At 69.5% G+C, this 57200-nt stretch carries 53 protein-coding genes, 3 tRNA genes and 1 other RNA gene (2 of these 57 only partly in view); 15 read left to right on the forward strand and 42 right to left on the reverse strand.

The genetic code is table 11. The features are described 5' to 3' along the window. Window positions 1-200 carry the 3' end of a polyphosphate--glucose phosphotransferase gene (gene ppgK / locus ABD212_RS06010; protein WP_344092223.1) on the forward strand. The gene continues 562 nt to the left of window position 1, outside the view, so only the last 200 of its 762 coding nucleotides appear in the window; its start codon lies beyond the left edge, outside the window; it ends in the stop codon at window positions 198-200. Between the two features lie 158 nt (window positions 201-358). Here the strand turns inward: ppgK and rnpB are convergent. From rnpB to ABD212_RS06035, 5 genes are all read right to left on the reverse strand, one after another. Beyond that, window positions 359-723, reverse strand: an RNA gene (gene rnpB, locus ABD212_RS06015) — RNase P RNA component class A. Between the two features lie 102 nt (window positions 724-825). Then, entirely contained in the window at window positions 826-2634 is a 1809-nt protein-coding gene (locus tag ABD212_RS06020; protein WP_425561235.1) for a bifunctional 3'-5' exonuclease/DNA polymerase, read from the reverse strand. Beyond that, on the reverse strand, window positions 2552-2992 hold the full coding sequence (locus ABD212_RS06025; protein WP_344092227.1) for a reverse transcriptase-like protein: 441 nt from the start codon (window positions 2990-2992) through the stop codon (window positions 2552-2554). Before ABD212_RS06025 ends, ABD212_RS06020 begins: the two co-directional genes overlap by 83 nt. Then, a complete protein-coding gene (locus ABD212_RS06030) occupies window positions 2989-3720 on the reverse strand; it encodes a zinc ribbon domain-containing protein (protein ID WP_344092229.1) in 732 nt (243 codons plus the stop codon). Before ABD212_RS06030 ends, ABD212_RS06025 begins: the two co-directional genes overlap by 4 nt. Before the next feature lie 59 nt (window positions 3721-3779). Then, window positions 3780-3852, reverse strand: a tRNA-Val gene (locus ABD212_RS06035). 191 nt (window positions 3853-4043) lie between these two features. Here ABD212_RS06035 and aceE point away from each other — a divergent pair. From aceE to ABD212_RS06065, 6 genes are all read left to right on the forward strand, one after another. After that, window positions 4044-6773, forward strand: a complete 2730-nt coding sequence (gene aceE, locus ABD212_RS06040; protein WP_344092231.1) for a pyruvate dehydrogenase (acetyl-transferring), homodimeric type — start codon at window positions 4044-4046, stop codon at window positions 6771-6773. Between the two features lie 8 nt (window positions 6774-6781). Further along, window positions 6782-8002, forward strand: coding sequence for a PucR family transcriptional regulator (locus ABD212_RS06045; protein WP_425561236.1), 1221 nt, complete (start codon window positions 6782-6784; stop codon window positions 8000-8002). 84 nt (window positions 8003-8086) lie between these two features. After that, window positions 8087-8998, forward strand: a complete 912-nt coding sequence (locus tag ABD212_RS06050) for an ACP S-malonyltransferase (protein WP_344092234.1) — start codon at window positions 8087-8089, stop codon at window positions 8996-8998. Next, window positions 8995-9996: a beta-ketoacyl-ACP synthase III gene (locus ABD212_RS06055; protein ID WP_344092236.1), complete on the forward strand. Its 1002-nt coding sequence runs from the start codon at window positions 8995-8997 to the stop codon at window positions 9994-9996. Before ABD212_RS06050 ends, ABD212_RS06055 begins: the two co-directional genes overlap by 4 nt. Before the next feature lie 73 nt (window positions 9997-10069). Then, window positions 10070-10318, forward strand: coding sequence for an acyl carrier protein (locus tag ABD212_RS06060; RefSeq protein ID WP_344092239.1), 249 nt, complete (start codon window positions 10070-10072; stop codon window positions 10316-10318). Between the two features lie 103 nt (window positions 10319-10421). After that, complete coding sequence (locus ABD212_RS06065; RefSeq protein ID WP_344092241.1) at window positions 10422-11660, forward strand: beta-ketoacyl-[acyl-carrier-protein] synthase family protein; 1239 nt, start codon at window positions 10422-10424, stop codon at window positions 11658-11660. A 200-nt stretch (window positions 11661-11860) separates the two neighbouring features. Here the strand turns inward: ABD212_RS06065 and ABD212_RS06070 are convergent, their stop codons facing one another. Together ABD212_RS06070 and ABD212_RS06075 are read right to left on the reverse strand one after the other, a co-directional pair. After that, window positions 11861-12364: a DUF3145 domain-containing protein gene (locus ABD212_RS06070; RefSeq protein WP_344092243.1), complete on the reverse strand. Its 504-nt coding sequence runs from the start codon at window positions 12362-12364 to the stop codon at window positions 11861-11863. A 190-nt stretch (window positions 12365-12554) separates the two neighbouring features. After that, complete coding sequence (locus ABD212_RS06075; protein WP_344092245.1) at window positions 12555-13328, reverse strand: hypothetical protein; 774 nt, start codon at window positions 13326-13328, stop codon at window positions 12555-12557. Between the two features lie 226 nt (window positions 13329-13554). Between ABD212_RS06075 and ABD212_RS06080 the strand changes: the two genes are divergently transcribed. Further along, complete coding sequence (locus ABD212_RS06080) at window positions 13555-15570, forward strand: DUF262 domain-containing protein (protein WP_344092247.1); 2016 nt, start codon at window positions 13555-13557, stop codon at window positions 15568-15570. Window positions 15571-16063: 493 nt separating this feature from the next. On the opposite strand, the gene ABD212_RS06085 is transcribed toward ABD212_RS06080, so the two are convergent. Further along, window positions 16064-16137 (reverse strand) — tRNA-Ile (locus ABD212_RS06085). 57 nt (window positions 16138-16194) lie between these two features. Here ABD212_RS06085 and ABD212_RS06090 point away from each other — a divergent pair. Continuing rightward, the gene (locus ABD212_RS06090; RefSeq protein ID WP_344092249.1) at window positions 16195-16485 is read left to right on the forward strand and encodes a BTB/POZ domain-containing protein; all 291 of its coding nucleotides are present in this window, start codon (window positions 16195-16197) and stop codon (window positions 16483-16485) included. Window positions 16486-16506: 21 nt separating this feature from the next. On the opposite strand, the gene ABD212_RS06095 is transcribed toward ABD212_RS06090, so the two are convergent. Next, window positions 16507-17577: a DMT family transporter gene (locus ABD212_RS06095; protein WP_344092252.1), complete on the reverse strand. Its 1071-nt coding sequence runs from the start codon at window positions 17575-17577 to the stop codon at window positions 16507-16509. A gap of 42 nt (window positions 17578-17619) precedes the next feature. On the opposite strand from ABD212_RS06095, the gene def reads away from it, so the two are divergent. After that, complete coding sequence (def, locus tag ABD212_RS06100; protein ID WP_344092254.1) at window positions 17620-18186, forward strand: peptide deformylase; 567 nt, start codon at window positions 17620-17622, stop codon at window positions 18184-18186. Between the two features lie 48 nt (window positions 18187-18234). On the opposite strand, the gene ABD212_RS06105 is transcribed toward def, so the two are convergent. The 5 genes from ABD212_RS06105 to dusB all read right to left on the reverse strand — a co-directional run bounded on the left by ABD212_RS06105 (window position 18235) and on the right by dusB (window position 23592). Next, window positions 18235-18307: transfer RNA gene (locus tag ABD212_RS06105), tRNA-Asn, on the reverse strand. 62 nt (window positions 18308-18369) lie between these two features. Further along, window positions 18370-19158, reverse strand: coding sequence for an ATP-binding cassette domain-containing protein (locus tag ABD212_RS06110; protein WP_344092256.1), 789 nt, complete (start codon window positions 19156-19158; stop codon window positions 18370-18372). A gap of 51 nt (window positions 19159-19209) precedes the next feature. Then, window positions 19210-21048 (reverse strand): DNA primase, encoded by a 1839-nt coding sequence (dnaG, locus tag ABD212_RS06115; RefSeq protein WP_344092258.1) that lies wholly within the window; start codon window positions 21046-21048, stop codon window positions 19210-19212. Then, the gene (locus ABD212_RS06120) at window positions 21048-22418 is read right to left on the reverse strand and encodes a deoxyguanosinetriphosphate triphosphohydrolase (RefSeq protein WP_344092261.1); all 1371 of its coding nucleotides are present in this window, start codon (window positions 22416-22418) and stop codon (window positions 21048-21050) included. Before ABD212_RS06120 ends, dnaG begins: the two co-directional genes overlap by 1 nt. Beyond that, entirely contained in the window at window positions 22408-23592 is a 1185-nt protein-coding gene (gene dusB / locus ABD212_RS06125; protein WP_344092263.1) for a tRNA dihydrouridine synthase DusB, read from the reverse strand. The genes ABD212_RS06120 and dusB overlap by 11 nt, the downstream gene beginning before the upstream one ends. A 92-nt stretch (window positions 23593-23684) precedes the next feature. Between dusB and ABD212_RS06130 the strand changes: the two genes are divergently transcribed. Then, entirely contained in the window at window positions 23685-24188 is a 504-nt protein-coding gene (locus tag ABD212_RS06130; protein ID WP_344092265.1) for a glutathione peroxidase, read from the forward strand. A 24-nt stretch (window positions 24189-24212) separates the two neighbouring features. On the opposite strand, the gene ABD212_RS06135 is transcribed toward ABD212_RS06130, so the two are convergent. The 3 genes from ABD212_RS06135 to recO all read right to left on the reverse strand — a co-directional run bounded on the left by ABD212_RS06135 (window position 24213) and on the right by recO (window position 26536). Further along, the gene (locus tag ABD212_RS06135) at window positions 24213-24887 is read right to left on the reverse strand and encodes a DsbA family oxidoreductase (protein WP_344092267.1); all 675 of its coding nucleotides are present in this window, start codon (window positions 24885-24887) and stop codon (window positions 24213-24215) included. A gap of 96 nt (window positions 24888-24983) precedes the next feature. Then, window positions 24984-25796: an isoprenyl transferase gene (locus ABD212_RS06140; protein WP_344092270.1), complete on the reverse strand. Its 813-nt coding sequence runs from the start codon at window positions 25794-25796 to the stop codon at window positions 24984-24986. Beyond that, window positions 25793-26536 carry a DNA repair protein RecO gene (gene recO / locus ABD212_RS06145; protein WP_344092272.1) on the reverse strand — a complete coding sequence of 248 codons (744 nt, stop codon included), beginning with the start codon at window positions 26534-26536 and terminating at the stop codon, window positions 25793-25795. The genes ABD212_RS06140 and recO overlap by 4 nt, the downstream gene beginning before the upstream one ends. Window positions 26537-26630: 94 nt before the next feature. Between recO and ABD212_RS06150 the strand changes: the two genes are divergently transcribed. Then, window positions 26631-27317, forward strand: a complete 687-nt coding sequence (locus ABD212_RS06150) for a trimeric intracellular cation channel family protein (protein WP_344092480.1) — start codon at window positions 26631-26633, stop codon at window positions 27315-27317. Here the strand turns inward: ABD212_RS06150 and ABD212_RS06155 are convergent. The 3 genes from ABD212_RS06155 to leuA form a co-directional block, all read right to left on the reverse strand. Continuing rightward, complete coding sequence (locus ABD212_RS06155) at window positions 27307-27966, reverse strand: hypothetical protein (RefSeq protein WP_344092274.1); 660 nt, start codon at window positions 27964-27966, stop codon at window positions 27307-27309. The two genes, ABD212_RS06150 and ABD212_RS06155, sit on opposite strands and share 11 nt — an antisense overlap. Before the next feature lie 66 nt (window positions 27967-28032). Continuing rightward, complete coding sequence (gene gad / locus ABD212_RS06160) at window positions 28033-29427, reverse strand: glutamate decarboxylase (RefSeq protein WP_344092276.1); 1395 nt, start codon at window positions 29425-29427, stop codon at window positions 28033-28035. Between the two features lie 255 nt (window positions 29428-29682). Beyond that, window positions 29683-31443 carry a 2-isopropylmalate synthase gene (leuA, locus tag ABD212_RS06165; protein ID WP_344092278.1) on the reverse strand — a complete coding sequence of 587 codons (1761 nt, stop codon included), beginning with the start codon at window positions 31441-31443 and terminating at the stop codon, window positions 29683-29685. Between the two features lie 197 nt (window positions 31444-31640). Here leuA and ABD212_RS06170 point away from each other — a divergent pair, with 197 nt between their 5' ends. Further along, window positions 31641-32336 (forward strand): hypothetical protein, encoded by a 696-nt coding sequence (locus tag ABD212_RS06170; protein WP_344092280.1) that lies wholly within the window; start codon window positions 31641-31643, stop codon window positions 32334-32336. 265 nt (window positions 32337-32601) lie between these two features. Here ABD212_RS06170 and ABD212_RS06175 read toward each other — a convergent pair whose 3' ends face one another. The 16 genes from ABD212_RS06175 to ABD212_RS06250 form a co-directional block, all read right to left on the reverse strand. Further along, window positions 32602-33537, reverse strand: a complete 936-nt coding sequence (locus tag ABD212_RS06175; RefSeq protein WP_425561244.1) for a quinone oxidoreductase family protein — start codon at window positions 33535-33537, stop codon at window positions 32602-32604. Window position 33538: 1 nt separating this feature from the next. After that, a complete protein-coding gene (gene era, locus ABD212_RS06180) occupies window positions 33539-34453 on the reverse strand; it encodes a GTPase Era (protein ID WP_344092284.1) in 915 nt (304 codons plus the stop codon). Next, window positions 34450-35814, reverse strand: coding sequence for a hemolysin family protein (locus ABD212_RS06185; RefSeq protein ID WP_344092285.1), 1365 nt, complete (start codon window positions 35812-35814; stop codon window positions 34450-34452). Before ABD212_RS06185 ends, era begins: the two co-directional genes overlap by 4 nt. After that, window positions 35811-36281, reverse strand: coding sequence for an rRNA maturation RNase YbeY (gene ybeY, locus ABD212_RS06190; RefSeq protein ID WP_344092287.1), 471 nt, complete (start codon window positions 36279-36281; stop codon window positions 35811-35813). The genes ABD212_RS06185 and ybeY overlap by 4 nt, the downstream gene beginning before the upstream one ends. Beyond that, on the reverse strand, window positions 36278-37306 hold the full coding sequence (locus ABD212_RS06195) for a PhoH family protein (protein WP_344092482.1): 1029 nt from the start codon (window positions 37304-37306) through the stop codon (window positions 36278-36280). The genes ybeY and ABD212_RS06195 overlap by 4 nt, the downstream gene beginning before the upstream one ends. A gap of 43 nt (window positions 37307-37349) precedes the next feature. Beyond that, window positions 37350-37697, reverse strand: a complete 348-nt coding sequence (locus tag ABD212_RS06200; RefSeq protein WP_344092290.1) for an HIT domain-containing protein — start codon at window positions 37695-37697, stop codon at window positions 37350-37352. Between the two features lie 218 nt (window positions 37698-37915). Continuing rightward, window positions 37916-38647 carry a 16S rRNA (uracil(1498)-N(3))-methyltransferase gene (locus ABD212_RS06205; RefSeq protein WP_344092292.1) on the reverse strand — a complete coding sequence of 244 codons (732 nt, stop codon included), beginning with the start codon at window positions 38645-38647 and terminating at the stop codon, window positions 37916-37918. Window positions 38648-38650: 3 nt separating this feature from the next. After that, window positions 38651-39772, reverse strand: coding sequence for a molecular chaperone DnaJ (gene dnaJ / locus ABD212_RS06210; protein ID WP_344092295.1), 1122 nt, complete (start codon window positions 39770-39772; stop codon window positions 38651-38653). A gap of 52 nt (window positions 39773-39824) precedes the next feature. Then, window positions 39825-40865: a heat-inducible transcriptional repressor HrcA gene (gene hrcA, locus ABD212_RS06215; RefSeq protein WP_344092297.1), complete on the reverse strand. Its 1041-nt coding sequence runs from the start codon at window positions 40863-40865 to the stop codon at window positions 39825-39827. A gap of 350 nt (window positions 40866-41215) precedes the next feature. Next, entirely contained in the window at window positions 41216-42433 is a 1218-nt protein-coding gene (gene hemW / locus ABD212_RS06220) for a radical SAM family heme chaperone HemW (protein WP_344092299.1), read from the reverse strand. 7 nt (window positions 42434-42440) lie between these two features. After that, entirely contained in the window at window positions 42441-43091 is a 651-nt protein-coding gene (locus ABD212_RS06225; protein ID WP_344092303.1) for a DUF1990 domain-containing protein, read from the reverse strand. Window positions 43092-43109: 18 nt separating this feature from the next. Next, window positions 43110-45008 carry a translation elongation factor 4 gene (gene lepA / locus ABD212_RS06230; RefSeq protein ID WP_344092305.1) on the reverse strand — a complete coding sequence of 633 codons (1899 nt, stop codon included), beginning with the start codon at window positions 45006-45008 and terminating at the stop codon, window positions 43110-43112. A gap of 171 nt (window positions 45009-45179) precedes the next feature. Continuing rightward, the gene (locus ABD212_RS06235) at window positions 45180-46157 is read right to left on the reverse strand and encodes a glycosyltransferase family 2 protein (RefSeq protein ID WP_344092308.1); all 978 of its coding nucleotides are present in this window, start codon (window positions 46155-46157) and stop codon (window positions 45180-45182) included. Continuing rightward, on the reverse strand, window positions 46144-47229 hold the full coding sequence (locus tag ABD212_RS06240; RefSeq protein WP_344092310.1) for a DegT/DnrJ/EryC1/StrS family aminotransferase: 1086 nt from the start codon (window positions 47227-47229) through the stop codon (window positions 46144-46146). The genes ABD212_RS06235 and ABD212_RS06240 overlap by 14 nt, the downstream gene beginning before the upstream one ends. After that, window positions 47226-47621 carry a sugar 3,4-ketoisomerase gene (locus ABD212_RS06245; protein WP_344092312.1) on the reverse strand — a complete coding sequence of 132 codons (396 nt, stop codon included), beginning with the start codon at window positions 47619-47621 and terminating at the stop codon, window positions 47226-47228. Before ABD212_RS06245 ends, ABD212_RS06240 begins: the two co-directional genes overlap by 4 nt. Then, complete coding sequence (locus ABD212_RS06250; protein ID WP_344092314.1) at window positions 47618-48271, reverse strand: LbetaH domain-containing protein; 654 nt, start codon at window positions 48269-48271, stop codon at window positions 47618-47620. Before ABD212_RS06250 ends, ABD212_RS06245 begins: the two co-directional genes overlap by 4 nt. 167 nt (window positions 48272-48438) lie before the next feature. On the opposite strand from ABD212_RS06250, the gene ABD212_RS06255 reads away from it, so the two are divergent. Next, window positions 48439-49176 carry an alpha/beta fold hydrolase gene (locus ABD212_RS06255; protein WP_344092316.1) on the forward strand — a complete coding sequence of 246 codons (738 nt, stop codon included), beginning with the start codon at window positions 48439-48441 and terminating at the stop codon, window positions 49174-49176. Here the strand turns inward: ABD212_RS06255 and ABD212_RS06260 are convergent. Then, window positions 49136-50371, reverse strand: coding sequence for an MFS transporter (locus ABD212_RS06260; RefSeq protein ID WP_344092318.1), 1236 nt, complete (start codon window positions 50369-50371; stop codon window positions 49136-49138). The two genes, ABD212_RS06255 and ABD212_RS06260, sit on opposite strands and share 41 nt — an antisense overlap. Further along, entirely contained in the window at window positions 50368-51717 is a 1350-nt protein-coding gene (locus ABD212_RS06265) for a GH1 family beta-glucosidase (RefSeq protein WP_344092320.1), read from the reverse strand. Before ABD212_RS06265 ends, ABD212_RS06260 begins: the two co-directional genes overlap by 4 nt. 226 nt (window positions 51718-51943) lie before the next feature. Between ABD212_RS06265 and rpsT the strand changes: the two genes are divergently transcribed. Beyond that, on the forward strand, window positions 51944-52204 hold the full coding sequence (rpsT, locus tag ABD212_RS06270) for a 30S ribosomal protein S20 (RefSeq protein ID WP_344062887.1): 261 nt from the start codon (window positions 51944-51946) through the stop codon (window positions 52202-52204). Window positions 52205-52328: 124 nt separating this feature from the next. On the opposite strand, the gene holA is transcribed toward rpsT, so the two are convergent. The 4 genes from holA to leuS all read right to left on the reverse strand — a co-directional run. Then, a complete protein-coding gene (gene holA, locus ABD212_RS06275) occupies window positions 52329-53366 on the reverse strand; it encodes a DNA polymerase III subunit delta (protein WP_344092322.1) in 1038 nt (345 codons plus the stop codon). Between the two features lie 9 nt (window positions 53367-53375). Then, window positions 53376-55739 (reverse strand): ComEC/Rec2 family competence protein, encoded by a 2364-nt coding sequence (locus tag ABD212_RS06280; protein WP_344092324.1) that lies wholly within the window; start codon window positions 55737-55739, stop codon window positions 53376-53378. Window positions 55740-55743: 4 nt separating this feature from the next. Beyond that, window positions 55744-56346: a ComEA family DNA-binding protein gene (locus ABD212_RS06285; protein ID WP_344092326.1), complete on the reverse strand. Its 603-nt coding sequence runs from the start codon at window positions 56344-56346 to the stop codon at window positions 55744-55746. A gap of 90 nt (window positions 56347-56436) precedes the next feature. After that, window positions 56437-57200, reverse strand: partial view of a leucine--tRNA ligase gene (gene leuS, locus ABD212_RS06290; protein WP_344092329.1) — the 3' portion only. It continues 1828 nt past the right edge of the window; 764 of the gene's 2592 nt are visible here — the last part of the coding sequence; the start codon falls outside the window, past its right edge — the gene reads right to left on this strand; it ends in the stop codon at window positions 56437-56439.

Consider the following 57200-nt stretch of genomic DNA (forward strand, 5'->3'; position numbering starts at 1 on the left):
CGCAGTGGGCCGAGCGGCTGCAGTGGTACTACACGTACATCGAGTTCCTGTTCAGCCCCGACCTGCTCGTGGTCGGCGGCGGGGTCTCCAAGCACGCCGATCGGTTCCTGCCGCTGCTCGACCTGAAGGCTCCCATCGTGCCCGCCGTGCATCGCAACAACGCGGGGATCATTGGGGCCGCGGCGCTCGCACTGGGCTGAAGGGCCGTGCCCCATCGCGGGGGGAACCTCGCGGGCACTTCTCGACGGGTTTGGGGCGGCATCCGTCCCTTGGGGCGCATTTCACCCACCCCGACGGACCATACGCGCCCCAAACCCGACGAAACGTCGTCGGCCGAGGCACCGGCACGGGCGAGAGGCGAATGGGCCGGCCTGTACGCCGGGTTCTGTCCGGGGGCGTGAGCCCCGTGGACGGTCATCTCTCTCGGCGACACGTTGCCGTGCCGCTCCAGCGGCCTACCCGGGGACTCGGCGGGCCGCGTCATCATCCCCTGTCTGGCCTTGCTCCGGGCGAGGTTTGCCGTGCGAGTCGCGTCACCGCGACCCCGGTGGTCTCTTACACCGCCCTTTCACCCTTACCCCGGCCGAAGCCGGGGCGGTCTGCTCTCTGTGGCACTGTCTCGCGGATCGCTCCGGGTGGGTGTTGCCCACCGCCCTGCCCTGCGGAGCCCGGACGTTCCTCGGCGCGAGGCGGACCCCGCGACGCGACCGTCCAGCCGACCCATTCGCGGTGCGAGTCTAGTCTCGGCGCCTGCGCACGCGCACGCGCAGCGTTTCGCCTCGGCTGGGGCTCGCTCGACCACCGTCGTCACGGTCCCCGGTGGGGTCAATCCTTCCGCGCTGACCTCGCGATCCGCACATCCAGCGGGAAGTCGATCGGAAAGTCTCCGAAGAGCAGCCGGGCGGCCGTGGCCGCGGCATCCTGAACCGCCTGCGCTGCGGCCTCGGCGTGTGCTTCGGGCGCATGCACGATCACCTCGTCGTGGAGGAAGAACGCGAGGTGCGGATGCCGCGCGAACGCCGGTCCGGAGAGCGCCGCGGCATCGGCGGGCTCGACGGGCGGCATGGCGGCCAGGCGGGTGCGCAGGTCGGCCATCCATGCGAGGGCCCACTCGGCCGCCGTGCCCTGGACCACGAAGTTGCGGGTGAAACGCCCCCGATCGCGCGCCCACCGGCGCGCCCGGGTCTCCTCGGCGCCGGACGCATCCGCCTCGGTCGCGCGCGACTGAACGTTCGACCAGCCCTCTGACGGCCCCGGCGAGGTCCGGCCCAGCCACGTCGAGACCAGACCGCCGTCCTCGCCGACGCGAGCGGCATCGTCGACGAGTGCCATGGCGCGGGGATAGATGCGGCGCAGCCGAGGCACGAGCCGGCCCGACTCCCCCGTGGTGGCCCCGTACATGGCTCCCAGGATCGCGATCTTCGCCTCCTGCCGGGTGGCGACCGCGCCACTGTCGACGATGCCCGCATACAGGTCGCGTCCGCGAGCCGCGTCGGCGAGTGCAGTGTCGCCCGCCATGGCCGCGAGCACGCGCGGCTCGAGCTGCGCGACGTCGGCGACGATCAGCCGCCATCCGGCGTCCGCGCGCACCGCGTCGCGGAGCTGCCGCGGCAGCTGCAGAGCACCACCGCCGGAGGACGCCCATCGTCCGGTCACGACTCCGCCCGGCACATACACCGGGCGGAATCGGCCGTCCTGCACCCATTCCGCCAGCCACGTCCAGCCGTTCGCGGACTGCAGCCGCGACAGCTTCTTGTATTCGAGGAGCGGCTCGATCACCGGATGCCGCTGCTCGGCGAGCTCCCATCGGCTGGTCGACTCCACCATCACCCCGGCCCGGTGCAGCGCCCGCAGGAGCTTGGGCTGCGAGTCCAGGCCGGCGGCGGGATCGCCCAGCGCTGCGCGCACGCGGTCGGCTGCGGAGGCCAGCTTCGACGGAGGGCCGCCTGCTGCCGGACGCTCGCCGAGCATCTCGGTGAGGATCCGGTCGTGGGTCGCGGCATCCCACGGAAGCCCCGCCGCGCGCATCTCCTCCGCGATGAGGGCGCCCGCCGACTCCGCCGCGGTCAGCAGGCGCAGTCGACCCGGATCCGTCGACGACGAGATCGCGGCGCGCTGGCGAGCGAACTCGGCCACAGCCTCCTCGAATCCCGCGGGTGGGCCGAGACGCTGCGCGACGGCGTCGCCCTCCCACTCGAAGAGCGCGGGCACGGACTCCTCGGCAGCGACGTGCGGCGCAGCATCCCATGCCGGCGCCGCACGGATGGCTGCGGCATCGGTGACCAGTGCCGACGCGCGCAGGATGGCGTGGCACAGCCGCAGGTCGTGACATCGCGCGATCCGCACGCCGGCCGCGAGCAGGTCGGCGTACCAGGCAGGAGCGTCATTCCACACCCAGCGCGGGGCGTGCTCGGCCTCGAGCCCGCGCACCCAGACGGCGAACCCCGATGCCGCCATCGTGAGCTGGGACAGCTCTGCCCCGTCCGCGTCGAGGAGCGCGGCCGCCACCTGGCCGACGTCGGTGCGACCCAGGACGACCCACGTCGGGCGGTCAGCCCTGCTCGTCGACGAGGTCACGCCGGAAACTCTCCCTGAGGTCCATCGCCTCGTTCGCCGCGGCGTCCGCGCGGGCATTGTCGAGCCGCGGAACCCACTCGAACGTGACGTCGCGACCGGCGATCAGCGACTGCGCACGCCGTGAGAGGATCTGCATCTCCGGGTGCTTGATCTTCCAGCGCCCCGACATCTGCTCGACCACGAGCTTGGAGTCCATGCGGACGACGACGGATGCCGCGGCATCCCGCTCGAACGCCGCCTCGAGGCCTGCGATCAGACCGCTGTACTCGGCCACGTTGTTCGTCGCGACGCCGACGTAGACACCGACTTCGCTGAGCACGGATCCGCTGGTGGGATCGATGACGACCGCTCCCCCGCCCGCGACGCCGGGATTGCCCCTGGATCCGCCGTCCGCCTCGACGACGAAGCGCGTCACAGGCCCGAGTCCTCCGCGCGCACCAGGATGCAGCCGCACTCCGGGCAGGTGACGATGTCGTCCTCGGCGGCCTGCCGCAGCACCTGGAGGTCGGTCCCGGCCAGGACCATCCGGCATCCACCGCAGGTGCGGGCCCGAAGGAATGCCGCACCTGCGCTGCGGGCGGAGATCCGCTCGTAGAGGGCGAGAAGGTCCGCAGGGATCGATCCGGTGATCGCCGCCCGATCGCGGGTCGCGGCGTCGAACGCTGCGGTCGCCTCGGCGACGGTCCGCTTCGCCGCGGCGCTCAGCTCGGCGCCCTCGGCGTTGGTCTGCGCGATCAGGGCTTCCTGCTCGGCGGCCGCGGCATCCGCGGACTCGAGACGCTCCATGACCTCGAGCTCGGCGTCCTCGAGATCGCTCTTTCGGCGCGCCAGTGATGCGAGCTCGCTCTCGAGGCCCTGGGCTTCTTTGGAGTTGCTGCTCGACGCGAGACGGTCGGCGTCGCGGGCGGTTCGAGCATCCACGACGGACACGTCCGATTCGATCCGGGAGAGCTCGGTGCGGAGGTCGTCACGGGCTCCCAGACGGCTTGCCATCTCCTGCGAGAGCTGCTGCCGCCGCGCCAGCAGCTCCTGGACGCGCGGGGCTTGAGGCGGATTGCGGCGCGCGTGATCGGCCTGGCGGATGCGGGTATCGAGCTCGGCGACCTCGATGAGGCGGCGCTGGTCGGCGGGGCTGGCGTTCACGCGTCCAACCTACCCGGCCGTCGACTGCGGGCGCCCATCGATACGGCGAACGGATGACGTGGGCCCTGCCGGGATCGAACCGACGACATCCACGGTGTAAACGTGGCGCTCTGCCAGCTGAGCTAAAGGCCCTCGCCCATCAGTCTACGAGCGATGGACCGGATGCCGGCACCCGGCCATAGCCTCGCCGCGACGAGATGGCAGTCCTCAGGCGCCGCGACTCGCTAGGCTGAGAGACGGTGCGTTTGTGCATGGCAGACAAGGCCTGCACCGCTTCTGTTGCGATTCCCTGGCACGACCTGCCAGACGACGAAAGGTCTTACGTGACTGTCAACGACCAGGATCCGTACTCGCAGGGCCCCCTCGACAGCGATCCCGACGAGACCGCGGAGTGGAAGGAATCCCTCCAGCAGCTCGTCCAGGCCAAGGGCCACGGCCGCGGTCGCGAGATCATGCTGAGCCTGCTGCAGACCTCTCACGAGCTCCAGCTCAACGTGCCTCAGGTGCCGACGACCGACTACATCAACACGATCGCGCCCGAGAACGAGCCGGACTTCCCCGGCGACGAGGAGCTCGAGCGCCGCTACCGTCGCTGGCTCCGCTGGAACGCCGCGGTCACGGTCCACCGGGCCCAGCGCCCCGGCATCGGCGTGGGCGGTCACATCTCGACCTACGCGTCGTCTGCGTCGCTCTACGAAGTCGGCTTCAACCACTTCTTCCGGGGGCTCGACGACCCTGCCGGCGGCGACCAGATCTTCATCCAGGGCCACGCATCGCCCGGCATCTACGCGCGCTCGTTCCTCGAGGGACGCCTCACCGAGGAGCAGCTCGACGGCTTCCGGCAGGAGAAGTCGAAGGCGCCCAACGGCATCCCGTCCTACCCCCACCCGCGGCTCATGCCCGACTACTGGCAGTTCCCGACGGTGTCGATGGGACTCGGGCCGATCAACGCCATCTACCAGGCGATGACCAACCAGTACCTCACCAACCGCGGGATCAAGGATCTCTCCGACTCCCATGTGTGGGCGTTCCTCGGCGACGGCGAGATGGACGAGGTCGAAAGCCGCGGTCAGCTGCAGGTCGCCGCCAACGAGGGCCTCGACAACCTCACGTTCGTCGTGAACTGCAACCTGCAGCGCCTCGACGGACCCGTGCGCGGCAACGGCAAGATCATCCAGGAGCTCGAGGCGTTCTTCCGCGGCGCCGGCTGGAACGTCATCAAGGTCGTGTGGGGCAGCGGCTGGGATGAGCTGCTCGCCAAAGACACCGACGGCGCGCTCGTCCACCTCATGAACACCACGCCCGACGGCGACTTCCAGACGTATCGCGCCGAAAGCGGCGGATTCATCCGCGAGCATTTCTTCGGACGCGACGAGCGCACCGCCGCTCTCGTGAGGGACTGGTCGGATGACGACATCTGGGGCAGGCTCCGTCGAGGCGGCCTCGACTATCGCAAGGTGTACGCGGCGTACAAGGCGGCGGCCGAGCACAAGGGCCAGCCCACCGTCATCCTCGCGAAGACGATCAAGGGCTACGGCCTCGGCCACCACTTCGAGGGCCGCAACGCGACCCACCAGATGAAGAAGATGACGCTCGAGGACCTCAAGCACTTCCGCGACTCGATGCGCATCCCGATCTCCGACGCGCAGCTCGAGGAGAACCCGTACCTGCCGCCGTACTTCAACCCAGGCGCTCAGGACGAGACGATCCAGTACATGCTCGAGCGCCGGCGCGCCCTCGGCGGGTTCCTCCCGGAGCGGCGCACGCACCACGTCGGCCTGCAGCTGCCGGGCGACGAGGCGTACGCGCTGCCGAAGAAGGGGTCCGGCACGCAGGAGATCGCCACGACGATGGCGTTCGTCCGGCTGCTGAAGGACCTCCTTCGCGCGAAGGACTTCGGGCACCGCATCGTGCCGATCATTCCGGACGAGGCGCGCACGTTCGGCATGGACGCGTACTTCCCGACGGCGAAGATCTACAACCCGCACGGCCAGAACTACACGTCGGTCGACCGTGAGCTGCTCCTCGCCTACAAGGAGAGCCCGCAGGGCCAGATCATCCACGTCGGCATCAACGAAGCGGGCGCCGTCGCGGCGTTCACCGCGACAGGCACGTCGTACTCGACGCACGGCGAGCCGCTCATCCCGGTGTACGTGTTCTACTCGATGTTCGGCTTCCAGCGCACCGGCGACGCCCAGTGGGCCGCGGGCGATCAGATGGCGCGCGGCTTCATCATCGGGGCGACCGCGGGGCGCACCACGCTGACCGGTGAAGGCCTGCAGCACGCCGACGGCCACTCGCACCTCCTCGCGTCGACCAACCCCGCGACGATCTCGTACGACCCCGCGTACGGCTACGAGATCGCGCACATCGTGCGGGCCGGAATCGAGCGGATGTACGGCGGGAATCACCCGGACCCGAACGTGATGTACTACCTCACCGTCTACAACGAGCCGCTCGTGCAGCCCGCTGAGCCCGAGGGAGTCGACGTGGACGGCATCGTGCGCGGCATCCATCGCGTTTCGACGGCGGAAGGCGACGGGCCTCGCGCGCAGCTGCTCGCATCGGGTGTCGGCGTGCCGTGGGCGTTCGAGGCGCAGCAGCTGCTCCGCGACGACTGGGGCGTTCAGGCCGATGTCTGGTCGGTCACGTCGTGGACCGAGCTGCGTCGCGACGGCCTCGCGGCGGATCAGCAAAACTTCCTGCATCCCGAGGAAGAGGCGCACACCGCGTATCTGACCACCAGGCTGCGAGAGTCGGCGGGCCCGGTCGTCGCCGTGAGCGACTTCATGCACGCGGTGCAGGACCAGATCCGGCCCTGGGTGCCGGGACGATTCGTGAGCCTCGGCGCCGACGGCTTCGGGTTCTCGGACACGCGACCCGCGGCACGCCGGTTCTTCAAGATCGACGGTCCGTCCATCGTCGTGCGCACCCTGCAGGCGCTCGCCGAGGACGGCGTCGTCGACCGGGGACTCGCGGCGCAGGCCATCGAGCGCTATCGCCTCCACGACGTGACAGCAGGCACCAGCGGCAACGCAGGCGGCGAGAGCTGATCGAGCGGATGCCAGGCACCCGCGCGCCGATGGACAAGACCGCGACCCTCGTATGGCTGCGGCGGGTCTCGGGCGATCTCGCGACGGCAACCAACAAGCGCCTTGAAGAGACGCTGCCGTGGTACGCCGAGATGCCCCCGGCACGCCGGTCCGCGGTGGGCCTCGTGGCTCAGGCCGGCATCACGTCGTTCATCCAGTGGTACGACGACCCCGATTCGACCCCGTGGATCGCCGCGGACATCTTCGCTGCAGCCCCGCGTGAGCTGCTGCGCAGCGTCAGCCTGACCCAGACGCTCCAGCTGATCCGCGCCACCGTGGAGGTCACCGAGGAGCGCATCGCCGACAAGGGCGAGCACCTCCGGGAGGCGATCCTGCTGTATTCGCGCGAGGTCGCCTTCGCCGCCGCCGACGTCTACGCCCGCGCGGCCGAGGCCCGCGGTCTCTGGGATGCGCGCCTGGAGGCGCTCGTCGTGGACTCGATCCTGACCGGCGAGGCGGACGAAGAGCTGCCGAGCCGGATCGCCGCCCTGGGATGGCACGGCCACGGCGAAGTCGCGGTGCTCGTCGGCACCACACCGCCGCTGTTCGATGTGGATCAACTGCGCCGCACGGCGCGCAAGCTCGGCGTGGACGTGCTGATCGGCGTCCAAGGATCCCGTCTCGTGCTGGTGCTGGGACGCGCGGATCCGCCGAACCGAACGGACGAGCTGGCGGCGGACCTGCCGTTCCCCGAGATCGCGAAACGGCTCGAGCCCGGGTTCGGCGCGGGTCACCTCGTGCTCGGTCCGCCGGTTCCCGCCCTCGTCGATGCCAGCCAGAGCGCCCGCGCCGCGCTCGGCGGTTTCGCCGTCGCCCGCGCCTGGCGGCACGCGCCACGGCCGGTCGAGGCGGACGATCTGCTGCCCGAGCGCGCACTCGCCGGCGATCCACTGGCCAAGCAGACCCTGGTGGATCGCATCTACCGCCCGCTGCAGGCGCACAGCGCCGACCTCGTCACAACGCTCTGGAGCTACCTCGACAACGGACGATCGCTCGAAGCCACCGCCCGGGAGCTGTTCGTGCACCCCAACACGGTGCGCTATCGCCTCAAGCGCGTGTCCGAGGTCATCGGCTGGGATGCCACGGGTCCGCGTGAGGCGCTGATCCTGCAGACTGCGCTCATCCTCGGCTCGATGGGCACAGATGCAACCCGTCGGCGGACCTCGTCGGCACGGAGACCTCATCATTAGGCTGTGCGGCTTGCACAAAGCATCGCGTCATTCTTGTGACGGGATCGCCAGAAGCACACGGACGATAGTTGGCAGGATGGAAAAGTGATCATCGCGGTCTTCCCCGGGCAGGGCTCTCAGTCCCCCGGTTTCCTCGCTCCCTGGCTCGCCCTCGACGGCGCGCCCGATCGCGTGGCCGCCTATTCCGAGTGGGCGGGTGTCGATCTCGCGGCAGCCGGGACGGAGTGGGACGCCGACCGGATCCGGGACACGCAGGTCGCTCAGCCGCTCATCGTCGCTGCGAGCCTGCTCTCATGGAACGCGCTGCCCGATGTCGACCGCATCGCCGGAGTGGCCGGTCATTCGGTCGGCGAGTTCGCGGCCGCAGCGGCGGCCGGGATCCTGAGCGAAGAGGACGCGCTGCGACTCGTCGGCATCCGAGGTCGCGCGATGGCGGAGGCTGCGGCGAGCGAGCAGACCGGCATGAGCGCGGTCATCGGCGGGGACGAGGCATCCATCGTCGCCCGCCTCGAAGAGCTCGACCTGACTCCCGCGAACTACAACGGCGGCGGACAGCTCGTCGCGGCCGGCGCGCTCGGCGCGCTGCAGGCACTCGCGGCCGAACCTCCGGCAGGCACCCGGGTGATTCCGCTGCAGGTCGCCGGTGCCTTCCACACGCGGTACATGGCTCCGGCGGTCGAAACGCTGCGCGCCGCCGCTGCCGAGGTGGCGGCATCCGACCCCCGCGTGACCGTCTGGAGCAATCGCGACGGCGGTCGCGCCGCATCGGGATCGGCCTTCGTCGACCTGCTCGTCGACCAGGTCGCCTCGCCGGTGCGCTGGGATCTGTGCATGGCCTCATTCGCCGAGGCCGGCGTGACCGGGCTCGTCGAGCTCTCACCCGCCGGCACGTTGACCGGGCTCGCGAAGCGCGCGCTGCGAGGCGTTCCCGCAGTCGCGGTGAAGACCCCTGACGAACTCGCCGCCGTCGCCGCACTGACCGGAGATTCCGCATGACTCGCTCGCTCATCCAGCCCACCGGCTCGGCACACACCCGCATCTACTCGTACGGCGCCGCACGCGGTGAGATCGCCGTCCCCAACGAGGACCTCATCGGCCCGATCGACTCCAGCGACGAATGGATCCGTCAGCGCACCGGCATCGTGACGCGAACGCGGGCCGTCCCCGAGACGTCGGCCATCGATCTGGCAGCGGATGCCGCAGCCGAGGCGATCGCGCGATCGGGAGTCGACCCGCAGCAGGTCGATGCGGTCATCGTCGCCACCATCAGCAACCCGAAGCAGACGCCGTCCGTGTCGGCGATCGTGGCGGATCGCGTCGGAGCGAACCCGGCCGCGGCCTACGACCTCAACGCGGCCTGCGCAGGCTTCTCGTACGGGGTGGCGCAGGCCGATGCGCTCATCCGCGGCGGTCTGGCCCACTACGCCGTCGTCATCGGCACCGAAAAGCTCAGTGACATCGTCGATCCCGCCGACCGGAGCATCTCGTTCCTGCTCGGCGACGGCGCCGGTGCGGTCGTCATCGGGCCGAGCGACACGCCGGGCATCGGACCCACGGTGTGGGGATCGGACGGCTCGAAGGCCGACGCCGTCGGCATGAACTACACCCTGAACGAGTTCCGCGACGGCACTGCACCCTGGCCCACGCTGCGGCAGGAGGGACCGACGGTGTTCCGCTGGGCCGTCTGGGAGATGGTCAAGGTCGCTCGCCAGGCTCTCGAAGCCGCCGGGGTCGAGGCATCCGACCTGGCCGCCTTCGTGCCGCACCAGGCGAACATGCGCATCATCGACGAGTTCGCCAAGCAGCTGAAGCTTCCCGACTCCGTCGTGGTCGGCCGCGACATCGAGACGACCGGCAACACCTCGGCGGCGTCGATCCCTCTCGCGACCCACCGGCTGCTCGAGGAGCACCCCGAGCTCAGCGGCGGCCTCGCCCTGCAGATCGGCTTCGGCGCCGGGCTCGTGTTCGGCGCGCAGGTCGTCGTCCTTCCCTGACCCGACAGAGCCCCGACCATAGACTGAACAGCGGCCCCGCCAGGGCCGGAGAATCCCGAGAACAGGAGAAACCATGGCATTCACCACCGACGAGGTCCTCGCAGGACTTGCCGAGCTCATCACCGACGAGACCGGCATCTCGGCCGACGAGGTCGCGCTCGACAAGTCGTTCACCGACGACCTCGACATCGACTCGATCTCGATGATGACGATCGTCGTCAACGCTGAGGAGAAGTTCGGCGTCACGATCCCCGACGACGAGGTCAAGAACCTCAAGACCGTCGGCGACGCCGTCACCTTCATCACGTCGAACCAGTCCTAGCGAACGCGTGATGGGGCTCCGCCCCTAACCCCGGCTTGCTGACGCACGCCACGGTGGGGGCCGCAGCGCCCCCACCGGCACACCAACGAGGATCTTGATCTCCATGAGCAAACCCCGCATCGTCGTCACCGGAATCGGTGCCTCCACGCCGCTCGGCGGCACCGCGCCCGAGAGCTGGTCCGCCCTCCAGGCCCGAGTCTCGGGCGCTCACGCGCTCGAGTACGACTGGGTCGAGGAGTACCAGCTCCCGGTGACGTTCGCGGCCGAGGCCGCCATCCGTCCCGACTCGGTGCTCGAGCGCCCGGTGGCGAACCGCCTCGACCCGTCGGCGCAGTTCGCGCTGGTCGCCGCGCAGGAGGCGTGGGCGGATGCCGGTCGCCCGGACGTCGACCCGGAGCGCTTCGGGATCGACTTCGCGACCGGCATCGGCGGGCTGCAGACCACGCTGGCAGGTTGGGACACGCTCAGGACGAAGGGTCCTCGCCGGGTCATGCCGATGAGCGTTCCGATGCTCATGCCGAATGCCCCTGCCGCCGCGGTGTCGATGCACCTGGGCGCCCGCGCCTATGCGCGCACGGTCGCATCCGCGTGCGCCTCGAGCACGGAGGCGCTCGTGAACGCCTTCGAGAACCTCCGCGACGGCAAGGCGGACGTGATCATCGCGGGAGGCTCGGAAGCCGTCATCCACGCCCTCACCCTGGCGGCGTTCGCGTCGATGCAGGCGCTCTCGCGGCGCAACGACTCCCCCGAGACGGCATCGCGGCCCTACAGCGTCGACCGCGACGGCTTCGTGATGGGCGAGGGTGCGGCATGCCTCGTCCTCGAGACCGAGGAGCACGCCAAGGCGCGCGGCGCCAAGATCTACGCGGAGGTCGTCGGCGGCGGCGTGACGGCCGATTCGTACCACATCACGGCTCCCGAGCCGGAGGGTCTCGGAGCCTCGCGCGCGGTGCGGATCGCGCTCGACCAAGCGGATGCGTCCCCCGACGAGGTGACGCACATCAACGCCCACGCAACGTCCACCCCGACCGGCGACATCGCCGAGTACAAGGCCCTGCTGAGCGTGTTCGGCGACCGCATCCACGAGATCCCGGTCTCCGCGACCAAGGCCTCGACGGGGCACCTGCTGGGCGGCACCGGAGCGCTCGAGGCGATCTTCACCATCCTCGCGCTGCGCGACCGGCTGGCCCCACCCACGATCAACATCTCCACGCAGGACCCCGAGATCCCGCTGCGCGTCTCGGGTGATGCGATCGCCCTGGGCGATGGCGCGCAGTTGGCGATCAGCAACTCCTTCGGCTTCGGCGGGCACAACGCCGTCGTCGCGTTCCGCTCGGTCTAGCCCACGGGCACGGTGCCGCGGCCGGCCGCACCCGGCGCCGCGGCGATCGACGACGAAGACGCCCCCGGCGAAGCCTGCCGGGGGCGTCTGTCGTGTCAGGCGGTGATTCGCGTTCCCGCGGCCCGGGGATCCTGCGTCCGCCGAGCATCGGTAGTGGCGCCTCGTCCCGCCTGAGTCCTGCGAGTCGTCGGTTCCGGCCTTCAGCCGACCTTGTGCAGCCAGACGACGGGTGCGTCGTCGCTGGCGTGCCGGAACGGCTCCAGCTCTTCGTCCCAGGCCGCCCCGAGCGCGATCTGCAGTTCCCGATGCAACTCGAACGCATCCCCGGCGGCCACCTCCATCGCGTACCGAAGGCGGTCCTCGCCGATCACGACGTTGCCCGCCGAGTCCGTCTGCGCGTAGTGGATGCCGAGCCCCGGCGTGTGCAGCCAGCGGCCGCCGTCGCTGCGCGGAGTCGGGTCCTCGGTCACCTCGAACCTCAGGTGCTCCCAGCCCCGGATCGCGGTGGCCAGAGCGGCCCCGGTGCCGGCGGTGCTCTCCCAGTAGAACTCGGCACGTCGGCTGCCCGAGAGCACCGGCTGATCGGCCCAGTCGAAGCTGACGCCCCGGCCGAGCGCGCGGCCTACCGCCCACTCCAGGTGCGGGCACAATGCTCGTGGCGCAGAGTGAATGTAGATCACTCCACGCGCCTGTGGTGTCGCCATCATCTCTCCGTTCGTCAGGTGCGTCTTCCCCAACGACCTGTAAACGGATTCCGTGGCTGTTCGATTGTGCTTGGCGCCATTATCGCGCACTGCGAGCGCTAATGACAAGCGTGTCATTCGGCGCGGCGGGCCGTTGCGCGGCGGAGGCCGCGGCCGCCGGGCCGGGGCCTCCGCACGAGGAGAACGAGGATCAGGCCTCGCTCATAGCTTGGATCTCGACCTGACCCTTGGCTGCGTAGTACGCGGCCCGCGCGGCATCCTTGCGGGCCTGCTCGGCGTAGCCGGCGTCGAGGACGTCCTGCGCGACCGGGAAGTTCTCCGTCGTGTTCACGCCGTGGTGCTTCTCGATGTATGCATCGAGCTCGGGGCCCGAGGTCCACGAGGTGATGAGGCAGTAGCGCGGCTCGGTGCCGACGTGGGTGGCGGCGTGCCACAGGCGCTGCGTGTCGATGATCAGCTGCGCGCCTGCGGGCAGCGCGATGCGCACCTCGCCGGCGGGGTCGGTGCGGTTCTCGCGCAGGACGAAGAAGCTCTCCGTGTCGTCGGTCAGGTTGAAGAACCCGCGCACGACCCACCCGGTGCCGTCGGGGTTGAGCCGGTTGTTGTCGTCCTGGTGGAGGTTGTAGAGACACTCGCCGTACGGCGTGGGCTGCAGCTCAATGACGCGGCAGCGGCCGACGTTGGCACCCGGCTCCTGCGCGCGGCGCGTGAGATTCGGGGCCTTCTCGACCTGAGAGTCGATCCACACGCCGTCCTTGTCGGTGCGCGGCGGTTTGTGGTTCCAGAAGCCGTTGCACTCGATCTCGCCGAAGGCGCTGGCCAGCGGCGCGAACCGCGTGTCGCCCGACGACTTCCAGTCGTTGTACTCGATGTCGAGCCACTCCTTCGGGTCGAGCTGCTGGTCGTACCGATCGAGGACGACGTAGCCGGTCTCTTCGAGCGCGGCGGACTTGATGTAACCCATGAGGTGGATCAGCCTTTCGTAGGGGGCCAGCACGTTTTTACAGGCCCGACTTAGGCAAGCCTACCTCTGGGTGCTGGTCAGCCCAGGGCCGGCACGCGTCCTTCAGCGCGGCCCGACCGGGCGCGGCATCCGGCTCCGTTAGACTCCCTTCGGCCGACTGCGGCGCCCCTTGGCGGGTGGGCGGGTTCGGCACAGCGGACGGCGTTGCGGAGGACGAGACGACACCATGGTCAGTGCCACGAACATCGATGCGACCGCGGTGAACACCATCGCGTGGCTGTCCGACCGCGAGACGAGCATCGTGGTGCCGGTGTACCAGCGGCAGTACCGGTGGGACATCGGCGGATGCGAGCAGCTGCTCGCCGACATCCGGTCCGTCGCCGCGTCCGGCGCCACCGAGACGCACTTCATCGGATCGATCCTCTCGACCCGAAGCGCCGCGGATCACGCAGCCGAGCTCGTCCTCATCGACGGCCAGCAGCGGATCACGACTCTCATGCTGCTCGTCGCGGCGCTGCACCATACGGTCCGGGACGAGGATCCGACGCTGGCGGCGCAGCTGGAGCGGGTCCTCGTGCGGGCGGACGATCCCACCCGCACGAAGCTGCGGCCTCATCGTGCCTGGGCGGACGTCTTCGAGAGCGTCATCCTCGACCGCCAGGCTGCCGATGACGAGTCGCGCGAGTCCCGCTTCGATGACAACTACGCGTTCTTCCGCAGCCAGATCCTCGCCGAGGAGGCGCCCCGAATCTGGCGCGGGCTGCAGAAGCTGGAGCACGTCGCGATCGCGCTGGGTGCCGACGCGAACGCGCAGCAGACGTTCGAGAGCCTCAACTCCACCGGCGAGCCGCTGCGCGACCATGAGCTGATCCACAACTACGTGCTGATGGGCCTCTCGCACGCCGAGCAGAGCCAGGTCGAAGACGCCTTCTGGGTGCCCATCGAGCAGAACACCGACGACTCGATCGGCAGCTTCTGGCGTCACTACCTCGTGATGACCACCGGACGCGAAGTCGCGGTCGCAGGCGAGCGGGGCGTGTACGACGCGTTCCGGCACGAGTTCCCACGGCTCGACCACAAGACGCTTCAGCGCCACGCGGCGGAGTGGCGGGACTACTCGCACATCTACCGCATCCTGCTCGATCCCACGCAGGAACCGGATGCCGAGATCGCGCGCCAGCTCGCCTACGTGAACACCTTCGGCGGTGGGACCTATCCGCTGGTGATGCACGCGTATCGCGACCACCTCCGGGGACTGATCGACCGAGGCGCGTTCATCCGGATTCTGGAGCAGCTGCAGTCGCTTCTGCTTCGCCGATCGGTCGTGGGCGTGACGACCCACCGCCTCATCGCGCGGCTGTGTCGCGCACGCGAGAAGGGCGCCGACAGTCTCGTGCGCGCCATCGCCCGGATCACCCCCTCGGATGAGCGCGTGCGCGTCGCCCTCAAATACGGCGATCTCCCCCACGCCCGTTACGTGCTCGGCCGCCTCGCGGGTGTCGCCCCCGGCGGCGACCTCGAGGTGGAGCACGTCTTCCCGCTGTCGCCGGGCAACGAATGGAGCGGCGACGGGGAACGGCAATGGGCCGACTACAGCGACGACGAGCAGAACAGCCATAGAGCGCTGGCGCAGACCCTCGGGAATCTCGCGCTTCTCGAGGGGCCATTGGCCGAACGTGCGCTGGATGCCTCGTTCCCGGAGAAGCGGGCGGCGGTCTACCCCCGCAGCGACATCGCCACGACGAGAGAGCTTGCCGATGTCCCGGCCTGGGGCACCGCCGCGATCGCCGATCGCACCGCCCGGCTCACGAGCGGGTTCCTGCGGATCTGGGAGCGCCCGGCGACGGTCGGCATCGACGACGACGATCTGACGCCCATCCTCGACGCCCTGCGTCGGCGCGGCTGGCCCCGAGGCTGGCAGCGCGAGTTCGAGTACGTCGAGTATCGCGGCGAGCACTGGGAGGTGCACGACGTCAGATACCTCTTCAACCGGGTGTTCAAGCGACTGTGGGCAGACGCGCGCGAGGATGTGGTCGCCTTCAGCGCGCAGCGCGGCGGACCGATCTTCCCTGCCCCGGCATGGAACGGCCTGTGGGATGAGCTCGACGAGTCCCGGTTCCTCTACATGGGCTGGGACTCGAAGTATATGCTGACCGCCGTCCAGGGTGTTCTCGAGCAGGCCGGCCTCGCGCCGGAGGTGTTCGTGAAGTACTCCTACATCGGCGCGGCGATGCAGGACTGACCTGGCTCGGCTTCGCCGTCTCGGGTCGGCGTGGGCCAGGCCCAGGTCGAGCTGCCTCGCGTGGTGGGAAAATCGCCCTGTGAAGCGGCCGGTACAGGCAGCTCGCGGGCTGGGTGGTCGGCGGGCGCTCGACGCTGTGCGGCCTCGGGCGCCGCACCGGACAGGACACCGGGCGGCGCCGGCCCCTTTGGCATGATCGACTTGCCCTCAGCGGCGGCATCCATCCCCCTCCGAGTCAGCCGATCGAGGCAACTCGCCGCGCAGATACCGTCCGGGCCGTGGCACCGCCACCGCCCGGGCCGTTGCCCCTGCCGCGGCGACCGCAACACGGGCAATTGCCCTGAGTGGCGGCATCCGCGGATCGCGAGGCCGCCAGTTCAGGCAACTCGCAGGCGGCTCGCGTGCCCGGCTCGGGGCCCGTCCCGGGCGCGCAATGGTGGGCCGACCCGGGACGGAGAGTACGAGCCGCCCTGCGGGCGGCTCGTACTCTCCGTGGGGCGGGTGGGACTTGAACCCACGATCGTCGGGTTATGAGCCCGCTGCCTTGACCAGCTTGGCCACCGCCCCCGCGGCATCGAGCCTATCGCCTGGCGTCGGTCGGGCCGACCATGGGAAAATGATGACGTGGACGCGATCGGCTGGCTCATCACCGCTGCCGCCGTCGTCCTCGCACTGGTCGCAATCGCGGCGGCGCCACGCCTCAAGCGCGACAACCTGCGCCGCCAGCTCGACGGCGGTGGCGGGTCATTCGCAGGTGTCGGCAGCGGACTCGACGCCGTCTGGCGCCCCTCCGCCGACGAAGCGCGCGCCGATTGGGAGGCTCAGGTCGAGCTTCCCGCACCGGCACCGGCTCCCGGCGACAAGGGCCGCAGGCAGGAAGGCCGCATCGTCATCGACATCCCGCCAGGCGCCTGAACGGGTTGCTCAGTGGTCCAGTCAATCGCCCTTGTCTTTGACGGGTGGATCGGGCCACACCTTCGCGACGGCCTCGGTCACCCGGATCGAGCCGGTGACAGGGTGGGGAGCGTCCGCGCTGCCTGAGCTGCCGCGCTGGATCGCGTGCTCCAGGCTGTCGCTGACGATCTGGGGGTGGTAGCGCGCGAGCTGGAACACGCCCCACACGGCGATGGCGCCGACGGCCGCGAACGCGATGTAGACCCAGAGGGGCGCCCCCTGCGCCTCGTTGAGGACGATGAGGCCGATCAGGATCGCGACGATCGGGTCGATGACTGTGAGCCCGGCGATGACGAGGTCGGGCGGACCGGACGAGTACGCCGTCTGAACGAAGTACGCCCCGACGACGGCGGTGATCAGAAGAGCCGCGAGACAGGTGAAGGTGAGCCACTCGAAGTCGCCGGTCTGGATGCGGGTGATCACCACTTTCGCCAATGTCGCCACGAATCCGTAGATGACACCCGCCGCCGTGATGTAGAACAGCGCGCCCATGTGGTGGCGACGCCAGATCCACAGCGCCGCGAAGACTATGGTCACCACGGCAAGCAGCAGGAGGATCGTGATCAGCTGTCTGTCGGATACGGGCATGTCGGTCGCGTAGAGCGCCGCGATGGTGACGAACACGAAGATTCCCCCGACGCACGCCCCGATCGCGATGAGCGACCGGCGGGTGGGCCGGTGGCCGCTGATCTGGGCGTTGAGGAGGGTCGTGATGACGAGCGCGATCGCGCCGAGGGGCTGCACCACGATCAGCGGCGCGAACGACAGGGCGGCCAGCTGGCAGACGATCGCAAGGCCCAGCATCACCGTGCCGATCACCCATGATGGCCTGGTGAGCAGCCGCTTCAGCTGCGCGCCCGTCAGGCCTTGCGTGCCGTCCGACCCGCTCTGCTTCTCGACCTTGGTCACGCCCCGGTGCTGATACTGCGCGCCGAAGGACATGAAGATGGAGCCGAGCAGCGCAAGCGGGATTCCGATCAGGATGCCCGGATTCTGAAAGGCGCCGACGAGCGAATCGCCCACGCTTTCGAACTGGTCGACCGTCCACACCACGTTTCGACACTAGTCGCGGATGCCGATCGGTAGGCTCAAGGCGTGGCCGTTCTGCCGATTCGCATCATGGGTGACCCCGTGCTCCACGCTCCGGCCTCGCGAGTGGAAGAGATCACGGATGACATCCGCTCGCTGGTCGCCGACATGTTCGAGACGATGGATGCCGCGCCCGGCGTCGGCCTCGCGGCCCCGCAGGTCGGGGTGGGACTGCGGATCTTCACGTACAGCTATCCGGATGACGACGGAGCGCCCTGGCGTGGCGTGATCGTCAATCCCGAGCTGTGGATGCGACCGCTGGATCCTGGTGAGCCGGATCCCGATGACGAGTCCGAAGGGTGCCTGTCGTTCCCCGGCGAGCGGTTCCCGCTTCGCCGGTCCGACGCCGTCCTCGTCGCAGGCACCGACCTGGAGGGCGAGGAGGTGCGCGTCGAGGTCGACGGCTGGCGCGCACGAATCCTGCAGCACGAGTTCGACCACCTGGACGGCGTGCTGTACGTCGACCGCCTTGCCGACTCGGACTGGAAGACGGTGCAGAAGATCGCCCGCAAGCGCGGCTGGGGTCGGCCCGGTCAGGCGTGGACTCCGGGCGTCGACGACATCGAAGCCTGACGCCCGTGGAAGCAAGAACGGCCCCGGGGTGGAGCCCGGAGCCGTTCGCTCCCCGGCTTGGACTCGAACCAAGAACCTATCGGTTAACAGCCGATTGCTCTGCCAATTGAGCTACCGAGGATCATGCCCGCTCTCGCGGGCAACCCGACTATGTTACCAAAGCCGAAGGTGTGCTCATGACCGTCACGACGAGATGAGGCGCGTGTCCGGGTCGCCGCTCGGCGTCCACAGCAGGTCGCTCGTACCGTGCCCGTAGGCGATCGTGAAACCACCGCGAAGCAGCAGGATGTCGGCATCGAGTTCGCGCACGACCTCCGCGTCATTCGTCACGACGAGCGTCGACATCCCGTATCCCGAGCGGCGGCGCACGATCGCCTCGCGGGCGGCTTTCCGGACCTCGAGGTCCATGTTGGCGAAGGGCTCGTCGGCGATGAACACGCGCGGCTGCAGGACCAGCGCCTGCGCGAACGCCACGCGCTGCCGCATGCCGGCGCTCAGCTCGTACGGGTACTTCGCCGCGGCGCCGAGGGGCAGCATCAGCTCGTCCAGCAGGGTCGCCACGCGCACTGCGAGCGCTCTCGCGTTCACGCGCCTGTCACGGCTCGTGATGGGCTGGCCGATCAGTTCCGCGACGGTGAACCGTGCCGGCAGCCTCGCGCCGGCCGATTGCGTGAGGTGCCCGGTGACGTACGTGAGGTACCGATGGTCACGACCCGGATGCCGCACCCGCACGCCCTCGACGAGCGCATCGCCGCCGACGACGGCGAGTCCCATCTCATCGGCTCCGGCGAGCACGGCGGCGAGGCTCGACTTGCCGGAGCCGGTGGGTCCCATCACTGCGAGCGTGCCGGCGTGGGGCAGAACGAACGACACGCCGTCGATGACGCGCTGCGCCGGGCCGCCACGGGTGGCACGCGCGATGGAGAGGTCTGAGCAGCGGATCGCCGCATCGGCCTCTTGTCGTCGAGCCATGTGCTCATCCTGCCGTGCACAGCCCCTCGGGGCCAGTCCGACCCGCGCCGATCAGGCCTCTGCGGCCAGACTCTGGCGCTCGGCATCCAGCTGACGCAGTCGCAGACGGATGCCGAGCCCCTCGACCGAATCCGCCGAGACACGCTGGATCGCGCTCAGCAGCTCGGACTTCTCGCGATCGAGCGCGCGAGCGATGAGCCGACGCGCGAGAGCCGCGGTCGACGCGACCGCGGCGTCGTCGGTCAAGGCGGGGAAGTCGGCGGTCAGCAGCTCTGCGGCGAAAGAGCGATAGGGCTCGGGCACGGAGCCGACGGCATCCGCTGCCCAGCCGGGGCGTTCCAGATCGGCCGCGGAGTCCACGGCCCGTCGGACCGCGTCGAGGGCCGGATGCCGCAACGGCAGGCTCACGGCGTGTTCGAGCAGTCCGCGATCGATCCGATGCCCGAACTGCAGGAACCCCATCAATGCGTCGCGCTCCAGCGCGACATCCGCGGTCCGCGGCAGGGACGCGATCGTCACCCGGGTCGTCCCGGACTCGTCGCGTGCTGCCGGGCTCGCGTCGCGCGTCGAGCCGCCGCGCCCGGCACGTTCGACTTCTCGCCGCACGTCCTCGGTGTCCAGGCCCAGGCGACGGGCGAGGACCCGCACGTACTCGGGCTGGACGAGGGGGTCGCGAAGCTCGGCGACCACCGGCGCTGCGGCACGGAGAGCCCCTACACGCCCTTCGACGCTGGCGAGGTCGAAGCCCGAGATCCGCTGGTCGATCACGAACTCGACCATCGGCACCTTCAGCTCCATCAGTGCGCGGACGGCTCCGTCCCCGCGCTGCAGACGGAGATCGCACGGGTCGAGACCTTCGGGACCGGTCGCGACGTACGTCTGCGCGTTGAAGCGCTTGGCGTCGGCGAAGGCGCGCAGCGCCGCCTTCTGGCCCGCGGCATCCGGGTCGAACGTGAACACCACCTCACCAGAGGTGGAATCATCGCCCATCACCCGCCGCAGCACGCTGATGTGATCGGACCCGAACGCCGTGCCGCACGTGGCGATCGCGGTCGTGATGCCGGCGAGGTGACACGCCATCACGTCGGTGTAGCCCTCTACGACGACCACTCGATGCTCGCGCGAGATGTCGCGCTTTGCGAGGTCGAGACCGTACAGCACCTGCGCCTTGTGATAGATCGTCGTCTCAGGGGTGTTGAGGTACTTCGGGCCGTTGTCGTCGTCGTACAGCCGCCGTGCCCCGAACCCGATGACCTGCCCGGTCACATCGCGGATCGGCCAGATCACCCGCCCGCGGAACCGGTCGTACACGCCTCGCTGGCCCTGCGAGACGAGCCCCGCGGCGCTCAGCTCCTCGTCCGAGAATCCGGTGTCACGAAGGGCGGAGTGCATCCCCGACCAGCCCCTCGGCGCGTACCCGACGCCGAAATGCGCGGCGGCGCCGGCATCGAAGCCGCGCTCCCCGAGGAATCTCCGCGCTGCCACGGCCTCGCTCGTCGCCAGCTGCGACCGGAAGAACTCCGCGGCGGCGGCGTTCGCGGCGTACAGCCGGGTCCGGCCGCTCGTGTCGGGTGTCGCTCCACCGTCCTCGTAGTGCAGTGAATAGCCGATGCGGCCGGCGAGCCGCTCGACGGCCTCCGTGAACGACAGATGATCCATCCTGCGCAGGAAGGAGTAGACATCGCCGGATTCGCCGCAGCCGAAGCAGTGGTAGAAGCCCGCCTGCGGCCGGACGTTGAAGCTGGGGCTGCGCTCGTCGTGGAACGGGCAGAGCCCCTTCATCGCGCCGACGCCGGCGGGCTTGAGCGCGACGCGCTCGCCGATGATGTCGGCGATGTCGGTCCGCGCCTTGACCTCGTCGACGTCGGCCTGCCGGATGCGACCCGCCATCAGCGGTCCTCGGCCGGGGCGTACGAACCCGCCCGGGAGGGCGGCTTGGGGGCGCCTGGCGCCCAGATCCCGAGCGACGCGGCATCCACGTCCCCGACAAGACGCCGGTGCCAGGCGATCGCGAGCTGATCAGTGAGGCTCGCGACCTGGTCGACCACGACACGTCGGCGCGCGGCATCCGTCCCGGCTGTCGCGAAGTCCTGGGCGTGGATGGCGTCGAGAGCCTCCGGCTGCTCCGACAGGGCAGTCGCCAGGCGGCTCAGCACGCGGCGCTGCTCCTTGTAGAGCGCCTTCCTGCCCTCGATCGATACCACGGCGGCGCCGATGATGCCCTTGAGCACGGCCATCTCGGCCTCGACCACACGCGGCACGACGACGTGCGCACGATAGCGCGTGAGGACGGATGTCTCATACGCTTCGCGCGTCGCGGTCGTCGCCGCCCGCGCGAAGCGGCCGATCAGGTCGGACGTGAGATTCTTCAGCCGGGCGAGATCAGCGCGCGTGCCGTCGAACGAGGCGATCCACTCAGGCAGCCGCATGAGGCGGTACAGCGCGTCCTCGAGTTCGTCGCGGGCGAAGTCGAATCCCACCCACGACTGGATCGCGGCGAGCAGGACGGAGTGCTCCTGGGTGTCGCCGAGCCGCGACGGATCGAGGTACCGGTTGACGACGGCGTCCTCGAAGTCGTGGACCGAATAGGCGATGTCGTCCGACAGGTCCATGACCTCGGCCTCGACGCACCGGACGCGACCCGGTGCGCCGATGCGCATCCAGCGGAAGGTCTCCTCGTCGTCGGGGTACACGCCGAACTTCAGCCGGCCGCTCGGATCGGGGACAGGATGGTCCGCCGTCCACGGGTACTTGCACGTGGCGTCGAGACTCGCACGTGTCAGGTTGAGTCCGAACGTGCGACCCGAGTCGTCGACCACCTTCGGCTCGAGGCGCGTGACGATCCGGAGGGTCTGCGCATTGCCCTCGAACCCGCCGATGTCCTCGGCCCAGTCGTTGAGCGCCCGCTCGCCGTTGTGCCCGAATGGGGGGTGGCCGAGGTCGTGGCTGAGACAGGCCGTGTCGACCACGTCGGGCGAGAGCCGCAGCGCCGTCGCGAGCTCCCTGCCGACCTGAGCGACCTCGAGCGAGTGGGTAAGGCGGTTGCGGGCGAAGTCCGCGGGGCTCGCCGGGCTCAGCACCTGCGTCTTCGCCGCGAGGCGACGCAGGGCCGCCGAATGCAGCACCCTGGCGCGGTCGCGCGCGAAGTCGTCCCGCTGCGAGCGGTGCTGCTCGTGGTGGAAGCGGGCGGCGTCATCGTCGTCGTAGCCCGTCGGGCGCTGGGCGGCGAAGCCCACCGCGACGGCGCCGTCAGCCGCCACTGTGGTGGAGTTCCGCTTCGGCGAGGGCGCAGGATGCCTCGGCTCCGAGCTCGCGGGAGTCCAGCCAGCCCTCGGGCAGTGCTGGACGCTTCGGGGTGCCGGCACGGCCGCGCTGTCCTTCCGCCGCAGCGCCCGGGTACGGCGCGTCGAGCTCGAGGGTCGCCAGCAGGTCGTCGATCTCGGCGAGGCTCGAGGCGGTCGCGAGCCTGGCTCGGGTCTCGCCGCCGACGGGGTACCCCTTGAAGTACCAGGCGACGTGCTTGCGGATGTCGCGGCAGCCGCGGTCCTCGTCCTCGAAGAACTCCACCAGCAGCTCGGCGTGGCGGCGGAACGCGGCAGCCACGAAACCCAGGGTGGCGTCGACGTCGGCACGTTTCGTCTCGCTTCGCTCGCTCGACGACCGGGCGCCGCCGAGCTCGCGCGCGAGGTCGCCGAACAGCCATGGGCGGCCGAGGCATCCGCGACCCACGACGACACCGTCGCATCCGGTCTCGGCCATCATCCGCACGGCGTCCTCGGCCGACCAGATGTCGCCGTTGCCGAGCACCGGCACGCTCGTCACGACTTCTTTGAGCTTCGCGATCGCGGACCAGTCCGCCTCGCCGGAGTAGAACTCCGCGGCCGTCCGGGCGTGCAGTGCGACCGCCGCGACCCCTGCATCCTCGGCGATGCGGCCCGCGTCGAGGTACGTGAGGTGATCGGAGTCGATGCCCTTGCGCATCTTCACCGTGAGGGGGATGTCGCCCGCGGCTCGCGCCGCGCGCGTGACGATGTCCCTGAACAGCTCGAGCTTCCACGGCAGGGCGGCGCCGCCCCCCTTGCGTGTCACCTTGGGGACGGGGCATCCGAAGTTCAAGTCGATGTGATCGGCGCGATCCTCTGCCACGAGGACCCGCACGGCCCCTTCGACGGTCGCCGGATCCACGCCGTAGAGCTGAATGGAGCGGGGCGTCTCGGATTCATGATGCGTGATGAGCCGCATGGTGGTCGCGTTGCGCTCGACCAGCGCACGCGACGTGATCATCTCGCTGACGTAGAGGCCCGCCCCGTATTCACGGCACAGCCGGCGGAAGGCGGTGTTGGTGATGCCCGCCATCGGCGCGAGCACGACAGGGGCGTCGAGCGCGATGGGTCCGATGCGGAGAGTCCGCTCGGGTGCGAGGGCAGTGGTCACCCGGCCATTCTCCCAGACTCGGCCTGGGCAGGCGGTGCGAGACCCACGGGCCGCCCAGCCTTGGTCCCACAGGGATGTATTAGCCTGCATATATGACGGAAACGACCCTGACAGACCTGCGCGAGATCCCCTTCCAGACGGCGGATGGCGGAACCGCGACCCTGTCGGATTACTCCGACCAGGTGCTGCTGATCGTCAACGTCGCGTCGAAATGCGGTCTCACCCCGCAGTACGAGCAGCTCGAGAACCTCCAGCGCGCGTACGCCGACCGCGGGTTCACGGTGCTCGGCTTCCCCTGCAACCAGTTCGGCGGCCAGGAGCCCGGCTCGATGGACGAGATCCTCGACTACTGCTCGATGACCTGGGGCGCCACCTTCCCGATCTTCGACAAGGTGCGGGTCAACGGCGGCAAGGCCGCGCCGATCTACAAGGCGCTCAAGAAGGCTCAGGATGTCGAGGGCAAGAAGGGGCCGATCCTCTGGAACTTCGAGAAGTTCGTGCTCACGCCGCAGGGCGAGGTGCACCGCTTCCGGCCCCAGGTGAAGCCCGACGACCCGGCGATCGTCGAGGTCATCGAGCAGCACCTGCCGCGCTGAGGCCGCGCCTCTCGGGCGACCCGGTCAGACCCGCGCGGAGTCGTGGTCTTCCGACCACACCTGGCGCACGATCTGGGCGAACGCCTCGGCGGGCTGGGCGCCGGACACGCCGTATTTTCCGTCGATCACGAAGAACGGCACGCCGTTGATCCCGTACGCGGCGGCCTGCGCCTGATCGGCGCGCACCGCGGGCAGGAATCGCCCGCTCTGCAGCGCGTCGCGGGCCTCCTCACCGTCGAGACCGGCATCCGCGGCGAGTGAGACGAGCTCGTCCTCGCGCCCGAGATGGCGGCCCTCGGTGAAGTAGGCGGACATCAGGCGCTCCGTCAGCTCGTGCTGACGTCCCTGCTCCTTCGCGAAGTGCAGCAGCTCGTGCGCCTTCACGGTGTTCGTGTGCTTGAGCAGATCGAAGCGGTACTCGATGCCGGCGCCTGCGGCGACGCCGGTGACCCGCTCGAGCAGCTGGTGGGCCTGCGCCTCGGAGATGCCCTTGTGCTGTGCGAGGTAGTCCGCCTCCCCGCCCTCGAAGTCGACGGGGGTGTCGGGCGAGAGCTCGAAGGAGCGGAATGTCACCTCGACGGCGGGGGCGTCGTCATCGCCGGATGCCTCGGCCAGCCCCTTCTCGAGATTCCGCTTGCCGATGTAGCACCATGGGCAGGCGATGTCACTCCACACGTCGATCTTGATGGCATCCGTCATGCCAGGCACAACCGCGTCGGGGTCGCAGGCTATTCCTGCGGACTTCCCGTGGACGCTCGCAGGAGATGCCCCCGAGCGCGGGTTCGTGACAGTGGTCTACAGAGCGGGCGGCTCGGGAGTGTCCACGGCACCGCCGAAGCGGCGGTCGCGGTCGAGATAAAGCTCGATCCCCTGCCAGAGGTCGGTGCGCGAGAAGTCCGGCCAGAGCGTATCGAGGAAGACGAACTCGGCGTAGGCGGACTCCCACAGCAGGAAGTTCGAGGTGCGCTGCTCGCCGCTCGAGCGGATGAACAGATCGACATCCGGCATGTCCGGCTGGTACAGCCGCTTCTGGATGAGCTTCTCGGTCACTGCAGACGGCTTGAGGCGCCCGGCGGCGATGTCGTCGCCGATCGCGCGCATCGCGTCGACGAGCTCGACCCGGCCGCCGTAGTTCACGCACATCGTCAGCGTGAGGACGTCGTTGCCGGCCGTCAGCCGCTCGGCGAACTGCAGCTCCTTGATGACGCTCGACCACAGGCGCGGCCGGCGGCCGGACCACCGCACCCGCACGCCCCATTCGTTGAGCTGGTCGCGGCGACGATGCAGCACGTCACGGTTGAACCCCATCAGGAAGCGCACCTCGTCGGGCGAGCGCGACCAGTTCTCGGTCGAGAACGCGTAGACCGACAGGTGCTTCACGCCTGCCTGGATGGCACCCGCGACGACGTCGAGCAGCGCCGCCTCGCCCGCTTTGTGACCCTCGATCCGGGTGAGCCCTCGGCGGTTGGCCCACCGCCCGTTGCCGTCCATGACGATCGCGACATGCTCGGGCACCGAGCCCTTCGGGAACGCCGGAGGGTACAGGCCGGTCCAGTCGACCGGACGGTAGGCGACGGCATCCCGATGCGTGTAGGGCTTCGGCGTCATCGGATGGCCCCGGGCGCGCCGGAGGAGACGTGCTCGAGCGAGCGGATGCCGCGCTCCAGGTGCCACTGGGCATAGGCCGCGATGAGCCCGGACGCCGCGGCGCACGAGCGCGGGGCGGCGGCATCCACGTCCGCCCAGTCCCCCGACATGAGGGACTGCAGCAGCCGGACGGTCGGCGGGTCGAGCCGTGCGGAGCCCATCGGGGCGCAGTCGGCGCACACCATGCCGCCGAGCTGCGCGACGAACGCGTCGTGGGGGCCGGGCGCGCTGCAGCGCGCGCACTCGGACAGGCTCGGCGCCCACCCCGACAGGGCCATCGCGCGAAGGAGGTAGGAGTCCAGGATGCTGCGCGACGCGTGGTCGCCGGCAGCGAGGGCGCGAAGCCCCCCGACCAGCAGCAGGTACTGCTCGATCGTCGTCTCGGCCTCGTTGAGCCGGTCGGCGGCCTCGACCATCGCGTGCGCCGAGGTGTAGCGGTCGTAGTGGACGGCGATGTCGGCGCCGTACGAGCCGAGGGTTTCGGCCTGCTGAACGATGTCGAGCGAGCGGCCCTGGTAGAGCAGCACATCGGCGACCATGAACGGCTCGAGCCTCGCGCCGAAGCGCGATGAGGTGCGGCGAACGCCCTTCGCCACCGCCCGCACCTTGCCGTGCCGGCGGCTCAGCATCGTCACGATCCGATCCGCTTCGCCCAGCTTGTGGGTGCGGAGGACCACGACCTCGTCGCGGTAGGTGGGCACGATTCAATTATGGATGCCGGCTCCCCCACCCGTCTCGGCGGCGCGCACGGCGATGCGCACCGGCATCCCGCAGCAGCACACCCACAATGGACGCGTGAGTGAGCCCCTCTTCGTCATCCCGCTCTGGGCGGACCTCATCGCGGTAGGCCTCGGCGGTGTGCAGGGGGCCTTGTTCGCCTCGGGATTCCGGGGCCAGCGGCGACTCGATCTGCTCGGTGTGGCGATCATCGGGATCGTCATGGGGATGGGGGGCGGCCTCATCCGCGACCTCCTGCTCAACGTCACGCCGGTCACGCTGCAGAGCAACTGGTATCTCCTCACCGCCACCGGCGCGGCGCTGATCGGGATGCTGCTCGCCGGGCTCTTCCAGAGGCTCAACGCCGTGATCGTCGGTCTCGACGCCCTGGTGATCGGGCTGTTCGGCGCATTCGGCACCAGCAAGGCGCTCGCTCTCGGGCTGCCGCCGGTCCCAGCTGTGTTCGTCGGCGTCTGCTCCGCGGTGGGCGGCGGCATCCTGCGCGACATGATCATGGGCCTGCCGGTGGCGATCATGCACGTGGGGTCGCTCTACGCGGTGGCGGCCGCCGCGGGATGCGTCGTCCTTGCGACCACGGAGGCGTTCGGCCTCCCCCTCGTCGTCGCAGCAGTCATCGGCGTCGTCGTGACCACCGTCATCCGCCTTCTCGCGGTGATCTTCGACATCTCGCTGCCCGAGCAGCGTGCGCTCTACCGGCGCAAGGTCGCCGTCGAGACATCGGCGATCCCCACCGTCAAGCCGTAGCCGGCTTCGCTTCCCCGGCGAGGTCGCTGCGACGCGCGAGGAGCGCCGCGACGAAGAAGCACACTGCCCCGACGAACGTTCCGAGGTTCGCCCAGGCGAGGTTGCGGAGGTCGCCCGAAGCTGGATAGACGTACGCGCCCACGGCCGAGATCCCGAAGGCGATGGATCCGACCATGTTGAGCATCGTCCCATGGAACGTGCGTGCCATCGGATCCCACAGCTCATGACGACGGCTCGCGGCGACCAGCGCGAACGTGCTCGACACGAGGAAGGCGATCGAGCCCCAGGCATCCGGCCGCCACCCGGTGAACTCGTGGGCGGGCGAGTTGGCCGCGACGATGAGAACCGTCACGGTGCTGACGTTGAAGAGGATCGTGCCGACGAACTGGATCGCCGCAGCCCACCAGTCGGCGGCATCCGCTCCGCGCCATGCATTGCGCGGCGGGCGCCGCCCGCTCAAGGCGAGCTGGATGAACCCCGCCGTGGTGAAGAAGAGCGAGCCGAGGAAGAACGTGGCGGAATCCCAGACCGGCCCGACGGCCGCCGCGTACGCCGGCACCACACCGAGCGCGAAGCACGCGGATCCGATCATGAAGCCCCACGCCTCTCGGCGAAGACGCAGGCTCTTCGGTCGCGGTGATCGAGACACGTGACGATCGTAGCGACGCGACGGCGCGCTCCCCCACCGGATGAAGGAGCGCGCCACCGCGTGCCCTCAGTGGTGGAAGGCTCCGGCTTCCTCTTCGGTCATCGACACGGTGATGGGGTGCTTGTCGAAGTGGGCGATCGCGTCGCGGTAGTCATCCATGAGCAGGGATGCCTCGTCCCTGCTGAATCCGACTCGCACCAGGATGCGCTGGATCGGGAGGTCCTCCCGGTTCGGCGGCATCGTGTAGGCCGGGACCTGCCATCCGCGGGTCCGCAGCCGATCGGCGAGATCGAACAGCGTGAACGGGTGGTCGACGCCTTCCTTGAGCTTCCACGACACCGCGGGGATGCCCTCATGGGGTCCTCCGCCGTTGATGATGTCGAAGTGGCCGAGCTGAGCGATCTCGCCCGCGAGGTACATGGCTGTGTCGTAGCAGGACTGCTGCACTTTGCGGTAGCCCTCGCGGCCGAGCCGCAGGAAGTTGTAGTACTGCGCGACGATCTGACCCCCGGGCCGTGAGAAGTTCAGCGCGAACGTGGGCATGTTGCCGCCGAGGTAGTTCACGTTGAAGATCAGGTCCTGCGGCAGGTCCGAGGCATCCCGCCACACGATCCAGCCGACGCCGAGCGGGGCGAGCCCGAACTTGTGTCCGGAGGTGTTGATCGACTTGACGCGCGGCAGCCGGAAGTCCCACACGATGTTCGGCGCCGTGAAGGGGGCGAGGAACCCCCCGCTGGCGCCGTCCACGTGGATGGGGATGTCGAGTCCCTTCTCCTCCTGGAGCGCGTCCAGCGCGTTGCTCACGTCCTGCACCGGCTCGAAGCCGCCGGTGAAGGTCACCCCGAGCGTGGGGACCACCCCGATCGTGTTCTCGTCGACGCGCTTGACGACCTCTTCGGGGGTCATCAGGAACCGATCGCCGTCCATCGGGATCTCGCGCAGCTCGACGTCCCAGTAGCGGGCGAACTTGTGCCAGCAGACCTGAACGGGGCCCGTGATCAGATTGGGCTTGTCGGTCGGGTTGCCGGCCGCACGCTGACGCGCGCGCCAGTTCCACAGCAGCGCCATGCCGCCCAGCATGGCGGCCTCGCTCGAGCCCGTCGTCGACGTGCCGAGCGTGTTCACGGCGTCGGGCGAGTTCCACAGATCGGCGAGGATGTGGACGCAGCGGGCCTCGATCTCGGCCGTCTGCGGATACTCGTCCTTGTCGACCATGTTCTTGTCGAGGCTCTCCGCCATCAGCGCGCGCACCTCCGGCTCCAGCCACGTCTGACAGAACGTCGCGAGGTTCTGGCGGGAGTTGCCATCCATCATGAGCTCGTCGGAGACGACCTGGTAGGCGTGGCGGGCGAGGTGCTCCTTCTCGGGGATGCGGTACTTCGGCATCGAGACCGAGAGGTCGGACGAGGCGAAGACCTCGTCGAGCATCTCGTCACGGATGTTGTCGCGGTGGTGAAGCATTGCGGGGCTCCTTCATGGCGAGGGTGCGTCGGCGCCAGTACGTCCCCCGGTCTACCTGCGCTTCGTTCACCGTGTCAACGACACGTGGAGAAGTTCATCCCATTCGCATGAGAAACGGCGCGTGCCTCCGACGTGCGGGCTCCGCGCCGATCGTCTCGATCGCTTCACCGCCCGGGCATGCCAAGACTGGACGTACTCGCTGAGTCCCGACTCAGCGCGCTCCGCGACGGCCGGGTCGCGGAGCGCACCGGAGGGTCAGGCGCTGGCCAGCACACCCTCGCGTTCGCGGGTGCGGATCGCGCGGTTCACACCCGAGACGATGGCTTTGAGGGATGCCGTGGAGATGTCGCCGTCGATTCCGACGCCCCAGAGCCGCTCGCCGTCGACCTGCAGTTCGACGTAGGCCGCGGCCTGCGCGTCGCCCCCGGCGCTGAGTGTGTGCTCGACGTAGTCGTAGAGCGACACGTCGAACCCTTGAGCGCGCACGATCTCGAGGAACGCCGACACCGGACCGTTGCCGTTGCCGGCTGCGTCGAACTGGTCGTCGCCGTCGCGCAGGGTGACCTCGAGCGAGACGTCGCCCGAGAGGTCGCTCTGCGTGCGCGTGCCGAGGATCTCGAATCGCCCCCAGCGCTCGTCGGCGATCTGCGAGGGAAGGTACTCGTCGTTGAAGATCGCCCAGATCTGGTCGCTGGTGACCTCGCCGCCTTCGGCATCCGTCTTCGCCTGCACGACCCCCGAGAACTCGATCTGGAGCCGCCGCGGCAGGTCGAGCGCGTGGTCCGTCTTGAGCAGGTAGGCGACGCCGCCCTTGCCCGACTGCGAGTTCACGCGGATGACGGCCTCGTACGAACGACCCAGGTCCTTCGGGTCGATCGGCAGGTAGGGCACCGCCCACTCGAGTTCGTCGACGGTGACGCCCTCGGCGGCCGCGCGGGCATCCATCGCCTCGAAGCCCTTCTTGATGGCGTCCTGGTGCGAGCCGCTGAAGGCTGTGAACACCAGGTCACCCGCCCACGGGCTGCGCTCGTGCACCGGAAGCTGGTTGCAGTACTCGACCGTGCGCTTGACCTGGTCGACATCGCTGAAGTCGATCTGCGGGTCGATCCCCTGCGTCAGCAGGTTGATGCCCAGGGCCACGAGATCCACGTTGCCGGTGCGCTCGCCGTTGCCGAAGAGGCATCCTTCGATGCGATCCGCGCCGGCCATGTAGCCGAGCTCGGCCGCTGCGATCGCCGTGCCGCGGTCGTTGTGCGGGTGCAGCGAGAGGATGACGTTCTCGCGGTGCGCCAGGCGACGGCTCATCCACTCGATGGAGTCGGCGTAGACGTTCGGAGTCGCCATCTCCACGGTCGCGGGAAGGTTGATGATGACCTTGCGATCCGGAGTCGGCTCGAACACCTCGAGGACCTGGTTGCAGACGTCGAGCGCGAATTCGAGCTCGGTGCCGGTGTAGCTCTCGGGCGAATACTCGTAGAACACCTTCGTCTCGGGGATGCGCTTCTCGAACCGACGGCACAGCCGCGCGCCTTCGACGGCGATGTCGATGATGCCCTGCTTGTCGGTGCGGAACACCACGTCGCGCTGCAGCACGCTCGTGGAGTTGTACAGGTGCATGATCGCCTGCTTCGCGCCGGCGATCGATTCGTAGGTCCGCTCGATCAGATGCTCGCGAGCCTGCGTCAGCACCTGGATCGTGACGTCGTCGGGAATCAGGTCGTCCTCGATGAGCAGCCGGACGAAGTCGAAGTCGGTCTGGCTCGCGGAGGGGAAGCCCACCTCGATCTCCTTGTAGCCGAGGCTCACGAGCAGATCGAACATGATGCGCTTGCGCTCGGGACTCATCGGATCGATGAGCGCCTGGTTGCCGTCCCGGAGATCCACGGCACACCAGCGAGGTGCCTTGGTGATGCGGGCGTCCGGCCAGGTGCGGTCGGGCAGGTGGACGGTGAGCTGCTCGTGGTAGGGGCGGTACTTGTGGACCGGCATCCCTGAGGGCTTCTGAGTGTTATCCATGTGTCGCGTCTTCCTCGTCGAAATGAGCGGGCCGACAACAAGCTCCGCGACGAGGGGGGCCCTAGATCGAGGCCTCGTCGCGGCAGCTAAGGAGAAGCAGCGAGCCTGCACGCATGGGGCCAGGTTACACCCGGTCACGCGCGGGTGCGAACCGCACGGGTATGAGACGATCCTCGCGCGGGCGACACTGAGTGGTTATGACCCGTCATCGTCGACACCTTCTCGCGCTCGCGCTGGGCGCGGCATCCGTCATCGCTCTGTCGGCGTGTGCGACACCGCCCGCGACGCCCGCCGCGGCCGATGCCCCTCCGGGCCACTCTCTGGGGTCGCTCTCGCCGGCACCTCCCGAGGGCGAGGTCATCGCCCAGGCGACGGTGATGGATGTCGACGGCACGGTCGAACTCTGCCTCGGCGCGGTCGCGGAGTCGTACCCGCCGCAATGCAGCGGGGTTCCCATCGCGAACTGGTCGTGGGACGGCGTCGATGGTTCCGAGACCTCGGGAAAGGCGACCTGGGGCACCTACGCCGTACAGGGCACATACGACGGGGAGAAGTTCACGGTCACGAAGCCGCCCATCATGCTGGCTCTCTACGATCCGATGCCCTTCCCCGACCCGACGGGTGGCAAGGCGGGTGCCGGTGACGACGCGACGCTCACGGGGATCCAGGACGAACTGCCGGGCATCCTCGGTGACGGGTATCTGGCCTCTTCTCCCGAGAACGGCTGGCTGCTGGTCGACGTGGTCTGGGACGACGGCACCTGGCAGGATGCCGCGAACGCCGACTACGGCACTGGCGTCGTGGCGATCCGGTCGGCGCTGCACCCCGTCGGGGAGCAGGTCGGGCCGTCCGGGCAGTCCAGCACCGGAGCTGCTCCCGGAAATCGGACCTGACCGGGGTGAAACGCGTTCGGCAATGTCGGAGCCCCTCGGCAGAATCGAGGTATCGAAGCGCCGCTCGAGTCACTCCGTGAGACGGTCGAGCGGACGCGTCGGGCTGTGGCCGCGGGTCTCGGAGAGGGGCTGAGGTGAGAGCACCGCACTGGTTCGATCCCTCGGGTCGGTGGCGAACTGTGACAAAGTCCCGAACCCGGCTGCTCGATCTCGTCGGCCGGCGGACGTGAACCGCCCGGCCGAGGCCCGCTGAGGACGAAGCGCCCTAGGGCAGCAGTGCGATCTTGCCGCCGGGGTGACCCCCGGCGAGGAAGCGCAGCGCCTGAGGGGCGTCCGCCAACGGGAACGTTCGCGCGATCGGCACGACGACAGCGCCGGAGCCCGCAAACTCGATGAGCCGGACCCGCACGCTGTCGCGATAGGCAGCGCTGGCCGGCATCGCGCCGCCGATGGCCCGGATGCCCTCCTCGGAAGCTCGGCGGGCCGCGGCGATCGTCACGATCCTGCTGCGGTCGCTGACGAGTTCGAGTGAGGCGTCGACCGCCTCGTCGGTGCCGACGGAGTCGAGTGCCGCGGCGATCGGCGCGGTCCCGGCATCCCGCGCGCGCTCCGGGAGCCCCGGACCGTAGGCCACCGGAATGCCGCCGAAACGGCTGACGCGGTCGAAGTTCGAGGCGCTCGCGGTGCCGATGACCCTCGCGCCGAGCAGCCGCGCCTGCTGCAGGACGCTGACTCCCACGGCCCCCGACGCGCCATGCAGCACGATGGTCTCCCCCGCTTCGACGCCGGTGACGTGCAGCATCTCGGATGCGGTCGACCCCGCCAGCAGGAGGTTCGCGGCGGCCTCGAACGACAGCGACGGCGGCTTCGCGAACACCGTCTCGGCAGCCACGGTGAGCTCCGTCGCGTAGCCGCCCTGCACGCGGAAGGCGATGACCTCGTCCCCGACCCTCACCGGGCCGGAGCCGATCGCGGTGTCCGGCCCGATCGCCGTCACCTCGCCCGACAGTTCGTAGCCGATCGGGACGGGCAGTGAGAGCCCGGGCCGTTCGGCAGCGACGTGCTTGTAGTCGGCCGGATTGACTCCTGCCGCACGGACCCGGATCGTGACCTCCCCCGAGACCGGCGCCGGCACATCGTGCTCGACGAACTCCCAGGTGTCGGGGCTTCCCCACCTCGTCGCGATCCACTGGCGTGCGATGTCAGAACCCCAGACGCCCGAGCTGCTTCGGATCGCGCTGCCACTCCTTCGCCACCCGGACATGCAGCGAGAGGTACACCCGCGACTCCAGCAGGGGCTCGATGCCCCCGCGCGCGCGTGCGCCGACTTCTCGCAGTCGCGAACCCTTCCGGCCGATGATGATCGCCTTCTGGCTGTCGCGCTCCACCACGATGTCGGCGAACACGTCGGTGAGGTCGGAATCCTCGCGGGGCCGGATCTCCTGGATCATCACGGCGATCGAGTGCGGCAGCTCGTCCCGCACCCCCTCGAGCGCGGCCTCGCGGATGATCTCGGCGACGCGATCCTCGGTCGACTCGTCCGTCACGACGCCACGCGGATAGAGCGCGGGGCCCGTCGGCATGAGCGCGAGCAGCTCGTCGGTGAGAACGTCCAGCTGCTGGTCGGTCATCGCCGACAGCGGGATGACGGCAGCCCAGTCATCGCGCAGGCTGTCGACCTCCATGAGGCGCTCGGTGATCTGCTCGCGGGTCGCGGCATCCGTCTTCGTCACGATCGCGACCTTCTTCGCGCGGCCGTAGCCGTCGAGCGACTCGGCGATGCGGCGGTCGCCCGGACCGACCTTCTCGGTCGCAGGCACGCAGAACCCGATCACATCCACGTCGCCGAGGACCTGCTCGACCAGATCGTTCAGCCGCTGGCCGAGGAGCGTCCTCGGCTTGTGCAGCCCCGGCGTGTCGACGATCACGAGCTGTCCGCCTGGGCGATTGAGGATCCCGCGGATGGCGCGGCGGGTGGTCTGCGGCTTGTCGCTCGTGATCGCCACCTTCTCGCCCACCAGCGCGTTGGTCAGCGTCGACTTGCCCACGTTCGGCCTGCCGACGAACGTGACGAAGCCGGACCGCCCCTCGACGGACTCAGCAGCCGAGTCGGTCATGGTCGCTCCCCCTTCTTGGTCACGCGAATCTCGCCGGTCCGCGCCGGCACGGTGCGGACCTCGCCCGTGCGCGGCGCGCGTGCCGACGCCGCGTCGGCGGGGTTCAGCGCTTCACTTCGCTCGACGAACACCGACGAGATCCCCCGTCCGCGTCCGCGCGACGCGCCGCCCGTCATGACGAGGCCGCCGTATTCCGCGGTCGCGCCCGGTTGCGGGACGCGGCCCAGTGCCTTCCCGAGAAGGCCTCCGATCGAATCCACGTCCTCGTCTTCGAGTTCGATGCCGAAGAGGTCGCCGACCTCGTCCAGCCCGAGCCGGGCGCTGACCCGGTATCGACCGGGTTGGAGCTCGGTCACCTCGTCCCCGCGCGGGTCGTACTCGTCGGCGATCTCGCCGACGAGCTCCTCGATGAGGTCCTCGAGCGTGACCAGCCCCGAGACTCCCCCGTACTCGTCGATCACGAGACAGACGTGCACGGCATCCCGCTTCATCTGCTGCAGCAGCGTCTCCGCCTTCATCGACTCCGGGACGAACACGGCGGGCCGCGCGATGCGGCTGATCGGAGCTTCCCGCCATCCGGACTCGTCGCGGAACCCGAACTGCACCAGATCCTTCAGGTACAGCACCCCGACGACGTCGTCGGCGTCGTCGTCGACGATCGGGACGCGTGAGACGCCCTTGTCGAGGAAGATCGCCATGGCCTCGCGCGTGGAGGCCGTCGAATCCACCGTCACCATGTCGGTGCGCGGTACCATCACCGCCCGCACGTAGGTGTCGGTGAAGTCGAACACCGAGTGGATGAGCTCGCGATCGTCCTGCTCGATGAGATCGTTCTCGGCCGCCTCGTCGATGATGCTGAGCAGCTGCTGTTCGGACGCGAACGACCGGCCGCGAGACGCGCCGGGGGTGATCCGCACGCCGAGAGCGACGAGTCCGTGAGCAAGGGGACCGAGGATGATGCGAACCCCGCGGATGATCGGCGCCGATGCGCGCAGGAGGCCCGTGGCGTGCAGCCGCCCGACGTTTCGCGGGCTCGCCCCGACGACCACATAGGACACGCCGGTCATCAGCACGGCCGCGGCGAGCATCGCCCACCAGATGCTGTCGAACAGCAGCGTGAAGGCCACCGTGACGAGGACTGCCGCGGTCGTCTCGGCGAGGACGCGGATGAAGACGACCGCATTGGCGTGCGCCTCGGGGTCGGTCGCGATGTTCCGCAGGTAAGACGCGTTCCGCCCCGAAGCGCCCAGTTCGGCGAGATCGGCGCGGGACGTGACGCCCAGCGCGGCGTCGATCGCGACCATCAGGGAGCCGAAGGCCAGCAGCAGCACCGCGGCGACGAGCAGGAGGACAGCCGTCATGTGCGGCCGCGGCGACGTTCGGTGACCTGGAAGCCCACGATGAGGTCCTTCTGGAGTCCGAACATCTCGCGCTCATCCTCGGGTTCGGCGTGATCGAAGCCGAGGAGGTGCAGCAGGCCATGCGTCGTCAGCAGGACGAGCTCGTCCATCGTGGAATGCTTGGCCGCCGTGGCCTGGGTCTCGGCGACCTGGGGGCACAGCACGATGTCGCCGAGCAGGCCCGCCGGCGTCGGCATATCCTCGGTTCCGGGCCGGAGCTCGTCCATCGGGAAGCTCAGCACGTCGGTCGGCCCGGGCTCGTCCATCCACTGCACATGCAGCGCCTCCATGGCCCCCTCGTCGACGAGCATGATCGCGACATCCGCATCGGGGCTGACGTGCAGCTCGGCGAGGTTGTGCTCCATCAGGCGCAGCAGGACCGTCTCGTCCACCGGGATGCCGGACTCGTTGTTGATCTCGATCGTCATGAGCGGCCTCGCTTGGGCAGGTGGTCGCGCGGACCTGAGGGGCGGGCGGCCGACCGTCGCTCGGCGCGGTTGGCGAATTCGGATGCCTCGTCCCGCTCGCGCCGGCTCGCGAGGCGACGCTCGTCGTATTCGGTGTACGCGTCGACGATGCGACCGACCAGGCTGTGGCGGACCACGTCGTCGCTGGTCAGGTACGCGAAGTGGATGTCGTCGATCTGGTTCAGCACCCGTGTCACGAGTCGAAGCCCCGAGGCTCCCTGCGGCAGGTCGACCTGCGTGATGTCGCCGGTGACGACCATGCGCGTGCCGAAGCCGAGGCGCGTCAGGAACATCTTCATCTGCTCGGGGGTGGTGTTCTGCGCCTCGTCGAGCACGACGAACGAGTCGTTGAGCGTGCGACCGCGCATGTACGCGAGGGGCGCCACCTCGATCGTGCCGGTCGCCATGAGCTTGGGGACGATCTCGGGATCCATCATCTCGTTGAGCGCGTCGTAGAGCGGTCGGAGGTACGGATCGATCTTGTCGTTGAGGGTGCCGGGGAGGAACCCGAGTCGCTCCCCCGCCTCGACGGCCGGCCGCGTCAGGATGATGCGGCTCACGTCTTTGCGCTGCAGAGCCTGGATCGCCTTCGCCATCGCGAGGTAGGTCTTTCCGGTGCCCGCCGGCCCGATGCCGAAGACGATCGTGTTCGCTTCGATGGCGTCGACGTAGGCCTTCTGGCCGAGCGTCTTCGGCCGGATGATCCGCCCGCGAGAGGACAGGATCGCCTCGCCCAGCACCTCCGAGGGGCGCTGGGCGCCCTCGGCCTGCAGAATCCGGTTCGACGCCGACACATCCGAGGGCGCGAGGTCGTGACCCGCCTTGGTCATGGCGAGCAGCTCGTCCACGAGCGACCGGGCGGCCGCCACGGATGCGGCATCCCCCGTCAGCGTGATCTCATTCCCGCGGACGTGCACATCGACGCCGGGATGCTCGCGCTCGACCACCCGGAGGAGCCGGTCCTGCGGACCCAGAAGCTGGACCATGGCGACGCCGTCCGCATAGACGCGGTCGACAACCGGTGAATCGTCAGGCACCGAGACTCTTCTCGTCCAGTTCGCCGGCGAGCACGTGCGCGTGCACGTGCATCACGGTCTGGCCGGCCCGTTCGCCGGTGTTGAAGATCAGCCGGAAGTCGCCGTCCGACTGCTCGGCGGCGACGGAGTTGGCGAGGCCGACGAGCTCGGCGAGCAGGTCGGCATCGCCTGCCGCGAGTTCCACGACATTGCGGTACTCCTCGGTCTTGGGGATCACGAGCAGGTGCACCGGAGCCTTGGGTGCGATGTCGCGGATGACGAACGCGTTCTCGGTTTCCGCGATGATCTCGGCGGGGATCTCACCCTGCAGGATGCGCGTGAAGATCGACGGTTCGCTCATGCCATCCAGTGTATCGACGGCCCCGGCTCTCGGCCCTCCGGTCGTCGAGCGGGCGAAGCGAGACGAAACGCTCGGGCCAGCAGCCACCCGGCGCTTCGAGAGGTTCAGCGCGTTTCGTCTCGGTCGCTTCGCTCCCTCGCGGGGCGACCGGACGTGCCGTGCCCGGTCGTTGAGCGAGCGAAGCGAGACGAAACGCTCGGGCCACCGAGCAGCGCCTGCTACCAGCGCCGCAGCGCGGCATTCACGACCGCCAGTGCCGCGGGCCCCGCGGTCGACGTGCGCAGGACGGTGTCGCCGAGACGGACCGGCTCCCCGCCGGCCGCGGCCAGCGCCTCCAGCTCATCGGGCGCGATGCCGCCCTCGGGACCGACCACGAGCACGATGTCGTCGTTCGCCCCGAGGACGAGCGACGTCAGGGCCGTGGGTGCGTTCGGCTCGAGCACGAGAAGACGGGACGCCGCCGCACGCCCGGCAAGCGCGGCCGACGACAGCAGGGACGACACGTCGGGCAGCCAGGCGCGGTGGGCCTGCTTGCCCGCCTCGCGCACGATCGCGGCCCACCGCGCCCGGCCCTTCTCGGCCTTGGCGGCGTCCCACCGCGATACGCTCCGCGCCGCCTGCCACGGCACGATCTCGTCGACGCCCAGCTCGGTCGCAGCCTGCACGGCGAGCTCGTCTCTGTCGCCCTTCGCGAGCGCCTGCACCAGCACGATCCGCGGATGCGGTCGAGCGACCTCGGTCCTCATCGCGATCCGCACGACGACTTCTCGCGGCGCCACCGATTCGCACTCACCCGCCAGCCACACCCCGCGGCCGTCACCGATCGTGACCTCTTCGCCCACGCGCACGCGTCGGACGGTCGCCGCATGGTGCGCCTCAGTTCCGGTGAGCACCACGGCGTCGCCGGGCTGCTGCGCAGCAGGCTGATCGAGGAGGAAGTGCAGCGGCATCCGTCACCCGTTGCGGAAGCGGTCGCGGAGCTTGGCGAACAGTCCCTGGTGGAACTCCGCGAGTCGCGGACCGGGGGCCCGGGTGCGCTTGGCGAACTCCTCGATGAGAGCGCGGTCGCGGTGATCGAGGCGTGTCGGAGTGACGACATGCACTCCGACACGCAGGTCGCCGCGCTGCGTGCCGCGCAGCGGAGTGATCCCGCGACCCTTGATGGTGAGGACGTCCCCTGCCTGCACTCCAGGGCGCAACTCGAGTTCGACCGACCCGTCGAGCGACTCGATCGTCGTCGTCGTGCCGAGGATCGCGTCGGGCATCGACACTTCCAGGGTCGCGAGCAGATCGTCGCCGTCGCGGCTGAAGATCTCGTGGGGCGAGACGGTCACCTCGATGTAGAGGTCGCCATTGGGGCCACCCGCCGGCCCGACCTCGCCCGAGCCCGGAAGCTGCAGGCGCAGCCCGGTCTCGACGCCAGCCGGGATGTCGAGCGAGACCGTGCGGCGGGCACGGACGCGCCCCTGACCCTGGCACGTCGCGCACGGGTAGGGGATGGTCGTGCCGTAGCCCTGGCAGATGTTGCAGGGCTGAGTCGTCACCACGTTGCCTAGGAGGCTGCGCACCTGGCGCTGCACGTGTCCCGTCCCGTGGCAGATGTCGCACGTGACGGGCGTGGTGCCGGGCTGGCAGCAGGACCCGCTGCACGTCTCGCACAGCACGGCGGTGTCGACCTCGATCTCGCGGTGGGCGCCGAAGACGACATCCCCGAGTTCCAGCGTGACCCGCACGAGCGCGTCCTGGCCCCGCTCTCGTCGTGAGCGCGGGCGGCCGCCTCGGCCGCCTCCTCCGGCGGCGCCGAAGAACGTCTCGAAGATGTCGCTGAACCCGCCGAACCCGCCGGTGCCCCCGGCACCGCCGAACGGCTGATCGCCCACCATGTCGTAGCGGGCGCGCTGGTCGGGATCGCTCAGGACGTCGTACGCGTGAGTGACGAGCTTGAACCGCTCGGACGCATCCGCGCCGGGATTGACATCGGGATGCAGCTGCCGTGCCAGGCGTCGATACGCCTTCTTGATCTCGTCGGTGGTGGCGTCGCGTGAGACGCCGAGGACCTCGTAGTGGTCAGCCACATTCGCCTTCCTGCCGCGGCGAGCCGCGGATCATGTGAAATCGTCGCCGCCGTCAGCGGCTGCTCTCGTCTTCTTCGAGCATGCGCGTGAGGTAGCGGGCGACCGCCCGCACCGCGGCGAGATTCGTCGGGTAATCCATGCGGGTCGGCCCGAGCACGCCGACCCGGGCCCGGGAGCCGGTCGCGTCATAGTCGGATGCGAGGACGGATGCCTCGCCGAGGCCGAATGCATCGTTCTCGCGGCCGATGCTCGCGGCCAGACCGTGCTCGTCGGCGACCATCTCGCTCATGAGCTTGAGGATCGTCACCTGCTCCTCGATGGCCTCGAGGAGGGGATAGATGCTGCCGCGGAAGTCCGCCTCGCTGCGAGCGAGGTTCGCGCTCCCGGCGAGGACCAGCCGGTCCTGGCGGAACTCCTCGAGCTCTTCGGCCACGACGCGGATGATCGCCGCGATCGCGGCATCCCGTGATGCCGGGGCCGGAGCCGTCTTCAAGAGGTGGTCATCGATACGCTGCACGCCGTCGCGGACGGATCGTCCGACGAGGAGTGTGCCGAGCTCGGCCCGCATGCGCGCGAGATCGTCGTCGTCGAAGTGCGCGCCGACGAACGTCATCCGCTGCGACACGCGCCCGGTGTCGGTGACGACGATGACGAGCATCCGACCACTGCCGAGCTGGACGAGCTCGACGTGCGACACATGCGCGCGCGCGAACGACGGATATTGCACGATGGCGACCTGGCCGGTCAGCTGGGTCAGGGCTCGGACGGTCCGCACCAGCACATCGTCGAGATCGCCCGGCCCTTCGAGGAACGACGAGATCGCGCTGCGCTGCGCGGCGCTGAGCGGCCGCAGCTCCGAGAGGTGGTCGACGAAGACGCGGTAGCCCTTGTCGGTCGGGACGCGACCCGAGGACGTGTGCGGCGCGGCGATGAGCTCCTCGTCTTCGAGGAGGGCCATGTCGTTGCGGATCGTCGCCGCCGACACGCCGAACGCGTGCCGCTCGACGATCGTCTTGCTTCCGACCGGCTCACGCGTGTCGACATAGTCCTGGACGATCGCGCGCAGCACCTGCAGACCGCGTTCGCTGACCATCCCGCCTCCTCACATGCTGTCGGCGCCAGGGACATCCGCACCGGAGTGACTTGGCACTCGCATGACTTGAGTGCCAATTCTACCGGACGTGCTCGGTCGTTGAGCGAGGGGCGTGACGAAACGCCGTCACCCGAGGGTAGGTCGTTCCCGCGGGTTCAGCGCGTTTCGTCTCGGTCGCTCCGCGCCCTCGCGGGGCGACCGGACCTGCTCGGTCGTTGAGCGAGCGAAGCGAGAAGAAACGGGGTTACGTGACGTGCATGGCCAGTCCCCTGGGTTCGGCGCGTCTCGTCTCGGTCGCTTCGCTCCCTCGCGGGGCGACCGGGGGCGATCGCCCGCACCGCGAGAGCTGATCAGTCGGTGAGTGCCCGGACCACGGCATCCGCGAGCAGGCGTCCGCGCCGCGTGAGGACGATGCTGCCGTGCAGCGCCGACGGTCCGTCGACGAGCCCGTCGGCGATGAGCGCCGCGACGGCGTGGCGGCCCTCGCCGAGGAGTTCCGAGACCGGCAGGCCCTCGCGGATCCGGGTGCGCAGTAGCACGCTCTCGAGGGCCCGGGCCGCGGCATCCGGTCGCTCGCGACCTGCCGCGGGCGACTCGCCGCCCGCGAGCCGCTGCGCGTACGCGGCGGGGTGCTTGACGTTCCAGAAGCGCACGCCCGCGATGTGGCTGTGCGCGCCGGGACCGAAGCCCCACCAGTCCGCTCCCTGCCAGTACGCGAGATTGTGGCGAGAGCGCTGCGAGTTGGAGCGCGCCCAGTTCGAGACCTCGTACCACTCGTACCCGGCGGCGCCGAGCAGGTCGTCGGCGAGCTCGTACATGTCGGCCTGCAGGTCATCGTCGGGCGCGGGCACGGCGCCACGGCGGATCTGCCGGGCGAGCTTCGTGCCCTCCTCGACGATCAGCGCGTACGCCGAGATGTGGTCGGGTGCGAGCGCGACCGCGTCCTCGAGCGATGCCCGCCAGTCCACGAGCGACTCGCCGGGCGCGCCGTAGATGAGGTCGAGGCTGACGTCGAACCCGACGGCCCGGGCCGAAACGAGCGCGGTGCGCACGTTCGCAGGCTCGTGCGTGCGATCGAGCGCCGCGAGTACATGCGGGACGGCGGACTGCATGCCGATCGACATGCGGGTGACTCCGGATGCCGCCAGCTCGGCCGCCACGGCATCCGTCACGGTGTCGGGATTCGCCTCGACGGTGACCTCGGCATCCGCCTCGATCCCGAAGGTCGTGCGGACACCGTCGAGCATCCGCGTGAGATCGCCCGGCGGCAGCAGCGTCGGGGTTCCGCCACCGAAGAAGACCGTGCTCGCCGGCCGGAGGGGTCCCGCCGCCCCGAGCACCCGTTCGGCGAGCGCCACTTCGCGCAGCAGGGTGTCGGCGTACTGGTCCTGGCGCGCGCCCTGCAGCTCGCTCGATGTGTAGGTGTTGAAGTCGCAGTACCCGCAGCGGACGCGGCAGAACGGGACGTGCAGATAGACGCCGAATGGCGTGGCCTGGTCGATGCCGGTGGCGTCGGGAAGCGACCCGTCGACCGGTGCCGGCTCGCCGAGCGGCAGCGCGGAGCCCATCAGCGTGTCACGCGGGGGTGGTGTACAGCGGAGAAATCGCGCGGAGGTACCGCGTGAACAGCTCCCGCCGTCGCCGGCGCATGAGCCCCGGGAACACTCGGTACAGCAGCGCGGCCGGCGCATCGAAGGCGCGGACGGTGAACCACACCTCGTCCTTGTCGTTCCATTCGAGCATGAAGGACTCCTCGCCGCTGACGACCGAGTCCGAGATGGTCCCCAGGGCGAACCCGACGCGGCGGGGTTCCTCGATCGCGAAGATCACGCGCAGCTCGGCATCCGCTCGCATGCCCTTGATCCGCCCATCGAGTCGGATCGTGGTTCCAGCCCCGACATACGGCGTGCCGTCGGCGTCGTACCGCACGTCGGTCTCGGCCCGGCTCGGGGCGACGGGGTTGCCCTCGGCGTCGAAGCTCACGCCGGAGTACATCGGCCCGGATGCCGGGCGGACATCCTTCAGCTCGAGTCCGGCGCCGCGCTGCGCCGCCCACGAGAGCAGCGCCTCGCTCGCCGACTGGAAGCGAGCCTCGCCGCTGCCGATGCGCCACGACTCCTCCGCGGGGGTGCTGCGCTCCGGAGGATAGTGCATGAGGTCGGGTGCCTGAGTAGCCCCGACGGCCGCGTAGTCGACGGTCTCGTCCCGGAAGGTTCCTCGACGCATGGGTTCCAGCCTAACCGGCTACTTCTTGTCCTTGCCCTCGGTGTCGCCCGAGAGCGCGGCGATGAACGCCTCTTGGGGGACCTCGACACGGCCGACCATCTTCATCCGCTTCTTGCCCTCTTTCTGCTTCTCGAGCAGCTTCCGCTTGCGCGTGATGTCGCCGCCGTAGCACTTGGCGAGCACGTCCTTGCGCATCGCCCGGATCGACTCGCGGGCGATGATCCGCGCGCCGATCGCGGCCTGGATCGGCACCTCGAACTGCTGGCGAGGGATGAGCTTCTTGAGCCGCTCGGTCATGAGCACGCCGTACGCGTACGCCTTGTCGCGATGCACGATCGACGAGAAGGCGTCGACCTTGTCGCCCTGCAGCAGGATGTCGACCTTCACGAGGTCCGCTTCCTGCTGCCCGCTGGGCTCGTAGTCGAGGCTCGCGTAGCCTTGGGTGCGGGACTTCAGCTGATCGAAGAAGTCGAAGACGATCTCGCCGAGCGGCATGTTGTAGCGCAGCTCGACGCGCTCCTCGCTGAAGTACTCCATGCCGAGCAGCGTCCCCCTGCGGGACTGGCAGAGCTCCATGACGGTGCCCACGTAGTCCTTCGGGGTGAGGATCGCGGCCTTCACCATCGGCTCCGACACGGTGGCGACCCGGCCGTCGGGATACTCGCTGGGGTTCGTCACGGTGATCTGCTTGCCGGCATCCGTCGTCACCTCGTAGATGACGCTCGGCGCCGTGGTGATGAGGTCGAGATCGAACTCGCGCGCCAGGCGCTCGGTGACGATCTCGAGGTGCAGGAGCCCCAGGAATCCGCAGCGGAAGCCGAAGCCGAGTGCCACTGAGGTCTCGGGCTCGTACTGCAGCGCGGCATCCGACAGCTTCAGCTTGTCGAGCGCCTCACGCAGCACCGGGTAGTCGCTGCCGTCGATCGGGTAGATGCCCGAGAAGACCATGGGCTTCGGGTCGGTGTACCCGGCAAGCGCGACCTGTGCGGGCTTGCGGGCGTTTGTGACGGTGTCGCCGACCTTTGACTGGCGGACGTCCTTCACACCGGTGATGAGGTAGCCGACCTCGCCGATGCCGAGCCCCTTGCTCGGGGTCGGCTCGGGGTTCGATACCCCGATCTCGAGCAGCTCGTGCGTCGCCCTGGTCGACATCATCTGGATGCGCTCTCGTGGCTCGAGCTTGCCGTCGATCATTCGGACGTAGGTCACGACACCCCGGTAGGAGTCGTACACCGAGTCGAAGATCATCGCGCGTGCGGGCGCGTTCGCATCGCCAGTCGGGGCGGGGATGTCGCGCACGATCCGGTCGAGCAGCTCTTCGACGCCCTGCCCGGTCTTGCCGCTGACCCGCAGCACGTCGTCGGGGTCGCCGCCGATGAGATTCGCCAGTTCGAGCGCGAATTTCTCGGGGTCGGCCGCCGGCAGGTCGATCTTGTTCAGCACCGGGATGATGTGCAGGTCGTTCTCGAGCGCGAGATACAGGTTCGCGAGAGTCTGCGCCTCGATGCCTTGAGCGGCGTCGACGAGCAGGACGGCGCCCTCGCACGCCGCGAGCGAGCGGCTCACCTCGTACGTGAAGTCGACGTGCCCGGGCGTGTCGATCATGTTGAGCGCGTAGGTCTGCATGGCGTCGGCGCGATTCGGCTCGCTTCGCTCGCTCGACGACCCGAGGTCGGTGGAGGCCCACGGCATCCGCACCGCCTGGCTCTTGATCGTGATGCCGCGCTCGCGCTCGATGTCCATGCGGTCGAGGTACTGCGCGCGCATGTCGCGGTCCGAGACCACGCCGGTGATCTGCAGCATCCGGTCGGCCAGGGTCGACTTGCCGTGGTCGATGTGGGCGATGATGCAGAAGTTGCGGATCAGCTCAGGCGGGGTCGCGGCGGGCTCGAGCGGCTTCAGGGCGCGGGGTGACATGTCCCGTCGATTCTACGGGGGCGGATGCCGCGAACCCGCCGAGTATGCGTGCGGTGACGTTGACACGACGAACCGGTGCGTCGACCAGGCTGGGCGGCCGTCCGACGCCACGACGCGAGCGTCGAGCCTTGGTTGGCAGCACGCAGCGTCGGTTTGTGTCCGCTCGGGCCTCTACCCGCGCCAGCGCCGCCACGATCGGATTCGTGCAGTTCTCGAGCGCGCCCGCACCTCGGGCGGGCGACCCGCACGGAATTCGCCCGGACCAGACGCCGGGGGCTGACCGCGAAGCAGGCTCCAGAGTGGAAGTCCCGAGCGGTTGTCACGGTCCGCCATCACGCGCAGGTACACGAACGGATTGCGAAGCTGATCGGTGATGGCCGCCTTGGTCGCCGCTCTCGGCCCATCGACGAGTGGCGGATTCCGGATCGTGTTCGTGTCGTGCCACCGGTAGCAGAACAGCACCTCGTCGACGAAGCGGAGACGGAATCGGCAGGCGAGACGGAAGTTCAGGTCCCAGTCTTCCATGGCGCCCACCCGCCAGCCGCCGACAGCCTCCACCGCGGCGCGCCGGAAAAGCTTGCCGTTGGGGACGTGGTTGCCTCGATACAGCGTGCCGGCCCTCCCGAAATGACGTGCGTCGAAGACGCCGGAACCGAAATCGGCTCGCAGATACTGGGCCCAGGTCTGGTAACTCGTGTCAGACGGAACTTGCTGCGCCTGCCGTCGTGGACCCCAGTAGATCCGCTCGCCGGCGTCGTCGATGATCATGTTGTCGCCCACCGCGAGGGCGGCGCGGGAGTCGGCATCCAGCACCGCCGCCAGGGTGGCGATCGCGCGAGGCGCCGCGCGATCATCCGACGCGTTCAGGAACAGGTAGCGGCCGCGGGCGTGGGCGAGCAGGTCGTTCAGGGTCGCCGCGGTGCCGCGGTTCGCGGCACTCGGCCGGAACACGACGCGATCGAACTCATGACCGTGCTCGCGCAGGAACGAGCGGATCTCGTCGACCGTGTCGTCGGACGATCCATCGTCGCCGATCAGCAGTTCGAGTGGACGGTGGGTCTGCGCGCGCAGAGCCTCGAGGCACTCGCGGACGTAGCGCGCGTGGTTGTACGCAGGCACGAGCGCGGAGACGAGCTCAGGCGACGCCACGAAGCACCTCGGCGACCCGGACCACCTGGGAATCCGACAGAGCGGGATGCATCGGGATGCTGAGGACTTCGTCGGCGAGCCGATCGGCGACCGGCAGCGGTGTGCGCGCGAGCGCCCGATAGGCGGATTGGCGGTGCGGCGGCGTCGGGTAGTGGATCGCCGACCCGATCCCCGCCTCGCGCAGCGCCGCCTGCACCCGGTCTCGCTCGGACGTGCGGACGACGAACAGGTGGAAGACATGATCCGGCTCGGACGTCGTCGGCGTGATGAGGCCCGATCCCGCGAGGAGCTCGCGATACCGTGCGGCGATCTCGCGTCGGCGCAGGTTGTCGTCGTCGAGGTGGCGGAGCTTGACGCCCAGCACGGCCGCCTGCAGTTCGTCCAGCCGCGAGTTGACTCCGCGGAGTTCATGGACGTTCTTGGCTGCGGACCCGTAGTTGCGCAGCATCCGGATGCGCTCCGCCAGTGCGTCGTCGTCCGTCGTCACGGCGCCGCCGTCTCCGAGGCATCCGAGGTTTTTCGTCGGGTAGAACGAGAACCCGGCCGCGTCGCCGAACGCGCCGGCTCGGCGGCCGTCGCGTGCGGCGCCGTGCGCTTGGGCGGCATCCTCGATCAGCCGCAGGCCGTGGCGTTCGGCGACCTCGGACAGCGCTGCCATGTCGCACAGGCGGCCGTAGAGGTGGACGGCGATGATGGCCCGGGTGCGCGCGGTGATGAGCGATTCCACCGTGGCGGCATCGAGCAGCATCGTCTCGGGGTCGGGGTCTGCGAGCACAGGCGCGGAGCCGTTCGCGCTGACCGCCAGCACCGTCGCGATGAAGGTGTTGGCGGGCACGATCACCTCGTCGCCCGGCCCGATTCCCATGGCCCGGATGATGAGCGACAATGCGTCGAGCCCGCTGCCGACGCCGATGGCGTTGCGTGTGCCGCAGAATTGCGCGAAGTCGGACTCGAATGCGGACGTCTGCGGACCGAGGATCAGCTGCCCGCTGTCGAGCACAGCGGCGATCGCGAGGTCGATCTCGGCGCGGTGACGCTCGTTGACCGCCTGCAGGTCGTAGAACGCGATCATCGAGCGGTGAGGACCTGGAAGCGATCCAGCGAGGCGATGGAGTCCTCGGCCTCGTACTCGGTGTCGGCCAGCACGATGAGGACGCAGTCGGGCGTGAAATCCGACAGCTCCAGCCACGTCATGGGCGGCACGAGCAGCGCAGCGTCCGGCCTGTTGAGAATGACCTCGGTCCTCCCGTCGGGTCCGTCCAGCGACGCATGACACGAGCCCGCCACGCTGACGATCAGCTCGGTGGTCGCGGCGTTCGCGTGTCCCGCGCGCGAGAGCCCGCCGGCGTTGCCGTAGATCCAGAACACGCGTCGGATGGCGAACGGAACCTCCGCTTCGCCGCTGACGGCGACCAGGTGACCGCGGGCGTCGCTGTGTCGCCGCAGCGGCGTGACCCGGCTCACGATCCTCGCCCCTTCTCGGCGTCAGGCCGGGCGGGGTGACCGTAGTAGCGGGTGTTCGGAAGCGCGTCCTTCAGCAGAAGGCTGCCGATGCCGATGAACGCTCCCGAGCGCACCGTGATGTCGTTGGTCAGGGTGGATCCCATCGCGATGTACGCCCCGTCGTCGAGCGAGCACCCGCCTCCGATGGTCGCGCCCACTCCGATGAAGGTGTGGTCGCCGACCTGGTGCTCATGGCCGAGGTACACCTTCTCGCGCAGGACGTTGTCGTGGCCCATCACACCGCCGAACCCGATCGTGCAGAAGGGGAAGACGATGTTGTTCGCCCCCCAGGTCTGCTCGCCCTGCACGACGGCGCTCGGATGCACGTAGTTCGCGTGGCGGTAGCCGAGTGCGGTCATCGTCGCCGCGTGTGCCCTGCGTGCCTCCCACCCGCCCAGGCCGCCGAGGGCCGAAACGCACTCGGCATCGTCGGGCGGGATGGCGGCGACGATGTCGTCATGCGGGATCAGCGGCACCCCCAGCAGCGACGGCTCAGAGCAGTACCGGGCATCCGCCGTGAAGGCGCGCACCCGGTAGCGGTCATCGGACTCCAGAAGGTGGAACACCATCCGTCCGAGCGGGCCGGTCCCGTTGACGACGATGTCGATCATTCGTGCGATCCTCCGGGTGGGCGCCGGCGGCGCCTGCGCCCAGGATACCGACGGTGCGGCGACGGTGCGGCGACCGTGGGGACGACGCGCCGACCCGCCTCGTCGAAGGTGATCGGCCGATGACGTGGCTCACGACCCGACAGCCACCCGGCGATTAGCCTGGGTCGATGGTGATCCAGGTCGTTCTGGTGCACGGCATCCGGACGTCCGCCACGATGTGGCGCACGCAGGTGGCGCACCTTACCGATCGGGGCAATCCGGCCGTCGCCGTGGATCTGCCGGGGCATGGCTCGCGCATGGCCGAGGAGTTCACCCTCGACGGCGCGTTCGCGACGATCGACGACGCGGTGCAGGATGCCGCGACCCGTGGCCCGGTGCTCCTCGTCGGGCACTCCATGGGTGGCCTGCTCTGCGTCGGATACACGGGTCGCGAGGATCCACCGCCGGTGGCCGGACTCATCGCGGCGTCCTGCACGGCCATCCCACGGGGAGTCGGGCTCGCGGCGTACCGGCTGCTCGCGCGCGGCCTCGACTCGCTGCCCGATCGGGGGATGTGGCTGACGAACCGGATGCTCGATCGCATCCTGCCCGAGGAGACCCGTGCCGACTTCGGCGCCGGCGGCTATGCGCTGGACGCGCAGGACATCGCGCTGCGAAGCCTGTCGGTCCTCGACCTGCTCGCGGCGCTGCACCGCATCGACGTGCCGCTGTGGCTGGTCAACGGACAGTTCGATCAGCTTCGCGTCAACGAACGGCTCTTCATGCAGGTGGCGCAGCACGCCGAGCTGATCGTCGTGCCCCGCACCACCCATCACGTGACCGTGATGCGACCCCAGGTGTTCAACGCTCTGCTGAACCTCGCACTCACGACACTCGAACGGGAGCCCTCACGACCGCGTTCATGAGCGCGCCGACGACCGACAGCAGCGCCGACGCCGCGAAAAGCAGCCAGAAGCCGCCGACGAGGGCCACCAGGCCCGCCCCGATGAGCGGCCCGAGCAGCTGGCCCAGGTTGCTGGCGACGGTGACGAGCCCGAGATCCAGCGCATGGTCCTCCTCGCCGAGCATGTCGGTCGCGAACGCGAGTCCGACCGTGCTGAAGGCGCCGTAGCCGACGCCGAGGAGGGCCGCCGCGACCAGGGTCACCTCGAAGCCGGGTGCGACGGCGATGAGGACGGCCGCCGCGGCCTGAATGAGCGACGACCAGACGACGAGGCCCTTGCGCCGACCGGTGCGGTCTGACACCGCGCCGGCGGCGATCGAGGCGATCACGACGAAGACCGTGTAGACGACGATCAGGAGGAGCAGGTTGTCCTCGGCTCCGGCCGGATCCTGGTGAAGCCCGTACAGCAGGAAGAAGAGCAGCAGCCCGGTGCCGAGCGCATTGCCGATGTTGACCGCGAGGCGGCCCGACAGCATCCACGCGAAGTCGCGGTTGCGCAGGATGGCGAACCGTTCGCTCAACGGCACCCGCGCTCCGCCCACGTGCGCGAAGCTCTCGGGCAGCGGATCGGGAAGCAGTGCGGCGGTGACGGTGCCCACCACCGCGATGAACACTGCCAGCAGCAGATACCCGGCTGCGATCCCGAGCCCCAGCAGCACCACGACTCCGACGCCGAGGACGATCCCGACGGCCTGCGATGAGCTGACGGATGCCGACGCGGCGCCGCGCTGGGTGGTCAGCTGGTCCGCGATGAGCGCCGTGAATGCCGCCATCGCGAGCGCAAGACCGACCGAAACGCCGACCCAGCCGGCGCCGACCGCGAGGGGCTCCTTCGCGAACGCCATCGCAGCGAGGGATGCGCCGGCGAGCAGGGAGCCGCCGACGGCCCATGGCCGCCGTCGCCCCCATCGCAGCCGCGTCCGGTCGGAGAGACCACCCGCGACCGGCACGGCGACGAGTGCCACGAGGCCGCCGACTCCGAGGATCAGCCCCGACGACACGACACCCTGGATCCAGCCGGATGCGCTGTCGGGGGTGTTGAGCTGCAGTGGCAGGAGCAGCTGGATGGGCGTCAGCTGCACGGTCCAGATGGCGAGCCACGCCAAGGTGAACAGGGTGAGCCAGGTGGCTCCGACCTTTCCGGGTGGACGTGTCATCGTGCTGCCTCCTCGATGTGTGTGCGGTACCAGTCGAAGGACGCCTTGGGCGTCCGCTCCCCCGTCGCGTGGTCGACGTGGACCAGCCCGAAGCGCTGCGTGAACCCCTCAGCCCACTCGAAGTTGTCCAGGAGCGACCACACGGTGTACTCATCGATGCGCACTCCCAGGTCGCGGGCACGCTCGACAGCCGCGATATGACCCTGAAGGTACGCGATGCGGTCCTGGTCGTCGATCGGCCCGGTCATGGAGTCGGGTTCGGGGAAGGATGCGCCGTTCTCGGCGATGACGATCGGCGGAAGGGCGTCCGCGTACCGGGTGTGGAAGTCGAGCAGCACGTCGGTGAGGGCATCGGGGACGATCGGCCATTCCGGGCCGAACCCGGTGCAGGGCGCACCCGGGGTCGGCACGTTCACGAAGGGAATGGGGCTCTCGGGCGGGGCCGCGGCGATCGTGGTCGGGTTGTAGAAGTTGAAGCCGTACACATCCGTGGGCGTCGAGATGATCTCGAGATCTCCGGGCTCGACGGGCATCGGCGGCATCCCCAGCGCTTCGATGTCGGGGTAGCGGCCGAGCAGCACCGGTTCCGCGAAGATCCGGTTGTGGAGGATGTCGTACACGTACGCGGCTGCCTGATCCTCAGCGGATGGCGATGCCGGACGCACGTCGGTGTGGTTGTTCACGATGCCTATCGTCTCGGCGCCCGCCTCGCGCAGGACTCGAGTGGCGAGCCCGTGCGCCAGCAGCTGATGGTGAACCGTCGGCAGCGACTCGAAAAGCAGCTGCCTGCCTGGAGCGAGCTCGCCGATCGCGTAGCCCTGCAGTGACGTCGAGACCGGTTCGTTGATCGTGTACCAGTGCTTCACGCGATCGCCCAGCGCTTCGGCGACCAGCGCCGCGTAGTCGGCGAAGCGCTCCGCCGTATCGCGGGCGAGCCACCCGCCGGCGGCCTCGAGAGTCGAGGGGAGGTCCCAGTGGTAGAGCGTCGGAAATGGCGTGATGCCGGCCGCCAGCAGGGCGTCGACGACCCGGTCGTAGTAGGCGATCCCTTCGGGATTCATGCCTCCTGCGCCGGTCGGCTGCACCCGCACCCAGGAGATCGAGAACCGGTAGCGGTCCACGCCGAGACGCGTGAGCAGGTCGACGTCCTCGAGATACCGGTGGAAGCTGTCCGGCCCGGGTTCCGCTGTCGAACCGTCGCGGACCGCTCCGGGTGCGTCCACGAAGTCATCCCAGATGGAGCGGCCCCGGCCGCCAGCGGCGCGGGCTCCCTCGATCTGGAATGCGGCGGTCGCGGCGGACCAGCGGAGACCGCGCACCGGCGCGGGGACAAGTGGATCGGGCACGACAGAGCTCCTTCGCTCGCGATGGCGCCTCGGGTGACGCGCATCGATCATCTCTCATCGACGAGGCCGCTCGTGACCACCGGCCCCGGGCGTGGATAACCAGATCGACCTGGTAGACTCCTTGTTTGGCTTGCGTGTGGGATTGCCCGCACGATCGCCGGATGGCATCCCTCTCATGCTGCTCGGCTCTCCCTCACATCACTCCGAACGAAAGAAACGTCGACACGTGGCGAACATCAAGTCGCAGATCAAGCGCAACAAGACCAACGACAAGGCGCACGAGCGCAACAAGGCCGTCAAGAGCGAGCTGCGCACCGAGGTGCGTCGCACCCGCGAGGCGATCGCGGCGGGCGACAAGGCCGCCGCAGAGCTGTCGCTTGCGAAGGCGACCAAGAAGCTCGACAAGGCTGTGAGCAAGGGCGTCATCCACGAGAACCAGGCGGCGAACCGCAAGTCGGCCATCGCCAAGCAGGTCGCAGCGCTCTGACCTCTCCCAGGTCACGCTCTCGAAGCGTTCCGAAGGCCCGTCCCGTCAGGGGCGGGCCTTCGTCGTTCTTCAGGATGCGGATGCCGATCCGCACGCGGCGACTCAGGAGCCCTGACGCGGCCGCTCAGGAGCCGTACGGCGCCCGTGTCGCGATCACCGTGACCAGGCGCTCGAGGGCGAACACCGAGTCCCGCGAACCGCCCTTGACCTCGGCATCCGCCCGCGCGGCCGCCTGTATCGCCATGCCGAGCGTCGACTCCGTCCAGCCGGATAGATCGCGTCTGGCACGGTCGACCTGCCAGTCCTTGAGGCCGAGCCGCGACGCAAGCGCCACGGCAGGTTCGCGGCTGCCCGCCACGCGAGCCATCGTCCGAAGCTTCAGGGCGATCGCCGCCACCAGCGGCACGGGGTCGGCGCCGGTTGCGAGTGCGTGGCGCAGGGCGAGCAGCGCATCACCATACCGGCCGGCGATGGCGGTGTCCGCCACGGTGAAGGCGGATGTCTCGACCCGGCCGCCGTAATACCGCTCCACGACCTGCTCGGTGATGTCGCCGGGGACATCGGCGATCAGCTGCTGGCAGGCCGCGGCGAGCTCGGTGAGATCGTCGGTGAAGGCGGACACGAGCGTGCGCAGCGCCGCCGGGGCGATCCGCTTCTTCGCCGCCTGGAACTCGCCTGCGGCGAAGTCGTAGCGATCGGAGTCGCGCTTGATGGCGGGGCAGGCCACCTCGACTCCGCCGCCTTCACCGGCCCGGATCGCATCGAGCAGCTTCTTGCCGCGAACGGTTGCTCCAGTGTGGCGGAGCACGACCGTCGCGCCCTCCTGCGGAAAGGCGAGGTAGGCGACGGCCTCTGCCAGGAACGCATCCGAGCACTTCTCGACCCCCGACACGCGGACCAGCCGCGGCTCGCCGAACAGCGAGGGCGATGTCACCGCGAGGAGCGATCCCTGCGTGTAGTCGTCGGCGCGCAGATCGCTGACCTCGAGGCTCGGATCCTCTGCCCGCAGATACTCCCGCACGCCGGCGATCGCCCGTTCTGCGCACACCTCTTCAGGACCTGACACGAGCACGATCGGAGCGGGCTGCGGGGACCGCCATGACAGCTGCGGGATGGCGCTGCGCGACTTCGCCGCGGGGGCTCGGCGGGCGCTCGGTGGCATGCGTCCAGCCTACCGATCGGCACCGACGACGCTGTCGTGATCCCGCCAGAGCTGGATCCCGCCCGCGACGCCCGAGACGGCGATCATGCCATCGAGGTCGGTGCGGAAGATCCTGGCTTGCACGGCTGCCAGCGTCGCCAGCGTCTCCGCCCGCGGATGCCCGTAGTCGTTGTCGAGTCCGACCGTGATGAGTGCGACTGCGGGCGCTGCGGCCTCGTAGAGCGCGGCATCCTGATCCGCGCTGCCGTGATGCGCGACCTTGACGATCGCATACGGCGGGTCGAGCGCCCGGGATGCCACGATCGCGCGCTGCGGCGCGGCGGAGAGGTCTCCCAGCAGCAGCGTCGGCGGGATGCCGCCGCCACGCACATCCAGGGTGACGCTGCAGTCGTTCCCCGGCGCGAACGCGCGGCCGCCGGCGACGGGCCAGATCACCCGCCACCGCGCCGCGCCGATGCCACCGGCCATGCCCTGATGGGCGTCGACGGTCCGCGCCCCACCGGCCGCCAGGGCTGCGAGCAGATGGTGCGCGGGCCCGTATAGCGGTCCGTGCAGCACAGTTCCGACGCGACCCTGCACCGCAGCCACTCCCCCGACGTGATCCATGTCGAAATGCGTGAGCACCAGCAGGTCGATGCGGTCGATCCCGGCAAGCGCGAGACATCTCTCGAGCGGTTCGGGCGCGCGTCCGGTGTCCACCAGCATGACGGCATCCCGCGACCGGAGCAGCACGGCGTCGCCCTGTCCGACATCGCACGCGAGGACGCTCCACGACGGAGGCAGCGTCAGGCGCCCGGCGGTGGACTCGAGCGCGACCGCGCCGCCCGTCACCCCGACGACCAGTGCGACGAACAGCATCGCGGCGCCGCGAACGAGGCGGTCGCGCCGTCGTCCGTCCGATCCCACCGCGACGAGGACGCCGAGAGCCAGCCCGAGGACGCCGAGCAGCGCCGCACCCGGCCAGCCCTCGACCCACGGAACGACATCTCCCGGGAGCGACGTCACGGTCTGCGCCGTCGCAGCGATCCACGACGCCGGAATCCACGCAACGGCAGCCAGGCCATCGCGGAGGACGGGAATCGGCGCGGCCAGGCACGCGGCGAGCCCGATCAGCGTCGCGGCGGGGGCCGCAGGCTCAGCGAGCAGGTTCGCCAAGACTCCGTACACCGGCACAACGGGCGTGATCAGCACGAGAAGGGGGCCGCAGGCGAGCTGCGCCGCGAGCGGAACCGACAGCGCCAGCGCGAGTACGCGCGGCAGCACGCGGGAGATGCCCTCGGCCAGGGGACGGGCGAACAGCAGAAGGGATGCCGTCGCAGCCGACGACAGCGCGAAGCCGAGCGATGCCGATAGCCACGGGTCCGCGACGAGCAGGACAGCGACGGCGAGCGAGAGTATCGCCATGCCCGCCGTCGTGCGCCCCAGCAGCACCCCGAGCATGGCGACCGCCGCCATCACCGCAGCCCGCAGGACGCTGGGCTCAGGCGTGACGAGCAGCACGAAGCCCGTCAGCGCCACCATTCCCGACATGACCCGCACACTCCGTCGCGCGCCCAGTGCTGCCGCGGCCACGAACGCGAGCCCCACCACCAGGGCGCAGTTCGCCCCCGATACCGCCGTGAGGTGCGACAGCGAAGACTCCTTCATGTCGGCGTCCAGCTGCTGATCGACCGCGGACGTGTCGCCCACGGCAAGGCCGGGAACGAGCCCCGCACCCGGGGCGGGGAGACCCTCGACGGCGGCGACGAGGCCGCGGCGCAGGTCCGCGGCCGCGGCGAACACGCCCGCAGGCGGCTGCATCACGCGGACCCCGCGCGATGCCGTCACCTCCAGCACCGCACGATCGCCCGGTATCCCGGCTCGACCGGTGCCACGGATCTCGACGACCGCTCCGACGTCGAGCGATTGCCGGTGATCCACGTCGGCGGGATCGACCTGCACGACGACGGCTGCGTCGACCGCGTGCGCCTCGGTCCCGATGTCGATGCGTCGTGCGATCGCGTCGAAGGCGACGGTGCCGCCCGCTCGGCGCTCCACCTTCCCTGTCACGGTGGCCTCGACGGTGATCGCCCGTCCCCCGTCGATCGCCAGCTCGGCGACGGCGACGCGTTCCGGCTGGGCGAGTGCCGCGTGGGATGCCGCTGCGGCCCCGGCCGCGGCAGCCAGTACCACGACCGCGATCACCTGCCCGCGGACGAACCGCGGCGCGCCTCGGCCGGTCCACGCGGCGGCGGCGACGATCACGAGGATCGCCACGCTCCACAGCACGATCGCGAGCGCGGGCGCGGCATCCGGCGCCATCACCGCGGCGAGGGACGCGGCCCACGCGGCTGCGGCCGCCGGAACCAGCCTCAGCCCGCGGCGGCGTCTCACGGCCTCAGACCTTCACGAGGTCGCGGAGCGACTCGAGCAGCTTGTCGCCGATCCCCGGGACTGCGAGCAGGTCATCGACGCTCGTGAACCTCCCATTCGCCTCACGCCAGTCGATGATGCGCTGCGCCATGGCCGGACCGATGCGCGGGAGTGTGTCGAGGGCGGCCACGTCAGCCGTGTTGAGGTCGATCGTTCCGTCACCCGAGGGGCCCGCCGACGTCGCCGATGCCACCCCCGCCCCCGCTACCGAGACGTCGAGCTGCTCGCCATCGTCGAGCGGTCGAGCCAGGTTCACCGTGCTCTCTTCGGCGTCCGCCGTGAAGCCGCCCGCTGCGGCGATCGCGTCCACCACCCGTGACCCGCCGTCGAGCACGTAGAGGCCCGGCGAGCGCACCGCCCCCGAGACGTACACGTAGATCGCCGCCGGGGTGGCGGCATCCGTCCTGCCGATGCCATCCACGGCGACCGTGTCGACCGGTGACGACGCGCCGCGCAGGATGCCGATCCCGACCGTGACCGCGAGCGCGACGATCACGACGACCACGGCAGCCCCGAGCCCGAGGCGTCGCCTTCGCCCGCTGCTCGGAGGGAGGTCGGCCGGTGTCACGTGCTCACAGTAGGGAGAGCGTGAAGCGCCCTGGCCATGATGCAGCCGGCCGGTGGACGCCCGCGCTTCAACCGAGCCTGGGGAGGAGGCTCAGCGGGTGGTGAAGCTCACGACCTTCGGAGGCCGCACGACGGCGCGGGCGATCTCGCGCCCGGCGAGGGCGCGCAGGACGCGGTCATCGGCCCGCGCGATGCGCTCGAGCTCGGCTCCGTCGATGCGCGTGGGCACCTCGAGGGTCGCACGGACCTTGCCGTCGACTTGGACGACCGCCGTCACGGATTCCTCTACGAGCAGCGTCGGATCCGGTGTGCGCCACGTCACCAGGCCGACGAACGGCCGGTAGCCCAGGATCTCCCACATCTCCTCCGCGGTGTGCGGGGCGAACAGGTCGAGGATCATGGCGGTGGCCTCGGCCGCTTCACGGACGGCAGGATCGGCCGGACCCGCCCCGGAGTCGATCGTCTTGCGGGTCGCGTTGACGAGTTCCATCAGGCGGGCGACCACGACGTTGAACTTCGTCTGCTCGATGAGTCCGGGAGCGTCGGCGAGCACGCGGTGCGTGACCCGGCGCAGCGCCTGGTCGCCTTCGGCCCAGATCACATCGGGCGCGCTCGTGATGTCCTTCACGACGCGCCACGCGCGGGCGAGGAACTTCTGCGCGCCGGTCGTCGACACGTCCTCCCAGTGGATGTCGTCCTCGACCGGTCCCGCGAATGCGATGGCGACGCGCACGGCGTCGGCGCCCGGATCGATCATGCTGGAGGCGAACTCGACGAGGTTGCCCTTGCTCTTGGACATCTTCGAGCCCGACAGCAGCACCATCCCCTGGTTCACGAGACTCGTGAAGGGCTCGG

This window comes from Microbacterium deminutum (assembly GCF_039530205.1).
Classification (GTDB): domain Bacteria; phylum Actinomycetota; class Actinomycetes; order Actinomycetales; family Microbacteriaceae; genus Microbacterium; species Microbacterium deminutum.

Excerpts from the sequence above, each read along its gene's own strand:
- ABD212_RS06020 (WP_425561235.1), bottom strand. The coding sequence starts at position 2,634 with ATGCCCGCGCGGACGCCGCGGCGAACGAGGCGATGGACCTCAGGGAGA.
- ABD212_RS06045 (WP_425561236.1), top strand. The coding sequence starts at position 6,782 with ATGCCAGGCACCCGCGCGCCGATGGACAAGACCGCGACCCTCGTATGG.
- ABD212_RS06055 (WP_344092236.1), top strand. The coding sequence starts at position 8,995 with ATGACTCGCTCGCTCATCCAGCCCACCGGCTCGGCACACACCCGCATC.
- ABD212_RS06060 (WP_344092239.1), top strand. The coding sequence starts at position 10,070 with ATGGCATTCACCACCGACGAGGTCCTCGCAGGACTTGCCGAGCTCATC.
- ABD212_RS06065 (WP_344092241.1), top strand. The coding sequence starts at position 10,422 with ATGAGCAAACCCCGCATCGTCGTCACCGGAATCGGTGCCTCCACGCCG.
- ABD212_RS06070 (WP_344092243.1), bottom strand. The coding sequence starts at position 12,364 with ATGGCGACACCACAGGCGCGTGGAGTGATCTACATTCACTCTGCGCCA.
- ABD212_RS06075 (WP_344092245.1), bottom strand. The coding sequence starts at position 13,328 with ATGGGTTACATCAAGTCCGCCGCGCTCGAAGAGACCGGCTACGTCGTC.
- ABD212_RS06080 (WP_344092247.1), top strand. The coding sequence starts at position 13,555 with ATGGTCAGTGCCACGAACATCGATGCGACCGCGGTGAACACCATCGCG.
- ABD212_RS06110 (WP_344092256.1), bottom strand. The coding sequence starts at position 19,158 with ATGGCTCGACGACAAGAGGCCGATGCGGCGATCCGCTGCTCAGACCTC.
- dnaG (WP_344092258.1), bottom strand. The coding sequence starts at position 21,048 with ATGGCGGGTCGCATCCGGCAGGCCGACGTCGACGAGGTCAAGGCGCGG.
- ABD212_RS06130 (WP_344092265.1), top strand. The coding sequence starts at position 23,685 with ATGACGGAAACGACCCTGACAGACCTGCGCGAGATCCCCTTCCAGACG.
- ABD212_RS06135 (WP_344092267.1), bottom strand. The coding sequence starts at position 24,887 with ATGACGGATGCCATCAAGATCGACGTGTGGAGTGACATCGCCTGCCCA.
- ABD212_RS06140 (WP_344092270.1), bottom strand. The coding sequence starts at position 25,796 with ATGACGCCGAAGCCCTACACGCATCGGGATGCCGTCGCCTACCGTCCG.
- gad (WP_344092276.1), bottom strand. The coding sequence starts at position 29,427 with ATGCTTCACCACCGCGACAACATCCGTGACGAGATGCTCGACGAGGTC.
- leuA (WP_344092278.1), bottom strand. The coding sequence starts at position 31,443 with ATGGATAACACTCAGAAGCCCTCAGGGATGCCGGTCCACAAGTACCGC.
- ABD212_RS06170 (WP_344092280.1), top strand. The coding sequence starts at position 31,641 with ATGACCCGTCATCGTCGACACCTTCTCGCGCTCGCGCTGGGCGCGGCA.
- era (WP_344092284.1), bottom strand. The coding sequence starts at position 34,453 with ATGACCGACTCGGCTGCTGAGTCCGTCGAGGGGCGGTCCGGCTTCGTC.
- ABD212_RS06185 (WP_344092285.1), bottom strand. The coding sequence starts at position 35,814 with ATGACGGCTGTCCTCCTGCTCGTCGCCGCGGTGCTGCTGCTGGCCTTC.
- ybeY (WP_344092287.1), bottom strand. The coding sequence starts at position 36,281 with ATGACGATCGAGATCAACAACGAGTCCGGCATCCCGGTGGACGAGACG.
- ABD212_RS06195 (WP_344092482.1), bottom strand. The coding sequence starts at position 37,306 with ATGGTCCAGCTTCTGGGTCCGCAGGACCGGCTCCTCCGGGTGGTCGAG.
- ABD212_RS06200 (WP_344092290.1), bottom strand. The coding sequence starts at position 37,697 with ATGAGCGAACCGTCGATCTTCACGCGCATCCTGCAGGGTGAGATCCCC.
- ABD212_RS06205 (WP_344092292.1), bottom strand. The coding sequence starts at position 38,647 with ATGCCGCTGCACTTCCTCCTCGATCAGCCTGCTGCGCAGCAGCCCGGC.
- hrcA (WP_344092297.1), bottom strand. The coding sequence starts at position 40,865 with ATGGTCAGCGAACGCGGTCTGCAGGTGCTGCGCGCGATCGTCCAGGAC.
- hemW (WP_344092299.1), bottom strand. The coding sequence starts at position 42,433 with ATGGGCTCCGCGCTGCCGCTCGGCGAGCCGGCACCGGTCGACGGGTCG.
- ABD212_RS06225 (WP_344092303.1), bottom strand. The coding sequence starts at position 43,091 with ATGCGTCGAGGAACCTTCCGGGACGAGACCGTCGACTACGCGGCCGTC.
- lepA (WP_344092305.1), bottom strand. The coding sequence starts at position 45,008 with ATGTCACCCCGCGCCCTGAAGCCGCTCGAGCCCGCCGCGACCCCGCCT.
- ABD212_RS06240 (WP_344092310.1), bottom strand. The coding sequence starts at position 47,229 with ATGATCGCGTTCTACGACCTGCAGGCGGTCAACGAGCGTCACCGCGCC.
- ABD212_RS06250 (WP_344092314.1), bottom strand. The coding sequence starts at position 48,271 with ATGATCGACATCGTCGTCAACGGGACCGGCCCGCTCGGACGGATGGTG.
- ABD212_RS06255 (WP_344092316.1), top strand. The coding sequence starts at position 48,439 with ATGGTGATCCAGGTCGTTCTGGTGCACGGCATCCGGACGTCCGCCACG.
- ABD212_RS06260 (WP_344092318.1), bottom strand. The coding sequence starts at position 50,371 with ATGACACGTCCACCCGGAAAGGTCGGAGCCACCTGGCTCACCCTGTTC.
- holA (WP_344092322.1), bottom strand. The coding sequence starts at position 53,366 with ATGCCACCGAGCGCCCGCCGAGCCCCCGCGGCGAAGTCGCGCAGCGCC.